We start from the raw sequence: 57,671 nt of genomic DNA, 5'->3' as shown, positions 1-57,671 counted from the left end.
TTATTTAACCCAATCAAGCGTGAGTGATACCGAGTCGGCAAAGCGCAGTGCATGTGGTTTATCCACACGTGCTTTGGCGTAATGCACGCTGGGGTGTTTATGGCATACAGCAAGTATTTCGGCAACCAGCTTTTCAAGTAACAAAAAGTGTCCTTGTTCTACTAGGTTTATCACCTCTTTGGTGATCACTTTATAATTGAGGGCTTGTTCTACTTCGTCTGTTTTACAGGCTTCATCAGCAGGATAGTGAATTTCTAAATTAATCACTACATCTTGCTTTTTTTCCCGCTCTTCAGGGTTAAAGCCAATAAACGTACGTAAGCGTAAGTTGGTTACGTTAATAATTGCGTTGGCCATTATTACCCCTTAATAAGTTGTAAAAACTCGTTACGCGTTTTAGAGTCTGATCTAAAGTTACCCAGCATTACCGAGGTACGCATGCTTGAATTTTGCTTTTCTACACCGCGCATCATCATACACATGTGTTTAGCTTCAACAATAACACCCACGCCTTTAGCACCGGTTACTTCTTCAACGGCTTTTGCAATTTGATGTGTTAATTGCTCTTGTATCTGAAAACGGCGTGCAAACATATCAACAATACGTGCAAATTTAGATAAGCCCAGTACTTTACCATCGGGAATATAGGCAATATGACAACGACCAATAAAAGGTAATAGGTGATGCTCACACATAGAGTAAAGCTCTATATCTTGCACAAGAACCATATCGTCTGCGTCTGAGGTAAATACTGCATTATTGGTAATTTCATCGAGCGTTTGACGATACCCTTTTGTTAAATACTCCATGGCTTTAGCTGCACGTTTTGGCGTGTCGAGCAGACCTTCACGATTAGCATCTTCACCTACAGCAGTAATTATATTTTGATAACTTTGTTTTAATTCGTCATGCATAAATTTCTCAGTTTTAATGTGTGTTTTACTTTAAATGGCGACCGCCATCCACAGGCAAAGCGCGGCCTGTGATGTAGTGGCTGCGCAGCAATAAATCAATACTATTAATAATTTCTTGGCAACCAGGCTCTATACCCATCAATGATTTTTTAAGGGTTTTGGCGCGATAAGCCTCGTCATCATGTTCGTTAAAAATAATCAACGATGGCGCTACCGAATTCACCTTTATATTTGGTGCGTACTTAGCGCTAAATGACTTGGTTAAGTTATCAAGCGCAGCCTTACTTGCGGCATAGGCAATGTGTTTTGGGCTACCTGTTTCAACAACATAATCGGTAAGGTGGATAATGTCAGCAGGAGTGCAAGCCTCGGCTTGATACGTCATTAATAGCTCTGCACAGGCATTATTAATTAAATACGGCGTTTTGGCATGGATGCGCACCATGTTGTCAAACAAACTCGAAAAATCAGGGTTACTGGCTTCGCAGTCCCAGCTGGAGGCATTGTGCACTATGGCACGTAAGGAGTGCGTATGCTGTTTAAGTATTTCAATAAAACTGGCAATACCAGCATCGCTGCTAAAGTCGGCGTGTAAGCATACTGCGCCTTGTTGTTCTAACTCATCGACCGCACTGTGGCGCGTACGATAGGTAATAATAATAGCTTGGCCTTGCGATAAAAAGTGCTTAGCAAGTGCAAGGCCAATACGTTGACCAGCACCTGTTATTAAAATAGGAGATGTCATGTAATGCAGTTTTCTCTTTGGCAGGCGTTAAAATTAACTATAAATTAGTTTTTTTCTACGTAACATTACGGCAAATAGATCAGCTAGTGCTTATGCGGCACTAGCTGTTTGAGCCGTTACAACTCATCGTAAATAGTCGGAATGGGTTGGCGCTTATGCTGAGTGCGTACATAAATCTCAGTTAGCTTTTGCTCAACCTCTGCAGCCACTGGCTTACCTTCTAAAAAGTCGTCAATTTGCTCATAGCTTAGCCCTAACGCTTCTTCATCAGTGAGGCCAGGGCGGTCACTTTCTAAATCAGCAGTAGGGGCTTTTGTCACTAATAGCTCTGGCGCACCTAAGGCAGTTGCAAGTGCACGAACTTGACGTTTTGATAAGCCAAATAATGGGGCTAAATCGCATGCGCCGTCACCAAATTTGGTGTAAAAACCAGTAATGTTTTCAGCGCTGTGATCGGTACCTACCACTAAGCCTTGGCAAAAACCTGCAATTTCGTATTGCGCTACCATGCGTTGGCGTGCTTTTACATTACCCTTAACAAAATCAATTTTAGCTTGGTCGGGCAAGCTTTCGCCACTACCAACAACCGCCGCCATAGCTTGTTCGTGTAATGCGTCGGCAGCAGGCTTTACGTTTACGGTCATACGTTTGCTTGGCTTAATGAAATCAACGGCCATTTGCGCTTCGTCTTCATCTGCTTGTACACCGTATGGCAAACGAACTGCAATAAATTGGTACTTATTCGTGTTTTGCTCAGCGTTTAGTTCATCTACGGCTAATTGACATAAACGTCCACAGGTCGATGAGTCAACACCACCGCTAATGCCAAGTACTAGCGATACACTGTGGGCTGCCACCAAGCGTGCTTTTATAAAGTTAACTCGACGGGTAATTTCGGCATTTACATCAATAGTTGGCTGAACTTTCATTTCAGCCATAATTTCGGCGCGCATGGCCAGCTCCTTGTCATTTAATAAGTCGTTTTTAAATAGGCTTACATTATCTGGTTTAGTGGTGATTAATTAAAGTCCTAAATGTGCTTTTATACGGCTAAGCTCGGCTTTTAGTTCCTCAATTTCTGCAAGTAACTCGTTAATTTCATCGTTTTTAACTTCTGCGACTTCTGCAGCTGGCGCTGGGCTTGGCACTATTGCTGGGCCAGCAAAAAGGTGCATGTAGCGATTTTCTCGTTTGCCGGGCTCACGCTCAAGCTTTGTAACGTAGTCATCTTTTGCCAGCGCGCTCAGAGCTGTTTCTACTTCGCTCACGTTTGTAAACTCAGCTAGACGCGCGCTGCGCGTTCTCAGCTCACCGGGTGTTTGTGCGCCGCGCAGTAACAGTAAGCATAGTATTGCCCGTTGCTGCGTGCTTAGCTGTAAACTACTAAATTCTGTATTACAAAAACGGTGGTCGTATTTATTAACTCGCCCCGACAGCCCTTCGTCTAGCGTTACAAGGCGCTGGCTTATAAGCTCATCAAGTGTTTGTTGAACCTCACTTTCGCTCAAGTTTACAACCGGATCTCGGTTGGATTTTTGGTTACACGCATTCGTTAGTGCGTTCAACGACAGTGGATAATGCTCGGGTGTAGTGCTTTGCTTTTCTAAAAGGCAGCCAATAACGCGCTGCTGATTTGCTGATAAATGCATGGCTTTTCTTTATTAGTAAACAGTATTTTTAGCTTACACCTTTATTGTGTACCAAGCCATTGTTGCAATTTAGGTTCTAGTGCAGCAGAGTCTAAAGGTTTGGTTAAATAATCATTCATTCCGGCATCTAGGCACTTTTCTTTGTCGCCCTGCATTGCATTTGCCGTTAACGCAATGATTGTAATATGTTTATTATGCAGGCCCGCTTTACCTTCGCGTATAGCTTGCGTGGCTTGGTAGCCATCCATCACGGGCATTTGGCAATCCATTAAAACTAACTGGTATTTTTTGTCTTGGCTGCTGTTTAGCTTATCTAATGCATCTTGGCCGTTTTGTGCAATATCAAAGGTAAGGCCAATTTGTTTTAACAAAGCAGAGGCAACCACCTGATTTACTTTGTTATCTTCTACTAGAAGCACTTGTGCGTGCGCTGATATTTCTTTAGGTTTTTCGGTCAACTCATTTTGCAGTTGCGCTTGTCGCTGTTGTTGCTCTATGAATTTATCGTTAGTCAGAGAATCAAATAAATCTGACGGGGTGAGCGGTTTAAATATCAGGCAATCTATATTTATACCAATGTTGTTATGCTCTTGGGAGTAACTCATCGGTGCCATAACGACCAGCTTACTTTGCTTGGTTGTTACCCTGTTTTTTAATGCGTTGATTTGTAAGTGTGCAGCGTGCTCAAAAAAATAATAATCGACTAGCAGTGCATCTGGCTGGGTATCGCAGTTATCAAAATAATTAATAATGTCGCTATAGTCATTTAAAATAGTAACGTGTGCGCCCCATACGCGTAATTGTTTAGCGGCAATATTGGCGTTAAGTGTACAGGTATCAACAATTAAAATATGTTTGTTATTAATTAAGTGGCTGGGTAAATCTTGCGCTTTAGTTAAACGGGGCTGTATTTTTATAGAAAACGAAAAAGTACTGCCCTCATTAAGCATGCTGGTTACGTTTACTTCGCCTTCCATTAGTTCACAAAGTTGCTTAACGATAGCTAGGCCAAGGCCTGTGCCACCAAATTGGCGAGTAGTAGAAGCATCGGCTTGGGTGAATGAGTCAAATAAGGTCTTTTGCTTTTCTGCGTCTATGCCTATGCCGGTATCAATAATAGAGCAGTGTAAAAAACTGCCATCAGTGGTTTCTTCTATCTGCGCAGTTACCAAAATTTGCCCATCAATCGTAAACTTAACGGCATTGCCAATCAGGTTATTTAAAATTTGTCGCAATCTATTTGGATCGCTAATTATTTCGCTAATTGTAATTTGGGTGGCATCTAAAATAAGGTGGGTATTATTTTGCTCCACTTTAAGCGCAAACGACTCAACCACTTCGCCCAGTAGTTTAGGTAAGTTAAATTGCACATTTTCTATGTCGAGCTTGCCCGCTTCAATTTTAGAAAAGTCTAAAATATCGTTAATGATATTTAAAAGCGATTGTGCCGAAGATTGAGCAAGCTCAATATGGTGCTCTTGCTGCTGGTTAAGTTGGGTACGCTTAATAATATTTAGCATGCCCAATACGCCGTTCATTGGGGTTCTTATTTCGTGGCTCATACTGGCTAAAAATTCGCTTTTAGCCATAACAGCTTGCTCTGCGGCTTCTTTGGCGGTGACTAGCTGTTGTTCGGTTTCAATGCGTTGCTGGCTTGAGTGTAGGCTGCCTACTAGTGCGGCTATAGCTATTAAAAAGCTTTCTTCGTTACGCGACCACGGACGCATTGAGGCGCATTGCTCAGCGCAAACTATGCCAATGGTGCCATTTCCCGCGGGTATGATTACGCACAGCATGGCATTAATATTGAGCGGCGCTAGGTAATGTTTTTTAAGCGGTTTTAATAGCGGGTGTTTTTGAGCATCACTAGTACTAAAAACAGCGTGTTTTTCGATGGCTTCAAAAAAATCAGGGGCCTCACTTTTAAGCCACACTGCATTATTATTGCCCATTCTGTTTTCAATATTGTGAGAGGCGATAGGGCTTAACGAGGTCTTTGAGCTGTTAAAAAACCAGATACTGGCTTGCTCAATGTTTAATGCATGGCAAATAGATTCAGTAATGACTTGTTTGGACTGGCTTAGCTGGCCACTTAAAATAAGCTCGTTAGCAGTAAGCGATGCTAAAATTTCGTTATGTAGAGCTATTTTGCTGTTCTCAAGTTCAATACGTTTACGGGTATCAATATTTTGTAGTGAGCCAAATATTCTCACGCAACGTTCATTTTTTCGCTCGGCCTCACCATGAATAAGCACCCACATTTCACGCCCTTGTGAGTCGATAACTTCAAGCTCGGCTTCGTAACTTTTGCCTTCTTTAATTGCAGATTCAACCAGCTGAGTAATGCGTTCTCTGCTTTCACCGGCTTTAAAATAATTTAAGTTTGTTGGCCATGAGGGCTCTTTATTTAGGGGGTATTTAAATATTTTTTTGGTCATATCTGACCAATACACTTGTTTGGTTTCTAAATTAAATGACCACGCACCAATTTGCGCAAGGTCACTCATTGCCTCCAGCATTTTTTCGTTTTGTTGTTGGCGGTTTAGCATTTTTAAAAAGAATAAAAATGCCCATATTAGTAATCCGCAAATAATTATAATGGCAATTCTAAGCGGCCATATAGTTGAAGGAGCAGGGCTCCACCCCTCTTTAGGCGCTACGTATAATTGCCAGCTTCCCCCTTGAAAATTAAGCGTAAAATCCAGCGGATCTTGTGTGGTTATATTGCTATTACCGTAAAAAAACTCGCCTTTTTTGCCTAAACCATGACGCCCTTGAATGGCAATGTTGTAGTTTTTTTCAAGCTCCTTTATACCTGAGTTTTTATAGACTTTTTCAATGTCGAGCACCACTGATAACAGCCCCCAAAAGCGGTTTTCGGGCGGAATATAAACCGGCACTCTGGCAATAAGGGCAATGTCGCCTTGAACAAGCTTAAGTGGTCCCGCCATAACAATTGTATTGGTATCACGGGCTCTAATGGCATCTTGGCGTTGGTTTTTTTGTTCTAAAAAGTTTAAGCCAATGGCTTTTTCGTTACCTTTTAGTGGGTAAGACATACGAATTATCATGTCGGGTGCGCCACCAATATGGCGTAGCTCACTGGAGGTTTTAAATAAAGGCGCGGCAATTTGCTCAAACCGTGCTTGCTGTAATTCAGGTTCAGCCGATACTGCAACCGCTAAACCACGAACTAGCTGAATGTTTGATACTAACGTTGCTTCTAGCTGTGCACGATATGTACTTACCTGAGATAAAATTTGTAAGCGGTGGGCGTCTTTTGCGCGATTATAGTTAATTCTATCAAGTACAATGCTCACTACTACAATTAGCGTAAGCGATAACCAAAAGGTCAGCTTATAGTTGCTAGTAGTGTTTTTTTTGTTGTTATTTTTTGGCGGCATTGGCTAAGTCATGCTGTTATTTTAGGCAATTTAACTATAGCTAATTTATTGCATAAATAAAAACGGCGCTGATAAATAAGCGCCGTTTTATTTTTATAATTAGTAGTTTAACTATTAAGCATCCGTTACTTCACGCGCCCAATGGTTTTGCTTAGCGACATGTAATTTACGGTAGCCGTCAAGTAGAGCTGCATGCTTTTTAAAGCCTTCAAGCGATAAACCAGGGAAGGTTAAACCATTGAATAATTTACGGCCTTCTGCAATTTCAATAGCAAGCGTTACGTTGTCGTTGCCAAACATTAAACCAAGAGCTTCTTGGTAGTCAGCGTACTCACGTTCGTCATCGTACTTAATTTCAAGAATGGCTTTCAAACAACGGAAATGGCGCATTGCCTCTTCGCTTACTTGGCCTGTGTGCAGTATCCAGTCTACCCAATCAATGGCTTCTTCGTTGCCTGCAGCTAAGCATAGGTGCGCTTTAAGCTCACCAATACGCAGTGTATGCCATGGTGTGTCGGCGTCGGTGGCAAGGCCAATAAATTCTGCAGCACGAATAATATCGCTGTGGCCTGCTTCTTCTAGGCTGTCGTAAATGTCCATCCACTGCTGCGTATCGTACTGATCAAGCGATAAGAATGCTTCACGGAATTTAGCGCCTTCGTTGTTATTACGCCAAATTAGTTCATCAACTGGGTAAATGTCTGACATCCCTGGCACTAAAATACGACACGCATACACGTTTAAGTGTGTGTAATCCATGATGTAAATATCGTGGCCCATGCTGTGAATTAAGTCAGTACAGAAGTTGTATTCTTGCTCTGTTGTACCGCTAAAGTCCCAATGCACAAAATCAAAATCAGGTGTTGCGCGGAAAAAATCATGCGAGATTAAACCGCTTGAATCGATAAAGTGCAGTTCAATGTTTTCAGGTGTTGCAACTTCATCGTTATCAAACGTAGCCGGTTGGAACACATCAAGTTGGTCAAGGCGACGACCTTGCAGTAGCTCGGTAACCGTACGCTCAAGGGCAACTTCAAATGACGGGTGAGCACCAAACGAGGCAAACACAGAGCCATCAACAGGGTTAATAAGCGTTACGCTCATTACAGGGTATTTACCGCCAAGTGATGCATCGGCAATACGTAAATGAAAACCATGACTGCGAAGCTCCTCACACGCTTCATGAATTTTAGGGTATTGCTTTACAACGTCTTCAGGGACAATTGGCAAACAAAGCCCTTCTGCGATAATACGATTTTTAATAGCGCGCTCAAATACTTCTGATAGCCCTTGTACGCGAGCTTCAAATTTAGTATTGCCTGCGCTCATGCCGTTAGAAACAAAAATATTACCAATCACGTTTACCGGAATGTATACGTCTTGGTTATCGCGTTGGCGTGTGTATGGCAGTGCACAAATGCCGCGCTCGTTATTACCTGAGTTAAAATCAAATAGGTGTGAGGCATTAAGCTCGCGCTCTGGGTCAAAGTAATCCCACAGGCTTTCGTCCATTATGCCCTCTGGCACTTCATTGCCTTCAACTTTAAACCACTTCTCATTTGGATAATGAGTAAAGTCGCCGTTTGCAAATTCTTCACCTAAATAAAAGTCGGCAAAAAAGTAATTGCAGCTTAATCGTTCAAAGTATTCACCGAGCGCAGAGGCGATAGACGCTTTATCGGTTGCGCCTTTACCGTTGGTAAACATAACACCGCAGTCGCTGTCTTTTATATGAACTGAATAACAGTTAGCTACAGGGTTAAGCCAAAGTGCTTCTTCAATATTGATGTTTAGCGCTTTAAGCTTGTTTTGCATGGTAGAGATAGACGATTCTAGGTCGCGGTCTTTACCTTTGATAAATGTTTTTTCAGTCATATGAGTCTCAACTAGATCTGCACAAAATGTGGAATAGCTATTATCGTGGATTTTGATGTTTATTTCACCCTTTGCGAGTAAGAACATTATTATTTAATAAAACTATGGTTATTATATGTGCAACAAATAGTGTAAAGGACATATTAATGTTTAAAGTAATCAAATGGCTAGTATTGCTCATTGTGGTTTTAGGATTAGCAGGTACGGCGCTGGTTTACGGCGTATTAAGTTTAAGTATGCCCGCACTTGATGGTAAAGGGCAAAGCACAGCAATTAATAAACCGGTTACTATTTCGCGTGATGCACTAGGCCAAGCGGTTATAAATGCGCAAAGCCGCAATAACGCCGCATATGGATTAGGCTATGCGCATGGGCAAGACCGCTTTTTTCAAATGGACTTATTAAGACGTAACGCCGCAGGCGAGCTCAGTGAGTTATTTGGTAAAGCGGCCCTTGGGCTTGATAAAAAAATGCGCTTTCATCAATTACGCAAACGCAGCCGCGCTATATTAAACACCTTACCCGAAAGCGATAAACAACTATTAAATAGCTACGCCCAAGGTGTAAACGAAGGGTTGGCACAAGTTGGCTTTGCAAGCTTTGAGTATTTACTAACAGGCGCAGCGCAAAAACCATGGCAAAGTGAAGACAGCCTATTAGTTATATTTAGCATGTACCTTGATTTACAAAGTGCCACCTTTGAGCGTGATAAAGCACTTATACACATTGAGCAAGCATACGGACAACACATGGTTGATTTTTTAACACAACCTAGCCAATACCAAGCAGCGCTTGATGGCAGTAAGTTCGCCCCGTTTACAGGCACGATTCCTCAGCTACCAGCGCAAGCGCAGCACACGGTTAAAAATATTCAGGTAAATCAAGAGCGCGGTAGTAATAACTGGGCAGTAACCGGTGCACATACACAAACAGGCGCAGCTATGCTCTCGGATGATATGCATTTATCGATGGCGATGCCTGTTATTTGGTACAAGGCGCAACTTAACTACCAACAAAATGGCGAGCAAGCTCAGGTAACTGGCGTATCACTGCCTGGCGCACCCGCTATTGTGGTGGGTAGCAATAATAAAATAGCGTGGGGCTTTACTAACGGCTACATAGATACCGCCGATTGGATAGCACTAAATGATGACAGTAAAACATGGCAAGTCAATGAGCCTATTGTAATGGCTGATGGCGAACGGGAAGATTACTCACTCACTTTAAGTGAATACGGCCCAGTAAAATATATTAATAAAAAGCCTTATGCACTTAGTTGGGCGGCGCATCAGCCTTATGCCGTTGATATGGAATTGGTAAAGCTTGAACAAGCAAATACGGTTGATGATGCATTAGCAATAGCGAGTAATGTGGGTATTCCGGTACAAAATTTAATGGTGGTAGATAGCCAAGGCGGTGCTGCATGGCAACATATTGGCGCTATACCTGCACGTAAAACACCGAGTGAGCTAAGCGTGAATGAAAATGAGTACTCACCCGACTGGCAGCAAAATGAGCATCAGCGCCCCTATGTTAAAAACCCAAAAAATGGACGATTATGGACAGGTAATTCACGCGTTGTGTCAGCCACTGATAATACCCGTTTTGGTAACGGTGGTTATGCACTAGGCGCTCGTTCGAGCCAAATACGCGATAGATTATTTGAAAAACAAAGCTTTGCTGAGAGCGACTTTTACGCGCTACAGCTCGATAACCAAGCCCGCTTTTTAACGCCTTGGCACACATTGCTACTTAATCAACTTAAAAAAGACAAAGCCAAAAACGCACAGTACATAAGTGCACTTGAAAACTGGCAGCAGTGCGCATGTGCAAGCTCGGTAGGTTATACCTTAGTTAAACACTATCGCAGCACATTAATAAATACTGTTTTTGCAAGCATGGAGCACGCACTCAATGAGCAAGACGCCACGCTTAAATATGTAAAACGCGACTTAGAACCGGCTATATGGCAGCTTATTAAGGGTAGGCCGGGCTCATGGGTAAACCCTGAGTATAAAAATTGGGACGAGCAGTTATTAGGTGCATTTAGCGATACAGTGACAGCACTTAGGGCTGAGTATGGGGATAACTTGCAAAATTGGCAGTGGGGTAAAGTAAATGCACTTAATATTGAGCACCCGTTTGCTAAACAAATGCCCATACTGGCTAAGTTTTTAAATATGCCTGTAGCGCCAGGTTTTGGTGATAGCTACATGCCCGCCGTACAAGGCAAAAGCTTTGGTGCATCGCAGCGCTTTATTGCCCAACCTGGGCATTTAGAAAACGCCATTATGGCAGTGCCTGGTGGGCAGTCGGGGCATCCGCTATCCGCGTTTTATCGTGCAGGCTTTAGTGACTACATTGAAGGTAAGCACACGCCTTTACTACCACAAACGCTAATACATCAAATAGTGATAGAGCCAGCACGATGAACTAAATGATAGTTAATCACGTTCTATATAATCATTAATAAATCAACAGAGAACTAAAATGAAAAAAATACTACCGGCATTAATAACAGGCTTATTACTTAGCAGTGCAACACATGCAGATGAAAACCCGGTAACGGCAGAAAAACTAAGTGACAGTGTGTATGTACTATTTGGTCAAGGCGGTAACATTGCCGCAAGTGTAGGGGAAGATGGCATTTACATTATTGATGACCAGTTTGCTAAGCTTTCAAACGACATTAAAAAAACCATTAGCGATTTAAAACCAGGTAGTGCAGAGTTTGTTATTAATACGCATCATCATGGTGACCACACCGGTGGCAACGAAAACTTTGCCAAAGCCGGCGCGCATGTCATTGCGCACCACAACGTTCATAAGCGATTAAAAGAAAAACACGGCGCAAACTCAGATTACCTGCCACGCATTAGCTTTGGCCACGATTTAAAGCTGCATTTTAATAACGAACACGCGCATGTAGTGCATTACGCCCATGCACATACTGATGGTGATGCGGTGATATTTTTTAATAACGATAACATAGTGCACATGGGCGACATTTACTTTAACTTTGGTAGCTTACCGTTTGTTGATGTAGATAGTGGCGGCAGTGTTGATGGAATATTAGCGGCCGTAGATGGCGTTATTAAACAAATAGATGAGCGCACCATAGTGATACCCGGGCATGGGCCGGTAAGTGACCGTTCAGGGCTGGTAACGTATGCTAAACTTGTTAAAAAAGCCAAAGATTTAATGCTAAAAGCAATGCAAAATGGCGCAAGCTTAGAGCAAGTACTAAAAGCCGATCCGTTAGCCACGCTTAATCTTAAGTACGCAGGTTGGCTGCCAAAAGAGAAAGTGACTACACTTTTTTATCGCAGTTTAAAGTAGTACGAGTAACGTAAAAAACATGATACAAAGCTGAGTGTACTTAAAGCTACATTCGGCTTTTATTTTCTTATGCCCAAAGGAGTTGTGTATGTCGGCAGAAAAAACCCACCTAGAAATTTGTAACTTAACAAAAGAGCAGTATCCGCAAATTAAGACCTTAATGGATCAGGCTTACCCTGATTTAGGTGGTGCGTGGCCAAGCCATACTATTTTTAGATTGATAGATCAGTTTCCTGAAGGGCAAATAGGCATAGTGGATGATGGCGTGCTGGTGGGCATAGCACTGAGCGTACAAGTTGATTACACGCGTTTTTCAAACCCGCATACGTACGAAGACATAGCCGATGGCCACGACCGTGTATTTAGTGACTCCGATGGTGATGCGCTATACGGTTTAGATGTAGCCATTAGCGAAACCCACCGAGGCATGCGCTTAGGACGCAGGCTATACGATGCTCGTAAAGAATTGTGCCGCCAATATAACCTACGGGCAATTTTAGCCGGTGGGCGTATTCCGCGTTATTACAATCACAGCAGTGAAATGACGCCAATGGAATACATTGAAAAAGTTGACCAAAAAGAGCTTTACGACCCAATTTTAAGTTTTCAACTCTCTAACGACTTTCAGGTAAAGCGGTTACTTAAAAAATACTTGCCAGAGGATCAAGAGTCTGTAGGTTACGCCACGTTACTTGAGTGGAATAACATAATGTATGAACCAACTGATACAGTACTCGAATCGACTAAATCGATTGTGCGGGTAGGTGCGGTGCAATGGCAAATGCGTTGTGTTGAGTCGGTTGAAGAGCTACTTAAACAAGTGGAATACTTTGTCGATACAGTCTCTGATTATAAAAGTGACTTTATTTTATTTCCGGAATTTTTTAATGCGCCACTTATGGGGCTTACCGAACAAAGTAATCAAACTGAGGCTATTCGCTATTTAGCTGAGTACACCGAAACGTTTAAAAACGCCATGTCGCGTATGGCAATAGAGTACAACGCTAATATTATTACTGGCTCTATGCCCCTTGCCGAAGATGATAAAATTTATAACGTCAGTTATTTGTGCCACCGAAGCGGTAAAATAGACGAGCAGCGCAAAATACACATCACCCCGCATGAGCAAAATGACTGGGTGATTCAAGGCGGCGACAAAATTGCCGTGTTCGATACCGATGCTGGGCGTGTGGGTATTCAAATTTGTTATGATGTAGAGTTTCCTGAGCTTTCGCGTATTTTAGCCAAGCAGGGGCTTGATATACTTTTTGTACCATTTTGGACCGATACTAAGAATAGTTATTTACGGGTTCGCCATTGTGCGCAAGCGCGCGCAATCGAAAACGAATGTTACGTGGTTATTGCAGGTTCAGTGGGTAACTTACCTGAGGTAGAAAGCTTAGACGTGCAGTACTCACAATCAGCTGTACTAACGCCATCAGACTTTTCGTTTCCGCACGATGCAACATTAAATGAAGCCACACCTAATACCGAAATGTTATTATTTAGCGACCTTGATATGGATAAGCTAAAAATTCTTCATAGCGAAGGTACGGTGCGCAATTTAAAAGATCGCCGCGAAGATTTATACGACGTAATTTTGAAAAAGAGAGATGTTTAATGGCATGGGTTTATTTAGTCATTGCAGGCCTGCTTGAAATAGGCTGGCCAATTGGTTTAAAGGTATCGCAAAACCCGGATACTCGTTGGCAAGGTATTGCAATGGCAATTGCATTTATGGTGGCTAGTGGCTTTATGTTATGGCTTGCACAAAAGCAAATATCAATGGGGACGTCTTATGCCGTATGGACTGGAATAGGTGCTGCGGGGACGTTTTTAGTGGGTATATTATTTTACGGTGATGCAGCCACGTTTGGCCGTATTGCTGGAGTGCTGATGATCATTTGCGGTGTGATAACGCTAAAAATCAGCTCTTAAAAAGAGCGCTTAACACTTGCTTTAAAAGTTATAAGCAGCTTTACAGTAGCGCAGGTTTAAAAGCCTGCGCTTTTTTATGTTCTTAATTTGGTAGCATCACCAAAATAGCGGCAATGGCTATTAAAATTAAGCCCGCGGTATCTTGTTTTTTAAGTGGCTGTTTTAACCAAAGTACGGCGATTAGCATGGTAAAAAATACCTCTACCTGACCAAGCGTTTTAACATACGCCACGTGCTGTAAACTCATTGCGCTAAACCAGCCAATAGAGCCTACACAACTAAAAATACTAATTGCTGTTGTAATGCCTTTATATTGCCAAAGTTTACTAAGAGTATGTGGCTCTTTAAGTAATAAATAGCCAAGTAATATAAGTGTTTGTAGGCTTATTACAAACAGTAAAACCCATGCAGCCGAGTGCGGAAATAACAATCCTGAATTTAAGCTCGCTTCACGTACCCACAGCGATGTAAGGGCAAAGCTTGTGCCGCAGGCAAGGCCAAGTAATGCAGTTTTTGCATCAAAATGTTTTACGCTGGTTATACCGCTAAGTAATAGCACTGCTATGGCGCCTAAAAATACACCCAGCCAACCAAGCAGGCTAAGCGCAGAGCCAAAAAACAATACCCCTAAAATAGCGGCTACTAAGGCTTCGCTTTTAGCAAGGCCTGCACCTATGGCGTAATTATTCATTTTAAACAGTTTTACCATTAAGCCAGTGGCAAGTATTTGCATAACGCTTGCGCCAATAATAAAACCCCAAAAGGCATGATTAAAGCTAGGCATGGCCGTGTCTTGATATTGATATAAGCCATACAAATACACCGCAGCAATAGGGCCGGCTAAAATAAAACGCGAAAGGGTTACGCCGGCTACACTTGCATGTGTGCTTAATTTACTTTGCAGGGCATTTCGCCATGCTTGCATAAAGGCGGCTAAAAAAGTGAAAAAGATCCAGGTCATGGGGGTCGTCGGTAAAAAAATAAGGTCTATAAATTAACAATCTTTAGTTATTAAAGCGATGCATTAAGGGTGATAGTGAATATTCCTCACCTGCGACATTATGCCGCACTGCTTTATAGGTAAACTTAGCTATAGTAAGCGTGATGTTATTATTTAGCCGCCTGCGTATGTCATAAAACGTATAGGCGGCTTTTTTGTGTATGTGTGTTATATGTATTGGTTAAATAACTAGGTTTTAAAATAAGAGAATACATTATGACGACATTAGTAGTATACGCATTACTTGCTGTATTAATGCCTTATTTTGCAAAAATACCTGTAGCCGTTGCGATGGCAAAGCTCGGTCGGTACGACAATAAACATCCACGTTCGCAACAAGCAAAACTAACAGGCTTTGGTGCGCGGGCGCTCGCGGCACATCAAAATTGTTTTGAATCACTTGCAGTGTTTGCCGTTGCTATTGCAGTTGTACTGGGAACTAACTCGGTAAATGCCGTAACCGAAACCTTGGCGGTGACCCATATAGTTTCGCGTACTTTATACTGCATTTTTTATTGGCTGAACTTAGATATTATCCGTTCACTCGTATGGTTTATTGGTTTAGGCACTGCTATTGCCATGATTGTAGTGAGTATTTAATTTTATTATTAAAACCACAAAGCAAGCGGCCTAAAAGGGCGCTTGCTTTGTGCTCTTGTATTACTCAATAGCCTTAATGGGATACTTTAATTCGCTCTATTAAATCAGTATTAGCAACCTCGCTGTTTATGGCAAAATCAAGCTGTACAAGTACATCATTAAACCCTGCCTCAGAGATTTTATATTCCCACTTCGCCAGCGCTTCTTTAGCTGATTTATCAAAAATGCCCGATGGCTTTGATTGAATGACACTAATATTTTTTGTTTTGCCATTGGCAGCAATATCGTATTTTAACACCACTGAGCCACTAATACCTTGTTGGGCGGCTTTAGTAGGGTAGCGTGGCTCAATGCGAATTATGGGTGAAATATGATCTTGTTTGGCACCTTGTGCTTGCGGTTGCTTTGCAATAGCGAGGGTACTTAACATAGTTGCGGCCACAAGCAGTATGCCACCTTTGGCAAGGGATGAGTGATTGCCACTGTGCTTTATATTGGTAAGTCGTTGTAACATGGTTTTTTTATCTCCGTAGTGTGAATAAGCCATTAGACCTGCGGGCGTTGCTGCCGCGCAGTTAACTAAGGCTTTGCTGTATAAAATGTGTTGGTGTGTGGTTTTATTGGCAAGTACCCGTTCATCACAAGTCAGCTCTTGTAAGCGCCTACAGCTTGCGTACGCCATCCAAGCGAGCGGATTAAACCATAATAAAATAGTAGCCAGTAACAGCAGGGCATTTATTAGGTTATCTTTGCGTTTTATGTGCACAGTTTCATGCTCTAAAATAAGCGCTAAAGAGGCTTTATCAAACTGGGTCTTGTAATTGCTGGGCAGTACAAGCTTACTTTTAAATATACCCACCACCATTGGTGTGGCTGCATATTGACTGGCATAGGTTTTAATACCAGTGGCAAGAGTGTGCTCTAGGTGCGTTAGTTCAGTTAGCTGCAGGCTTTTAACAAAACGTGTATGTGTAATAAAACTGGCTATTAATAACCCCATAGTAATAAGTACATACATAAGTGCCCAGCTAATCCCCATTTCATGAGAAAAGGGCTGGTTAGGGGTAATTAAGTAATGGCTAATATTGCTATTTTGCAGTGGTTTTATCGCATTGGGTAAATTAGCAATAACTAATCCTGCAGGTACTAACCACGCTAACTTGTATACAAACCGCGCGCCAAGGGTTTTTAAACCAAATCGCTCGAGTAAAATAAATCCACAAAACAAAATACTCAATAGTAGTTGTTGCTCAATTAACCAATTAAATCCAGTTTGAATAACCATGTTAATCCCTTACTTTTGGTTTTTTTCCCACTCATCAATGACTTTTTTAAGCTCATTTATGTCTTGCTGAGAAAGCTGCTCCGATTTAGCAAAACCGCTTACCAGCGGCGCTATGCGGCCACTAAAAAAGCGCTCTATAAAGTTTTGGCTTTCTTTTAGGGTGTAGTCGGCGCGCTCCATACAGGGAGTATAAATATATTGGCGACCGTCCTTTTCAAAGGTCAGTGCGCCTTTTTTAACTAATCGACCTAGAAGGGTTTTAATGGTTTTTTCGTGCCATTGTTTGTCATCGCTTAAACGCTCAATAATTTGGCTGGCGGTTGCTGGGTAATTAATCCAAAGTGCATCAAGCACGTCGAATTCTGCTTTTGATAACTCAATCATTTTTATTGCCTACAAATGTAATCTTTAAGTTAAGACTACACCTGTAATCTGTTTTTGCAAGGTTATTTTTTAACTTTTTATAGGTAATTAAGCGACTAGGTATTAGATATTTGAAATATCTGTTTTATTAATTTGTATGTAGTGGTTTTCAGGGAGGTTTAGTTGCGAGAGGGCGAGTTCGCTAAATTGCACTCTAAATAAATCAATCACTTTAAAGCCGAAGTGATGCGCCATTTTACGTATTTGCCTGTTAAGGCCTTGTTTTAAAATAATACTAAATTGGTTGTCAGCTATTTTAGTGACTTCACACGGTAAGGTTACTTGTTTATCGATAGGGATTCCTGCGGCCATTTTTTCACAAAACGCGTTATCAATAGGCTTATCTACCGTGACTAAATAACGTTTAGGCTGGTGGAAGTCTGGGTGAATAAGTTGATTACAAAAACCACCGTCGTTGGTCAAAACCAGCAAGCCACGAGAGTCTTTATCTAATCGGCCAATGGGGTAAACCCGGGTGAGGGTGGGTAAATGGTGAATTAGGCTGGCAGGGTCATTTTCATTTAATTTGCAGTCAATACCTACAGGTTTGTGGTACGCAAAATAAACCAAATCGGCTGGCCCTTTAACTGCTTGGCCATTAACTACTACGTCGTCTTGCTCATTAACGTGATCTATGTGATTAGCAGGGCGATTATTGACCATTACTACCCCGTCATCTATTAAGCGCGATGCTTGTTTTCGTGAGCACACACCAGCGTGAGCAATGTATTTAGCGAGTCGAATTTTATTGCTCATAAGCTTAAAAGGCAGTGATGTAATAATTTGATCGCGATTATAGCAAAGGTGCGTATCTATGAGGTTACTTTTTATTAAAAGGCGATTGTTATGGGTATGAAATTTTCTGAGCTAAAAAAGCACGAACCATTACAAAAAGTGGTGGCGCACTCCCTTGAAATGGCGCTTTATCAGGTGTCTGTCATTGTAAATAACGTAGAGTATTACGTTACTGAAGAGAATGGCGAATTTGTAAAAGCGCTCAGTCCGCTGCATATTCAAAAGCGGTTTGAAAACATAGCTTACGCCGAAATGGTGCTGCGACACACTAGTGCCTACGATGAAATGTGCGGCCAACCCGAAAAAACAACAAGTAATTTGCTCGAAGTACCTTATGGAAAAAACAACCTGTTTTAATAGTACGAGTTTGCTAGTATCTGCTCTTTTAAGGGCGGCACATGTATCAATTAACAGCAGATAATACCGATGCGTTAAATTCAGCGCTTCGCACAAAAATAGTTGAATTTAATGCTCAGCATTTTGATGCGCAAAGAGTCCCATTAGGTTATAAATTTGTAGATGAAAAAGGCTGTTTAATTGTCGGCGTGAGTGGTTCCGTGTTTGGTAATTGGCTAATGATTAACTGGCTTTGGTGTAGCGATACTGCTCGGGGCAAGGGGTTAGCTGGCAAGCTTTTAAATGCGCTTGAACTTGCAGCTATTGAGCTTGGTGCCAACATTGCACAGCTCGACACGCTTGATTTTCAGGCCAAGCCATTTTATGAAAAACGCGGACATGTGGTTAAGTATCAGCTTAACAACTACCCGCATTCTGGTACGCGTTATTTTATGGAAAAAACGCTTTAATTGAGCTGTTTATATTACTTTGCTTTTAGCGGCTCACCATCAAAGCTCAGGCCTAAAAATGGCGTCGTTTCTGGCGCTAACATAAATGTACGAATGTTCATGTGGTCATCGCCTTTAGGGTTTTGTAGTACGTCTTCGCGGTAAAACTTACCAAAACAATCTAAGGTATTTTGTTTGCTTAAATCGTTTAATTTAGCAAACGCAAAAATTTTACATGAACCGTTGTTTTCACTTGCTGAGCTAAGTAAGCCGTGGTTATTAAATCCACACGCAGTAAAATCGTAATTAGCTTCTATCACCGCCATGGTATCGCTAAATTGTATGCTTTTAGAGTTGCCTGCAAGTTGCTGTAAAAAATCGTTTAATAACATGTTTGCCCTTTTCTAACAGAAGATTCAAAGAGAAAAATTAATAGTCGTTGCTTGTAAGCTCTGCGCTTAAAAGCTTTCCGTCATAAATATAAAAATAACCGTCCCAGTGTTCAGAGGTAAACTCTGCTGAGTCAAAAAACTCGTCGTAATTGCCCAACTTAGCAAGGTTTGAAACGGGGTCGTTGTAATTTATGCCTGTTAGGCTCCACTGTTTACTTTGGTTAATATAGCCAGCTAATGCAGCGAGTTTAATATTTGCGGTTGAAAAAGGCTCTACAAGCTTTAATTTAGAAATGTAGCCGTTGCCTTCATATATAAACTCATAACAAGGAGTAATAATTATATTGTCATGATCTTCATTAACCACTTTAAGCGTTTTACTATTTTCGTGTTTTTTTAAGTATTCATCGGCCAACATGGAGCCGTTATAGCATTGGGTCGTGTTCTCTATGTTCTTAATTATCTCGCCGTGAGATATACCGACAACTCTTTGCTCTGACTTGTCAATTGACACCTTGTAAGATGCAGTTTCTATTTCATCAAAACTGTTTTTTAATTTATTTATGGCCTGTTGAGTTAAATTTGTATCAAGAGAAATAGTCTGCTCTGTGCCGGTACTTATTTGTAGCTTTTCATTTGCTAGAGAAAGCTCATTATTTATCACCATAGGTAGTAGCATTTCATGGAACTGGTAACCTATAAATACATTATTTTTAAAGTGAAAGGCATGATTTCTTCCATATACAAGTATTGCATTATTTTTATCGCTTAGCGATAAACTAGCGAGTCCCAGAGTCGCTAATACTTGCTCATAGCTACTGCCAAGTTGAAGGCCAAAAAAGTTGGTTGGGGTGATAAGGGGATTGTTAAATTGAGTAAACTTAGGGGCGTTGTTTATGTCTAAAGTGACTTCCATTGCATTCCCCTCAATGGTAGTTGATAAGCTGCGTTTGTGCATGCCTGAAATAAATAGCTCGCTAGTCATAGCGACTTGCTGATTACAGTTTTTTGAAGGGGTGAGCTTAATAAGGTAGTGTAATTTTTTTTTGGCTCTACTTATTGTGGGGGTTTCAGCAGAGTGGCTGCTTTGGGTAGTAAAGTGCTCCTCTACATATAGTTGTTCATATTGTTGTTTATACTGTGCGGTATATTTATTGAGTGCTTTTTGTCTAAGGTTTTGTCTTTTTCTTTGATGGTTATCTAAATCTCTCAGTGTAGCGCTAAGGCTTATTTCTATTTCGGGTGAAATAGCCTCACAACTTTTGTCTTGTACAAAATAATTTGTTGCCTGAGCAGTACATTGCCAAAAACAAAGTAGTGTACATAGTAGAGTACGCATAAACTTCCTTTTATTATTTTTTGTTTATTTAGCACTCAACTCTAACTCATCTGTTTGCTGATTTATATTAAATTTATATCTAGATAAAAAGTTCATTCCTAACAAACCTTGGCCGCGGATGTTTTCAATACCGAGCACTTCAAAACCGTAAATAATTTGCATCCCTACTTTAAACGACTCAATTTGGTAGCGCTTTACGCTAATTTGCCCATTCGCCGTGTTTACGGTTACATCGCCTAAATAAAGTGGCCTGGGTGAAAGCTGCTCGATTATGTCGCTTGATAGCGAGGTAACACTTGCACCAGTATCTAGCATTAGTTCTGTTTGGATTGATTCATTTAGCTCAGCGCTAATTGTGTAATGTGCGCCGTAGGGGGTAAGCGCAATAAAGTCATCTTGTGATTGAGCTTTATCTATCATCGCTTGTAAATCAGCGACTTCGTTTTGTAAAGGGTGTTGTGATGGCATACGCTCAATAGTTGTTAAGGCGCTAATAAAGTCTTGGAGTTGATAATAAGCATGCGCGAGTGCGTATAAAAAATGACTGTTGTCGTTTTGATAGTCGAGCCAAATTTGAGTTTGTTCAATAATTGTTTGCCAGTTTTGTTGCTCACTTAAACTATGAAGCTCGTTTTTAGTCAGATTTTCCAACCGCGTATTTGCAGCGCTTTGCTGTTGCTCATTTAACAACGGGTATAGTTCAAATAAGGCAATAATTGCATTTTGTATTTGCCCACTATTTATTAAGTAATCGACATGCAATGTAAGTAGCTCTGTATTGTAAGGGTCTTGATCTAATAGTGCGTTTAACAATGGCTCGCTAAGAAATAAGTTAGTATTTAGCCATGTTTTTAATTGCAAGAGCCACGAAGCGTAAAGAGTGCGAGCAAGTGTGGGCGAGTGTTGCTTTAGTTGCTGATATGTCTTTAGCGCATCGTCAAATTTGTGTAGCTTAAATTGCTGTTGAGCTTGATTGAGTAGATTACTTTTTGGCGTTTTAACTAGGTCTGCAGGTTTGGTATTTTGTGCGCTTACCGTGGGCTGTTTTTCTGGCCACAATAAATAAGCGTTTAGGCTAATAGAGCCTATTAATAGCAAGGTAATTAGCTTGGTATAATGGCTCATTGCAACCTCTTAGTTGTATTTAGGCTATTTGATAAAGTGCGCTAAGGCATGAATATTCGCAATTTCAACATCGGCAAGGCCTTTGTAGTTATAATTCGTGCCTTGGTCGTTTAACCAAACCGATTGGCAGCCAGCATTATTAGCACCTTGTACGTCGGTATCTAGGCTATCGCCAATATGTAAAATTTCACTTTTAGCTACGTTTAAGTGCGCGGCGGCTTTATCAAACAGTGTAGCGTGGGGCTTGGCTTTACCGTGCATGCCGGCTTGCAATACTAGCGCAAATTTATCGCGTAAATTAAAGCGTTCTATTTCCACATTACCATTGGTTATTGCAACCAGCGTAAAATGCTGGGCTAAGTTATCTAGCAGCTTTAGTACGTCGTCGGTTACCACTACTTTGCTGCGGGCATCGGCAAAGGCGTTATAGGCTGCATCGGCATGATGCTCTACTTCTTGATCGCTTAAACCTAGCTTTGAAAGGGCTAGGCGTAGCGTATGTTGGCGCCATTTAGTTACATTATCAGCAAGCTCTGGTAACTGTATTACGGCCTCGTTGCGACATTGTTGCCAGTATTTTGGGCCTTGTTTTAAGTAGCTAGGAAGCGCGTTTAAATAATCTTGCTGCGCTTTAACTGCGGCTTTTATTATTGGGTGGTTGTTATATAGGGTGTCGTCTAAATCAAAGCTCATAACAGAAAAAGGGCGAAGAGCACGATTAAATCGAATCATAATTACATTCCTAATCGGTTTGTTTTTTAGCGCGCGGATGGGTGTTGTCGTACACCTTGGCTAAATGCTGAAAATCTAAATGTGTATACACTTGCGTAGCCGACAAACTACTGTGCCCTAATAGTTCTTGTACAGCGCGTAAATCGCCAGATGATTCTAAAATATGAGAGGCAAACGAGTGGCGAAGTTTATGTGGGTGCACTTGTGAGCTAATACCTTGTTTTATTCCCCACTCTTGCATGCGTAAGCGAACTTGGCGAACCGAAATACGGTTTTTTTTACTGCTTAAAAACACCGCCATTTCGTCTGGCATTGCAAATTGCCCCCGTATATTGAGCCAATTTTTTAACGCTTTAAGCGCTTTGCTACCTACGGGAATGAGGCGTTCTTTGTTACCTTTACCTTTAACTAATATTTCGCCATTTGCAGAGTTTATATCGCGTAAGTTGGTGCCAACTAACTCGCTGATGCGCAACCCAGATGAATACATAAGCTCCATCATGGCCTTGTCTCGTATGGCTAATGGGTCATCATCGCTAATTTCCAGTAGGCTTGCCATCTGATCAACGTCGAGATTTTTAGGTAAAGGCTTTGAAAATTTAGGGCCTTTAATACCCTGCGCTGGGTTATGATAATGCGCGTGGTGCGCAACGTTTTTGGCCTTTAAAAATTTATACAAACTACGAATGCAGCTTAATTTTAAACTAATGGTGCGTCCGCTTAATTGCTTTGTGCGAAGTGCCATGCTGTAGCGGCGAATATGCTCCCCTTGTACGCCAAACCAGTCGTCACATAATTTACTAAAATACAGGGCGGCAAAGTTTAGCTGGCTAACATACTGATTTACAGTGTGCTCTGAGTACTGTCTTTCGTACTTTAAATAGTCACTAAATAAATGAATGGGGTTACGCCAATGCTCACTTAATTGTTCAGTGTTAGGCGTCTCGTCGCTCATGCCAATTCCAATAGCCTAAGTTGCAATGCATGCACAAAATCAAGCACAAACAGGTTATCTTGTGCAGGCTCAAAATGGTTTTCATCATGGCTGCCAAAGGCCAATATAGCAACGGGCTTTTCAACGCAGCCAATTAAGTAAATAGCAGAAGATTGCGTGTTTTCGCAAAATAATAGCTCACGCTCTTGCTGATTAACGCGTCCTAAGTAGTGCCCAAACTGGCTAAGGCGGTGCTCAATAAGTTCATCAAAAATGTTGTTATATTTAACCAACCTACACTCGCTAATGTGTGGGCTGGTACAAATAATATTGCGCAAATTTGCGGCAAGCGTATTAAAGTCGTAATTTGTCCACAGTTGACGATGGCACTGGCTAAACAAGCGATACACTAGCTCATTTTGCGTTGCGTGTTGGCTCATACTCTGTATTTGATTTTTTAACTGAGTATTGTGCTCGCGTAACTGGCGCTGTTGTATATGTACAAGCGAGGTAGCCCCTTGCGCTTTGTGGTGTAACTCAAGTTGTGCAAGCAGCTCTGGCTGCTCTAATAAAAAATCTGGGTGGCGCGCTAAATACTCAGCAACGCGTTCTTTTGTTAGCTCGCTCATAAAGCAACTTGCCCATCGAAGACATGCTCGGCAGGGCCGGTCATACGAACAGGGTGACCTTCGCCGCTCCAACGCACTTGTAATGTGCCACCGGGTAAATCAACTTGTACCGTGGTGTTAAGTTTGCTCTGAATGTGACCAATGACCATTGCTGCGCAGGCGCCCGTACCACACGCTAAGGTTTCACTAACGCCGCGCTCCCAGACTCTTAACTTAATATGATCTTGCGAGACCACCTGCATAAAGCCAATATTGGCACGATTTGGAAAGCGCTCGTGGTTTTCAAGTAGTGGGCCAAGCACCTCAACTTGTGCGGTTGCTATATCGTCAACTTCTAGCACGCAATGTGGGTTACCCATAGACACGGCGCCACTAAACACAGTGTGTTCTTGCGCTCTTATTATATAAGTGAGTTCTCGCTTGCTGGCTTTAAGCGGGATTTTAGCAGGCTCAAAATTAGGGTGGCCCATGTTAACCGTTACTTGGCCGTCTTTTTCTATGTATAGCGTAAGGTTGCCTGACTTGGTCGAAACACTAATTTTGTGCTTGTTAGTTAAGCCTTTCATACGCACAAAACGGGCAAAACAGCGTGCGCCATTTCCGCATTGTTCTACTTCATTGCCATCGGCATTAAATATACGGTAATGGAAGTCGAGATCAGGGGAATAAGGGGCTTCAACCATAAGTAATTGGTCAAAGCCAATACCAAAGTGGCGATCAGCCAGTTTTTTTATTTGATCGCGAGACAAAAATACATTTTGTGTAATGTTATCAATTACAACAAAGTCGTTGCCTAAGCCGTGCATTTTGGAAAAATTAACTAACATAGCGCTCTAATTCGGGTTTGCTCTGCGCTAATCATGCCACAGAGCAGCGCCTTAACAAAAACGTTTATGGTAAAATTTTCTCACCTTGATAAAGGCTCTCGATGGTTTCGCGTTGGCGAATAAGGTGGTGTTGCTCACCATCTACCATTATTTCGGCCACACGTGGGCGAGAGTTGTAGTTTGAACTCATGGTAAAACCATAGGCACCGGCACTTCGTTGTGCTAATAAGTCGCCTTGTTTGAGCGCTAAGTCACGATTTTTCCCTAAAAAGTCGCCGGTTTCGCACACAGGACCCACAATATCAAAGTTGCGTGTTGGGGTATCGTCATTGCGCACTGAGATAGGAATAATTTTTTGCCATGCCTGATAAAGCGAAGGGCGAAGCATGTCGTTCATACCCGCATCGACAATAGCGAAAAACTTATCTTGGTTTTGTTTAATAAACTCAACCTGCGTTACTAAAATTCCAGCGTTAGCGGCTATAGCGCGTCCTGGCTCAAAAATAAGTTCAAGGTGTTTGTAATTGGCTAGACGCTCGGTAACTTGCGCTGCATATTCGCTAGGGTGAGGCGGTTGCTCATTATTATAAGGCACGCCCAATCCGCCACCAATATCTAAATGGGTAAGCTCAATTCCTTTTTCCTTGAGTTCATCTATTAAAGCGATTAGTTTATCAAGTGCTTCTAAAAAAGGTTTAACCTCAGTTAATTGCGACCCTATGTGGCAATCAACGCCGGTTACCTTTAAACCAGGTAAAGACGCCGCATGCTGATAAACGCTCACAGCCGTTTGTATATCAATCCCAAACTTGTTTTCTTTCAAACCGGTAGAAATATACGGGTGTGTTTTTGCATCTATATCGGGGTTTACGCGAATAGAAATAGGTGCTTCCAAATTTAATTCGCACGCAACTTCTGAAATACGCTCAAGCTCTGAGACCGACTCGACATTAAAACATTTAATACCTAATTTTAGTGCATAAGCAATTTCGTCGGCGGTTTTAGCTACACCAGAAAACACCACTTTACTGGCATCACCGCCAGCTTTTATTACACGTGCCAGTTCGCCCTTCGATACGATGTCAAACCCTGAGCCTAAACGCGCTAATATATTTAATACTGCAATATTAGAATTGGCTTTGACTGCATAGCACACTAGGCTTTTATGGTTTTTAGTGGCATTTGCAAAAGCTAAAAAATGGCGCTCAAATGTAGCACGCGAGTAAACATAACAAGGCGTACCGTATTGCTGAGCAATAGCGGCGACACTGACGTCTTCTGCAAATAATTGGTTGTTTTGGTAGTTAAAGTAATCCATTTATTGCTCCTGCGCTTGCTCTGTATTGGTTTTTTTTACAGGCGTTGACTGTGCCGTATTAGGGGGTGTGTTTTGCTCAGTTTGCTGCTCTGGTAAATACAAAGGCCCACTTTGGCCGCAGCCAGCTAATGCACCTAGCAGTAAAGTACTTATAAATAGTCGTTTTAATTGTAAGGTATGTGTCGCTTTCATTAGATTAATACGGTTGCTGGCTTTATAATCGCAGAGTAACAGAATATCTAAAAAATGCAGCTATTCGCGGATGATTTTATTCCTGTTACACTAGCTGTATATAAACCGTACCCAATATTACGCAGCTCGCCTGCAAAGGAAAATTACAATGACTGAAAGTGAATATCACCAATTAGCCGAAGCGCTTATGTACACAATTGAAGAGCAAGTTGATGATTGTGAAGCAGATTTAGATTATGAGTCGGCAGAAGGTATTTTAGAAATAATTTTCCCTGATAAAAGTAAAATTGTAATTAATAAACAGGCGCCTTTGCATCAAGTATGGGTTGCAACTAAATTTAATGGCCACCATTTTGAAATGCGTGATGGGCAATGGATTGATAACCGCTCAGGTGCAGAGTTCTGGGAGTTTATGAACCAAGCGTCTACTCGCCAAGCTGGCCAAGAGATTAAGTGGCAATCAAGCTTATGAGTTTAGAGTTTGCACAATACCCAGCGCAAGGTGAGCACAAAGCCACTGTGATTTGGTTACATGGTTTAGGTGACTCTGGCGATGGCTTTGCTCCGGTTGCACCGCAACTTAATTTACCCAGTGAGCTTGGCATACGATTTATTTTTCCGCATGCGCCTATTCAACCGGTCACCATAAATGGTGGCGTGGAAATGCGCTCGTGGTACGACATTAAATCTATAGAATTAGACAAACGTGCCGATGAACAAGGCGTGAGAGATTCAGCCGAAAAAGTGCAAGCCCTGATCAATCAAGAAATAGAAAATGGTATACCTGCCAATAAAATTATTTTGGCGGGCTTTTCGCAAGGGGGCGTGGTGTCTTTACATTTAGCGCCGCGATTTGAGCATAAATTGGCAGGTGTTATGGCGCTGTCTACTTATATGTGCGTGCCTGAAAAGCTAGCGCAAGAAGCAAAGCATACTGATTTAAATGTATTTATGGCGCATGGTAGCCAAGATAATGTAGTGCCGCATAGTGCGGGTAGAAGTGCGTTTGAAGTATTAACAGCACATAACATGGATGTAAGCTGGCAAGAATACCCTATGGCTCATCAGGTTTGCGCAGAAGAACTGCAAGCTATTCGCCAATGGTTAATTGCCCGTTTAAGCTAATTTGGAACCGCTGAGGTCAATATGAGTCAAAAAATAGTTATTAAAGCAAATGTAAAACGCGAACCACAAAATAGTGTACCTAATGTAAGCTACGAGTGGCATTGGCGTCGTATTGCGAGTGTTTCTATGTTGGTAGCAATGACCTCGGCAGCGGTTGTGTATGGCTTAACGAGTTCGGTAAATGCCGATCAGGGCGAGCAGGCGAAAGAGCAATCGCCTTATTTACATTTAAGCGAAGGCGCCGCAGATAATGTTGAGCCTGCTGTGCGTGTAAATGATGAGCAAATGCACCCAAACGAGCCTATATTAGCGAATGATATAGCAGATGTTGCGCCAGCGGTGCTTGAGGATGAAAGCGTTAATAATGATACTTTATCAGCGCAAAGCAATAATGAGCAAACGGATATAGAGCCAATTGCTAACGTTCAAAGCAATCAAGTTTCTGTTATTGAGCAATCAGATGCCGAACTCGCTGAGCCTATCGCTAATCGGCCGCTTACAAACACCCAGTTAAGCGCATCACCCAATGAACAGCTCCCAGATATTGAAAACGACGACGGCTCGCTAACTAGCAGTGAAGGTTTTTCATCTACGGCGCACATTGCAAGCGTTGCGTTAGGTGCACAAATTGATACAGGTAAAATTAGCCGTGCAGTACTTACTCGCAAAGTAAGTAAGCGCGAGCCCACTAATGTATTTGCTGCAGATATCCGTTTAAATCAGTTTGAAGAGTCGCTCTCGTTTTTTAGTGAGCTTAAAAATCTACAAGGCCAACAAGTAAAGCATGTATGGTCTTATGAGGGTGAAACCATGGCTGAGATTTCGCTTAATGTTACCTCGCCGCGCTACAGAACGTACTCGACCAAAAATATTATGAATACACAAACAGGCCATTGGCGTGTAGATGTTGTTGATGAGCAAGGTAATTTAATTGCTCAAAAAGAATTTAGAATTTTAGCTAATTAAGCGTGGCTATTAGCTGTAACTATTTGGATACCCCTATGACAGAAAAAACAAAGTTAGTACGCATTGCAACTCGTAAGAGTGCTTTAGCGCTTTGGCAGGCTGAATTTGTAAAAGCACAGCTTGAGCATTTTCATGCTGATGTACGCGTAGAATTAGTCCCTATGTCTACCCAAGGGGATATTATTTTAGATACACCGCTTGCTAAGATTGGTGGTAAAGGCTTGTTTGTTAAAGAGCTTGAGCAAGCCATGTTAGATGGCCGTGCCGATATTGCTGTCCATTCAATGAAAGATGTACCCGTTGAGTTTCCAGAAGGTTTAGCGCTGCACACAATTTGTGAGCGTGAAGACCCGCGCGACGCGTTTGTATCAAATAACTATACTAATTTAAGCGAATTACCCCAAGGTGCTGTGGTGGGGACTTCTAGCCTTCGCCGCCAGTGCCAAATTAGAGCTCTGCGCCCTGATTTAGTCATTAAAGACTTACGTGGTAATGTAAATACCCGTTTAGCAAAACTAGATGATGGCCAGTATGATGCAATTATTTTAGCCGCAGCGGGGCTGCTTCGCTTAAAAATGGATGACCGTATTGCTGATTATATTGAGCCTGAGGTGTCGCTTCCTGCTAACGGACAAGGTGCTGTGGGTATTGAGTGTCGTATTGATGATGAAGTAACAAAAGCCTTACTTGCCCCGCTTGAGCATACCCAAACACGTATACGTGTAAATGCAGAGCGCGCGATGAACCGCCATTTAGAAGGTGGCTGCCAGGTACCAATTGGCGCGTATGCATTAGTTGATGGTGATCAAGTGCATTTACGCGGACTAGTTGGTGCAGTAGATGGTAGTGAAATTTTGCATGACGAAGTAACCGGTCATATAAATGATGCAGAAGCAATTGGTGTTGAGCTTGCTAAAAAATTATTAGCGCAAGGCGCCGACAAAATATTAGCAGAAGTATATAGAGACGCATAAATGACACATATCCTGATAACTCGGCCCGAAGGAAAAGGCGCAGCCCTTGCTCAGCAACTTGAGCAAGCGGGTTATCAGGCGTCATTGTTTCCTGTTTTAAAAATATCCTACCTTACGCCTTCTTCTACCGAGCTAAGCCCATTAATTAATGCCGATAAAATTATTTTTATCTCTCAAGATGCCGTTACTGCACTAGCGCAATTAAAGCCTACAATAAATACTAAAGCACAATATTATGCAGTAGGGCAGCAAACTGCTGATACTGTTTATGAAGTGTTTGGTGTACGAGCTGCACTACCCAAGCAGCATGACTCTGAGGGGTTATTAGCGCTTAAGTCTTTAGCTGAGGTGGAAGGCAGTAATATTGTATTAGTAAAAGGCCAAGCAGGGCGCCCAGATATTGCCAAAACCTTAAAGGCGCGTGGGGCTTTTTTAAATAATTGTGTGGTATACAAACGTGAGCCAATAAGCGCTGAAGAAAGCAACTGGACAGACCACTGGCAAAGCCTGAAAGTACAAGGTATAGTCATAACCAGTAATGCAGCAGTAGATGCAATATTTAATAACCTAACTGAACAACAATTACAGTGGTTACAACAGTGCCGATTTTATGTTGCTAGCGAGCGTATAGCCGCTTATTTACAACAGCAACAGGTAAGCTCGGCTAATATACACATTGCCGCAGGGGCAAGCGATACCGCTATGTTTTCCTGCATAAAACAGCAAGGTAGCAAGATGAGCGAACAGTCAAAGCCAGTTACGGCAGATAATAAAACCCCAGCTAAACCAGCTGCGCCTTCAAATAAAAAAGAGCCTGCACATGCAACGGGTACGGCCAATAAAAAACAAAAAATAAGTAAAATAGCGGTTCTTGCGCTTGTTATTTCTCTTATTGTTGCAAGTGGCGTTGGTTATGAGTTTTACCAAAAGTTAAACGCTGGTAAAGCCCAAGATGTAGCGGTTAACGAATTGAGTGAACAAAATAAGCGACTTACTCAAGAGCTTCAAGCGCTTAAATCGGCGCAATCTAATCTTCAGCAAGCTTTATTCAACAGTGAACAAAAAGTGGCTGCTGCGCTTAATGAAAGTGCAGAGAACAACCAGCAACAATTAAAAGCAGCATTGCAACAAGCTCAGCAGCAAGGCGCTTCGCTCAACCCGCAAGAGGTGACCAGTTTACAGCGTATGGCAGAGTTTAAATTGTGGGCTGAAAAAGATTACCAAGGTGCCAGCGCTGTACTTAAGCGCTTAGATGCCTTATTGAGTGAACACCCAGGTACAGTTTCGGTTCGCCAGGCAATAACACAAGACATTCAAACATTAGATAGCTTAGAGCCGATTCCTACAGAAGCCATTTACTTAAAGCTCAATAGTGTTTTAACAAATATTGATAATTTAGCGTTTAATGCAGTAAATATTCCTGAAGAAGCGAGTCAAGTTGACGATAATGCGTTAAGCGAAGATGTAAGCGATTGGCAGCAAAACCTAAGTAATAGCTGGAATAAGCTAGTTGACAGCTTTATTACTATTCGTCAGCACGAAGGGGTTGCTATAGAGCCACTGTTAACCGATCAGGAGCGTCACTTAATTAATCAACGTATTAAATTAAATGTGACACAAGCCCAAGATGCATTAATGAGCAAACAAGCGAGCATTTATTTTAGTGCCATAAGTGAGGCAAAGCGTCTTGTTAATGAGTATTTTAAGCAAGATGACGAAGCCACTAAAGTAGTTATAAATGCACTAACTAGCCTAGAAAAAGAGCCATTAAACTTTAACCCTGAAGTAGACTTACAAAGTACACAGCAGGTTAAGGAGTGGGCGCAATGATAGGGCTTATAGTATTAATTGTTGCGATTGTTTTAGTTTTAGCCGTTACGCCATTTGTGCTGGATGAAAAAGGCTATGTACTGATCTCGTTTAATAACACCACAATTGAAGGCACGATTGTATCGTTTTGTATTATGGCGGCAATTATCGCAGCTGTTTTATATTTAACTTACAAATTAGTGCGCTATTTATTGTCGATTTACCATAATACTAAGCATGGTTTTTTTGCACGCAGTGAAGAGCGTAAACACGCCGCTATAGAGCAAGCCTTATGGAGTGCAATAAACGATGATTACGAGCTTGTAGAGCAAACGTTATCAGGTAATAGTGTACCGAGTAAATTTGAAGATATTCGCTTAGCGCTATTAGCAAAGGCGGCGCTTGCTAATAACCAAACTGACAAAGCACTAGAGCGCTTATTTGAAATTAGCCCAGAGCAGCAGCTTAACGTAGCTAAACTTTGGATAGCCAGTGGCGATAGCAGTGCAATAGAATCGCAAATGCGCGCTAACGCAAATTCAAAAAAAGCGACACCACTTGAGCTTAAACTATACGCCGAAATACTTGTGCAGCAACAACACTTTAGCGCGCTTGAAGACTTTTTACCGCGTTTACTTCGCAAAAAAGTCCTTAACGATACGCAGTGGACGCAGCTGTTTAATGCCTATTTTAATGCACAAGCTAACGATAAAATCACTGAAAAATATAAACAACTTCCTAAAAAGCTACAAGCTCATGCTAATACAGCTTACTTAATGCAAATGGCTAAAGTAGGCCAGTTAAGTGTGATTGAAAGCGACTTAATTAAAATGGTGAAGCATGAAGAGCAGCATGCCTTACTTGCCAATATATTAAGTAACGCTACTTCGGCAGAGGCTGTAAAGCTTCAAAGTAGTATTCAAGAGCGCCTGAAAAAAGATGATGCGAACAACGCATTATTACTCTCGCTTGCATGTTTAGCCAATGTCCAAGGTGATTATGAGTTAGCTGCAAAGGTTTTTGATAAAGCCTTAAATATCAAAAACAAAAAGCAATTTGCTCAGCAAGCAGCGCTAAGCTATAAAAATACTGCACAAGCCGATAAAGCACTCGTTTTGTATCAATAAAGGCTACACTTATACTTTTGCAGCTTTGATATTCGGGAGCATTGGGTTGAAACACTTTTTCATTGTCACTGTAAGTTTAGCGTGCGCTTACTTTTTTACCGGATATTTTAGCAACTTATTATTGGCAATCGATGGTTATGCCGTAGCTGTGTGGCCGCCTTCGGGAATTGCGCTTGCTGGCTTTTTAATTTGGGGCAGAAAGAGCTTACTAGGTATTGTTTTAGGGGCTTTTTTTACTAACATAATTCATTTAGAAAACGCCTCAGCGATATTTCAATTAAGTGTATTTATGCATGCTGCGGCTGTTACCTTGGCTGCTACTTTACAAGCATGGGTAGGTAGCCAATTGGTCACTAAAGTGATTAAAGCACCACTGGACTTATCTTCTTTAAAACACTGTATTCAAAGCCTCGTTGTTGCCGGCCCGTTGTGCTGTTTTATAGCTGCAGGTGTAGGCACCAGCTTATTAATTTTTAATGGCGTTATTGTGTCTCAAGCGGGTTGGGATACGTTTATAGCGTGGTGGATAGGCGACAGTATTGGGGTGCTTGTTTTTACTCCGCTTATGCTAGCTGCATTTAACTATTCACAGGTAAATTATCGCCTACAAGTTATACTACCCTCACTGTTAATTTATATGGTTATAAGTATTAGCTTTTATGGCGCGGCCAGTGTAAAAAAAGAAAAAAACATTCAAAAAGAAGAGCTTAAAATATTAGCCACGCAAGATGCTATCAACAATAAAATTAACGAAATAACAGCACACCTCGCCTTACTGGCAACCTTTTTTTCTAGTAGTGACGATGTGAGCTTTACTGAATTTAAGCAATTTACGTCTAAGCAGCTTAGTTACAGCGAAGAAATTTTAGCATTTGAGTGGGTGCCCTACTTACCAAGTGAAAACTTAGCTCAGTATATAGAGGCTAATAACAACACAGAGCTTGCTAAATATAACTTAAAAGAAAGAGCAAAAGATGGCAGTTGGCAGGCCGCTCTCCCACGAGATTTTTATTACCCCGTACAATACGCACACCCTTTATCGGGAAATGAAGATGTAATTGGTTTTGATCTTGCCTCAAATGAGGTAAGGCGATCTGCATTAATAAAAGCAAAAGTGTTAAATGAGTTGGTGATTAGTGAGCCAATAAATTTAGTGCAAAACGAAGCTGAGCGCGGCGTGTTGTTTTTTCATCCGGTGTTTGGCAACAATATTACCGAAGACGATTTTAAAGGTTTTGTGGTCGCCGTGGTTAGTTTAGAGAGGCTATCAAACGCAGTGTTATTTGATCATAACAACGGTGTTGCAGTGAGCTTTACAGACACGACAACAGAGAATAATGCACAACCTATATTTATTGCTGAACACCAGCAACTATTGCCGTTAAAAGACTACAAGTTATTGGTAGGTAAGCGAGTATGGCAGGTGGAACTGCATCAGCCAATGCAACGAGAGTCATGGCTAGTTTACTGGCTTGCGCAAATAGCCGGCATGTTATTTGTTTGGCTGCTTATTACCTTTTTAATATCGGTAACGGGTACCAATATTCGTATACGTGAGCAAGTAGCGAAGCAAACTAAAATTTTACGCTTAGAAAAGCAAAAGGCCGATGAAGCCAATGAAATAAAAAGCCAGTTTTTAGCGAATATGAGCCACGAAGTTCGCACGCCTATTAATGGCATTAAAGGGCTGCATTATTTAGCCCTACAACAAAATGATTGGCAGCAAGCACGCAGTTATATAGAGCAAGCAGATGGGGCACTGGGCGTATTGCTAAGAGTACTTAATGATGTACTTGATTTTTCAAAAATGGAAGCAGGGAAGCTCGATTTAATTCAAGAGCCTATAAGTGTAGGTGCCGTGTGTGAAGAAGTGGCCAATTTACTGCAATTTGATATCGATGCCAAGTCGCTAGAGTTTATGCTTGATTACGATAAATCTAGCAACTTGGTTATCAACACCGACCCAATACGCTTAAAGCAAGTTTTGCTAAATCTAATCAATAATGCCATTAAATTTACAGCCAAAGGCAGCATTACACTCAAGGTGTGGCAGTCTAAAAAAATGACCTACTTTAGCGTTAATGATACCGGAATTGGAATCAGTGAAGAGGCGCAAAAACAGCTCTTTAAACCATTTGCACAAGCAGATAGTTCTACCTCGCGTCAATATGGCGGCACCGGGTTAGGTTTAAGTATATGCAAGAAGCTTGTGCAGTTGATGGGCGGAGAAATTGATTTAATAAGCCAAGAGGGGCACGGCTCTACATTTACTTTTAGCTTACCGATTTATTCGCCGTTGCCAAAGGCTGAGCAAATAAAGCAACAATATGATGAAATAGATGTTAGTACGCTTTCTTTTGCAGATTATAAATTATTACTTGTTGAAGATAATCCATTAAATCAGCACGTCGCGAGTGCTATTTTAAAAACCAAAGGGTGTATTGCTGATATTGCCAATGATGGCTTTGAGGCGATTGAAAAACTGACAGAGCATACCTACGACATTGTGCTTATGGATATACAAATGCCAAAAATGGATGGCCTTGAAGCCACGCGAGTTATTCGTAATGAGCTAGGTTTGTTTGACCTACCTATCATAGGCTTATCTGCTAATGCTCACGATGACGATGTTAAAAAAGCAGTGGCCAGTGGTATGGATAATTATATTACTAAACCTATTGAAGCAAATACTTTATTTAAAACACTCTGGCATCACCTAGCGCATCAAAATAAGTGAACAAAAACCTAATTTTGTTCACTTTTTGAGTAAAAAGCAGACATATGACCGCTAATATTTACTTTAACTGCTCTACACTTGAAAAATAACTGTACCTGCGTATCATGCGCGCAATTTTAACCTAACCGAGTCGCTATTATGATAAATAAAAAATTACCTCTGCTAGACATTCATCGCCATTTAGATGGCAATGTACGTGCGCAAACCATACTAGAGCTTGGTCAACAGTTTAATATTACGCTACCCGCTGATAACGTAGAGGCGCTTATCCCTCATGTGCAAGTTATTGATCCTGAACCTGATTTAATGGCATTTTTGCAAAAGCTCGACTGGGGGGTCACGGTACTGGGCGATTACGACGCTTGTAGACGCATTGCAGTTGAAAACATAGAAGATGCGCAAGCCCAAGGACTTGATTATGTAGAGCTTCGCTTTAGCCCATATTATATGGCACAAAGCCAAGGCTTACACCCGCAAGGGGTGGTAGAGGCCGTGGTTGACGGTATAAAATCGGCGACTCAAGGCGCCAATATTAAAGCAAACTTAATTGGTATTATGTCGCGTACTTACGGGGTTAAAACGTGTCAGCAGGAGCTTGACGCATTACTTGCCTTTAAAAATGATTTAGTGGCGATTGATTTAGCCGGAGATGAAATTGGTTTCCCGGGTGAGCTTTTTATCGAACAATTTAAGCAAGTAAGAGACGCATACCTAGCCGCTACCATTCATGCCGGTGAAGCGCTCGGCGCTGCAAGTATTTGGCAAGCCATTAATGAATTAGGTGCAAGCCGTATAGGTCATGGGGTAAAAGCAATCGAAGACCCTAAACTAATGGACTACCTGCGCGATAACCGCATTGGTATTGAGTCGTGCCTAACCAGCAATATTCAAACCAGTACTGTAAACGATTTAGCTAAACACCCCCTTAAACAGTTTTTAGATCACGGTATTTTAGCATGTATTAATACCGACGATCCTGCTGTAGAGGGGATTGAGATTGAGCATGAGTACGTAGTGGCTGCGCCAAAGGCAGGCTTAACTCAAGCCGATATGCAAAAGGCACAAGCAAATGCCCTAGAAATTGCATTTTTAAGCGACAGCGATAAAGCCGCGTTAACCGCACTTGCTGCAGCACGTTAAACACGCTTAATACAAAAAATGCCGCTTATTTGCGGCATTTTTTTGTTAGCTTACTTTTGTTTGGCAGCTCACGTAATTATCAAAAAGTGCCTTTAATATATCGCTTCGGCCAATGAGGCCTATTACGGTATCCCCCTCAACGACGGGGTAGTTTTTAGGCTTTCCTGTTTTCATTTGCTCAGCAAGCTCGATTATATTGGTGTCGGCATTAACGGTTACAACCTCTGTTTGCATAAGCTGTGAAACTTTTACAACACCATCGCAAAAATAGCTGCTTTGCATTAATGGCTTTAAAAGCTCTTGCTCAGATATAAAACCAACCAATGATTTATTGTCGTCAAATACGGGCGCACCTAGTAACTTAAACTTTTGTAGTTCACTAATCGCGGTGGTCATTTCAGTATTTGGGGTAATGTGTGGCAACTTGCGTTGCATAAAATCTTTTACTTTTGTATTTAACATTTGGGTCTCTCCCGCTGATGTTCTGTACAAAGTATGGTTTATAGATAGGAATTTAGGAAATTGTTTATACTGATTAAAGCAATAGGCTATACCAATTAATAGCTTAAATTTGATAGAAATAATAAAGGCGCCATGGGCGCCTTTGTAGTAAGAATAAAATTTATTTTATAAACGCGAATGCATCTGCATACATGTTTTCGCGAACAGCACCGTGAGCAATAAAGTCATCACGAACAATGCCAATCATGTCAAAGCGACCAGCCATGTATATGTCGTACGGTTCTAGCGACACAATATCTTGCATTACTGCTTTGTGTACAAACCCAGTATGACCTTGCCAATTAGCAGATGGGTTTTCTACAACAGGAATAAATTTAAAGTGCTCGTTACTTTCTGCCCATGCTTGCATTTCGCTGTGAGCATACAACGCTGACTCTTCTTTAACACCCCAGTAAAATAATACTGGGCGGTCGCAGTTAATTTCAGCTAAATGATCAGCCATTGATTTTGCGTAAGAAAACCCCGTGCCGCCAGCCAATAAAATAATAGGGCGCTGACATTGTAAACGTAGTTGCGACACACCAAGGCCGGCTTCAATATCAACCAGCGTGTTATTTTGATGCGCATTACGCAAATGCTCAAGTGATTGCATTGCGTACGAATCAGCTTTAGATGCGCCAATATGAAGCTCTATTTCATCACATTGCGATGGACGGCTTGCAATCGAAAAAGCGCGCTTGTCTTTTTCACCAAGTACAAGTTGCATGTACTGGCCAGCTTCAAACGTAACAGGTTGTTGAGGCTTTAAAATTACTTTATGAACAAATTCTGTAAGTGGGCTGATGGCAACAACTTCAGCTTTTAATGTTTGCATTTTTTACCTTTTAGCAGCGTTTACGCAGATATGCAGTTAAGTGGGGCAATATTAACATACCTGCGGGGTTATTTTATAGCCTGTTTATATTCAGTAGGCGTGCTTAAAGTATATCGAGACTCTGCCAAATTTCGTCAACACGTTCTTTTGTTGCTTTATCCATAACTATTGGCTCGCCCCATTCGCGGTCGGTCTCACCTGGCCATTTATTGGTTGCATCCATGCCCATTTTGGAGCCAAGCCCAGATACAGGCGAGGCAAAATCGAGGTAATCTATTGGCGTGTTTTCAATTAATGTGGTGTCGCGTGCAGGGTCCATACGGGTAGTAATGGCCCAAATAACATCGTTCCAGTCACGAGCATTTACATCATCATCGCAAACAATAACAAACTTAGTGTACATAAACTGACGTAAAAACGACCATACGCCCATCATTACGCGCTTAGCATGGCCTGGGTATTGTTTTTTCATGGTTACCACGGCCATACGGTAAGAGCAGCCTTCGGGTGGCAAGTAAAAGTCGACGATTTCTGGAAACTGCTTTTGCAATATAGGCACAAACACTTCATTTAATGCCACGCCTAAAATTGCCGGCTCATCAGGCGGACGACCAGTAAATGTACTGTGATAAATTGGGTTTTTACGGTGAGTTAAATGGGTTACTGTCATTACAGGAAAATCATCAACTTCGTTGTAATAACCAGTGTGGTCACCATAGGGTCCTTCGGGCGCCATTTCGCCTGGCATAATGTAGCCTTCAAGTACTATTTCGGCACTGGCAGGAACTTGTAAGTCATTTGAAATAGACTTTACAACCTCCGTTTTACTACCACGCAGCAAGCCCGCAAAGGCATATTCGCTTAACGTGTCTGGCACAGGTGTAACGGCACCTAAAATAGTGGCAGGATCAGCCCCTAATGCAACCGAAACTGGATACGGTTCGCCGGGGTTTTCTTTGCACCATTCTTGAAAATCGAGCGCGCCACCGCGATGCGATAACCAACGCATAATGATTTTATTTTTACCTAATAGCTGCTGGCGGTAAATACCCAAATTTTGGCGCTTTTTATAAGGCCCTTTGGTAACAGTTAAACCCCAAGTAATAAGAGGTGCGGCATCGCCAGGCCAACAATGTTGTATAGGCAGCTTAGTTAAATCTACATCGTCACCTTCTAAAACAATCTGTTGGCATGGTGCTTTTTTAACTTCTTTAGCCGGCATATTGAGTACTTGTTTAAATACCGGAATTTGCCCTAGTGCTTCTTTAATCCCTTTTGGTGGCTCAGGCTCTTTTAAAAAAGCGAGTAGCTTGCCAACTTCACGCAGCTCGCTTACATCTTCTTGACCCATGCCCATAGCAACGCGCTTAGGCGTACCAAATAAGTTTGCAAGCACAGGCATACTGTGACCTTTTGGGTTTTCGAACAATAATGCGGGGCCTTTAGCACGTAATGTACGGTCGGCTATTTCGGTCATTTCAAGATACGGGTCGATTTCTTGAGTAATACGTTTAAGTTCGCCTTTTTTTTCAAGCAAATCGATAAAATCACGTAAATCTTTATATTTCATGGTAGGCCGCTACTAAGCAAAAAGTGAAAGTATTATACCCAACTAAACAACAAATGCATGTGCAGTTGTTAAGGGTCTGATAGTATAAAAACAGGTTATTTATTACGAGGAGAAAAAAGAAAAAGTTTAAATCGCGAAGGACAAAATTATAAAGCGTCTGCTTGTTGTTGGCAGTGGTATTTATTACCTGAAACAATCAACATCGCTTCATCGGCTTTAGACCAAAATAACACTCGCTCATTAATATACTTTACCCCTGATGCGCTAGGCTCTTTATTAAGTGTATATGTTTGCTGATTTAAAGTAAGTGTTGCCCGCGCTCCTTGGTGGGCTAATTCTACTACGCGATCGTTGCATAAATAGTGGGTACTTTTAGGCTCATCACTACAGGCTGATAAAATCAGCATGCTTGTAAAAATAACCACTAATGCTTTCATTAATACCCCCTAAGTAAGTTTGCCATTGATAAAAATCAGTGCGTCCAATCAGCATAACAAAGCAAAATTAACCGTTGGTGAAAATTACGGATTAAGCTATGTTGATAGCATTATTTTTTAGCTAGGAAGCAACATGGCAGGCATTAACCTTTTAACATTACTTGATGATATAACCACCTTACTTGATGACATTGCCACGATGAGTAAAGTCGCCACTAAAAAAACAGCCGGTGTACTGGGTGATGACTTAGCACTTAATGCTCAACAAGTGACAGGGGTTACAGCCGACCGCGAATTACCCGTGGTTTGGGCGGTGGCAAAAGGCTCATTTTTAAATAAAGCTATTTTGGTACCCGCTGCATTGCTCATAAGTGTATGGCTGCCTTGGCTGATAACCCCACTGCTAATAATCGGTGGCTTATTTTTATGTTTTGAAGGTGCTGAAAAAGTATTTGCTAAGTTTTTACCTCATCATGAAGAAGTAACAAACGAAGGTGAGAAACTTGATTTAGTTGAGTATGAAAAGCAAAAAGTAAAGGGAGCTATACGTACCGACTTTATTCTCTCAGCCGAAATTATAGTGATCACCTTAGGAACGGTTGCAGGTGCCTCGCTCGTAAATCAGGCACTTGTATTATGTGTTATAGCCGTTTTAATGACCATAGGTGTATACGGGCTCGTAGCCGGTATTGTAAAGCTTGATGACGCGGGATTGTATTTGCTCAATCAATCAAAGGCGTCGGCTAATAAATTTAAAGAGTGGCTTGGTAAAGGCTTATTAGCTGCAGCGCCAAGGCTTATGCAATTTTTAGCCTTTGCTGGCACGGTGGCCATGTTTTTAGTCGGTGGTGGCATTTTATCCCATGGTATTGAGCTACTACATCATTGGCAATTAGAAGTAACAAATATAGGTAAGTCGTTACTAAATGGCACTGGCGAAACATTAGCCCCCCTTATATTTGACGGATTACTAGGGGTAGTCGCGGGGCTATGCATTGTTATCCTGCATTTAGTTTGGAGTAAATTTGCTAACACTAAGCACTAGATTTATAACGCTATTAATTTACGCCTATTTACATAAAAGGGGAAAGCATAGTGTATATTTTTGTTAAAAGTATGTAACATAAAAGCTTAATAAAAAAATAAATAAAAGGAACTTTAATGAATAAGTTTTTGGCTTGTTTGACACTATTGCTGGTCAGTATTTTTAGCTCTCATACTACAGCAAGTAATGACTTGGTACCGATAGAAAGTTTTAGTAAAGATATAGAGTTTGCAGGTGTGAAAATTTCACCTGATGGAAAATATTTAGCTGTAATTACTCGCCCTGAAGGAAAAAATGTATTAATGGTGCTAACCACAGATACATTTAAAGTAAGCCATGCAATAAAATTCCCTAATAATGCCCAAGTTGGCAATTATTACTGGGTAAACAATGAAAGAATTGTATTGGCCAAAGAGTACATTAAAGGTTGGAAAGACCATCCCGAATATCATGGTGAGCTTTTTGGTATAAATGCTGATGGTAGCCAAGGCAAATACCTAGTGGGTTACCAAGGTGAAATGCAAACGGGTACCCGCATCAAAAAAGCGACACCTATACTCGGCACTTCTTATGTACTAGACCCGCTTATTCATGATAGACGTAAAATGCTGATCCTAACCTTCCCATGGAACGCATCAAATGAGCCGCATACAATCGTTTATGAAGTTGATATTTACAGCGGAAAACGAAAAAGAGTTTCTAGGTCACCATCAAGAATGGCAGGCTTTTTAACGGATCATGATGGAAATGTGCGTGTTGCTGTTTCAAACGATGATTACATTAACCAAAAAATTTATACGCGAGAAAAGTCCGGTGGTGAATGGCAACAGCTTGATTTAGGAGAGCTAAAATACACTGATATTAGTCTTCATGCGTTTGATAGTACGGGCACATCTGTTTATGTTACAGCGTCAGAAAGTGGCGAAGCAAAAGGGCTTTACAAACTAAACTTAGAGAGCAAAAAGTTTGAACTTTTACATAAAGAACAGCACGTTTCTCCAAAAAAAGTGTGGGTAGATGAAGTTTCTAAAGAGTTATTCGCAATTGAAAATGAGCTTGGTTATCCAGCTTATACCTTTATAAATAATTCTCATAAAAGTGAGCGCTTAAAGGCATTAATACAATCGCTTCAAGGTCAGCAAGTGCAGCTTGTTAGTAGCACTGAAGATGGCGAGAAGAGTATTATATTTGCGTCAAGTGATACCAACCCTGGCAGTTATTACTTGTATGACGCCAAAAAGAATAGCTTGCGCTTTTTATTTGCGACTAAAAGCTGGATCAAGCCAAGTGAAATGGCAATAACCAAACCTGTAAATTATAAAGCGCGTGATGGCTTAACAATATACGGGTATTTAACCATCCCTAATAATACTAATGAAAAAAACTTACCTTTAGTTGTTATGCCTCACGGTGGGCCTCATGGACCAAGAGATTGGTGGGGCTATGAGAGCGAAGCTCAACTATTAGCCAGTAGAGGCATTGCCGTACTAAAAGTTAACTTTAGAGGCTCTGGTGGCTTTGGTCGCAACTTTGAACATGCTGGACATAAAAAATGGGGTGCTGAAATACAATACGACATTATTGACGGTGTAAAACATTTAATAGAGCAAGGTACTGTAAATAAAGATAATATTTGTATAATGGGCGCAAGTTTTGGTGGTTATTCGGCATTACAAAGTGCAATTTTAGAACCTGATATGTTTCAGTGTGCTATTGGTGTCGTTGGGGTGTACGATTTACCGCTAATGTTTGAAGAAGGTGATATCTCTGAACGTGACCGTGGACAGCGCTATCTTAAAAGCGCGCTTGGTACTGATGAAGCACAGTTAAAGCGTTTTTCACCTAGTTACAACATAGACAAGCTTAAAGCACCCGTTTTAATTGTACATGGTGGGCAGGATGAGAGAGCACCAATTGAGCAAGCTGAGTCTTTAGTTGCAGCACTAAAAAAAGAAAACCACCCTTACATATACGAGTTACTTGAAGATGAAGGGCATGGCTTTTATAAAGCTGAGCACAGAACGCGCTACTACAAGCAGGTACTAAACTTTTTAGATGAGCATATGACTTTCTAATTATAAGCGAAGATTGAAAATGGCCAGTAAAACTGGCCATTTTTTATTTGCAGTTTGCTTTATCACACATTTCTTCTAATTCTATTTTCGCTTTACTATTACCTTGCGCTATTGCATGCTCGTACCAATGCTTTGCTGTTTTTATATTTTTAGTTACGCCTTGGCCATCTCGATACATTTGCGCAAGATTTAGCTGCCCCCATTGCGAGCCTGCATTTGCGGCAATAGTAAAACTCTCAAGCGCATCGCTATACTGTCCGTTTTTAAAATACGTAATGCCTTGTTGGTTATTTTTGTCGAGCTTTAAACCTTTATATAGCGGTTTAGGTTTTGGCGGAAACATAACAAACCCACCATATAAACTATTTGCCGAGGGGCGCAGTACGTCGTAAATCACCCCGTCGTTGTAAAGTCTTTTTACTTCGCTACGAGGCAAAGTAATTTTGTCAGCTGAGAAGTAACCTCTTTGTACTAATAAGCTGGTACGCATCGCAGTCGTAATGCCGTTGTTACGCTTATAACTGTAATTACTTACCTGAAAAGTTATAAACTGCTCGTCAAAACTTAAAACTTGCGCAACTTTTAAGTTAGTCAGTGTCCATGGCTCATGAGTAAATTTATCGGCGTGTACTAAATACGTGTCGTACGCTTTAGGATTCGTTAAGTAGCGTTGCTTTTGCGCTTGCGCTGCAGCGTGTTGTTGGTAAAAAAACAGCCCCACCCATAACGCTAAAAATACCCCTATAAAGTATTTAGGAAGAGTGACAATTTCAAAAACAGGTAACTGCTTTAACTTTACAGGCGCATTATGGCCGCATTGATAGCATTCGTATTTATAGTTTAGCGCTAAAGGTATAACAGGAATAACCGTAAAGCGTAAAAAACGACTTTGGTTTATTAGATGATAGGCGCGGCTATGGCAATTAGGGCAGCACTGCGTTTTTGCAAAATAAGGAAATGACTGACTCGTATTGAAAAGCAACATACCTACACACTCCTTGTTTTGTTTTATTTATATAAAGGTAAAACAAGGAGTGCGTTTAGCAAAGCGACAAACTGTAAGTAAGTATGTCAGTTATTATTTTGTGTCTGCTTTAGGCTTAATAGTGGTTTTTGCATCGGCGGCCATTAGCGCAAACACAGCGTACGCAGCGGTATTTTGGCGCAGTTTAGCAGGTGTTACTTTATCGAGCGTGTCATCAGCTGTGTGATGGTAATCAAAGTAATCTGTGCCATCTTGAGCTAACTCAAATATAGGTGCCGACACCGCTTTTTTAAATGGAATTAAATCCGGCCCGCCGTTGGCTTGGTTTTTACCAATGTACTCAATGTTTAATGGCGCCAGTTCTTTTGCTATAGCACGTACTACTGGTAGTGAAGCTGCATCTACATTCGACTCAAAACCATATACTACATCGGCGCCAAAGTCCGACTCAGCAGCTGCAACTATATTATGTAAATCGTTTTTATGTTGTGCAAAGTAAGCTTTTGCTCCCCAAAGGCCAAGTTCTTCTGCTGCAAAAAGCACAACGCGAATACTGCGTTTAGGGCGTTTAACATCGCTAATGTGTTTAGCCGCTGCCATTGTTAGCGCAACACCTGCACCATCATCTAATGCGCCAGTGCCTAAATCCCATGAGTCTAGGTGGCCACCAATTAACACATATTGTTCTGGGTTTTCGGTGCCATTAAATTGGCCTATAACGTTATAGCTTGTGCCTTCTCCTAGGCTTTGTGTTTGTACATTTATATTAACTGTTACCTTTTTGTTTAAAGCCACTAAGCGCGCTATTTGATCGGCATCAGGGTTGGCAATGGTGACGTTGGGTATTTTTTTAACGCCTTCTTTATAGTGGCTGCCTCCTGTGTGAGCAAAACGGTGGTGAGCTGTACTCACTGAGCGCATCATGTAAGCAACCGCGCCTTTTTTCGCGGCCTCAACGGCACCTGTGCCACGTGCTTTTACAGCAGGGCCATAACCGTTGCCATCAATATGGCGATTCATTCGATAATTAATATAGGCAATCTTACCTTTTAAACTATTTGCTGGTGCTGCAATTAGCTCATCCAATGTTTCAAACAGTACAACCGGTGCGCTAATACCATCTTTAGGTGTGCTTACACTGTTACCTAACGCAGTTAAATGCAGAGGTTGCTCACTTGGGGTGAGTATTTTTCCGCTTTCGCTGTAACGGCGCCAATTTGGAAAGGCTGCCTCTTCAAGCCATACTTTATCAAAACCCAATTCCTTAAATTTAGCTTTAGCCCACGCAACTGCTTTTTTATCGTTTTCAGTGCCGGGTAGGCGAGGACCCACTTCTGTTGTGAGTGATTCGAGTAGCTCGTAGCTTAAAGGGCTTTTAAGCGCAGCACTGCGCACTTCATCAACCTGTTGTAATTGTTTAGTGGTGAATTCTGCACTTGTTGCATGAGCAGTTAAGCTGCTAGTTAGTAAAAGTGCTGTAATAATTTTTTTCATATTGAGTAAGCCTTTTTTTAATTACGTGCATTAGAGCATTTTTTGAAGGCTTTAAAAAATAGATGAGATGAATGTAGTAGGGTTTTTAATAGGCATTAAAAAGCCCGCACAATCATTATTGTGCGGGCTTTTTAAGTATAAGTTTATAACTTAAAAGCTAAATTGAGCTGCCAGGCGTACATTTGTGCCTTCGCCAATAGTTACATTACCATTACCGCCGCCACCTAAGTAATCAGTATCAAATAGATTTTCAACGTTAAGGCGAAGATTTATATCGGTGTTACTCATGTTAAACTTATAAGTTGCACCAACATCTATACGTGTATAGGCATCTTTGGTAATAGAATTATCGCTATCTGCAAAGCGTTCACCTTCATAAAAAGCACCGGCATTAAACGCAATGGTGTCGTTTAACTCATAGCGTGTCCAAAGTGATGCAGACCATTTAGGGGCATCGGTAGGTCGTTTACCTTGTAGATTTTCGTTCGCTCTTTCATAGTTAGCATCTAAATACATTGCAGATGCCATAACAAATAAACGGTCAGTTGCTGCACCTTGTGCTGCCATTTCAAAACCTTTATGACGCTGTTCACCAACTTGGTTTGTTTCAGTGGTAATTGAGCCGATAGGTGTTTCAAGTTGTTCTGTAACTAAGGTTCCATTTTTACTTATATCGAAAATAGCACCGCTAAGCATTAAACGCTCATCAAATAGCTGCCATTTAATACCAAGCTCTCTTTGTTCAGAGGTGATAGCATCTATTTTCATACCAAAGTTGATATCTTCTTCGTTAGTAATGGTTTCGTTTTGTGGCTCAAAACCTTCTGTATAACTGGCATAAATAGTTGCAGATGCATTCGGGTGATAAAGTACGCCGAATTTAGGCAAAAACGACTCGTTATTTTGTCCTTCACGTGTTTGCTTATCAAAGCGACCGCCAACAGACACTTGCCATTGTGGTGAAAAAGTAATTAAATCTTGGGCGTATACACCGTAGTAGTCATATTCAGTTTCGCTTTTAGTGAGATCAGTTTTATAGCTGACATCTGGGCGGGCAGGTTCATTTTGGCCTGCTGTAAAACTAAATGAATCAGCAGATGTGCGTAGTTGACCATAATAGTAGTCAAGCGAGTTCGCACCGATTAGAAATTGGTGTTGTATGCCAGCCGTTTCAAATTCACCAATAAAATCAATAAATGCAGTGGTGAATTGCCAATCATCAAAACGATCGTATGGGTTCGAAGTGTATGTATTCGTTTGTGAGATGTAAGAATTTCGACTAGGAGATGACTCAAAACGCTGGCGCTCAAATGTTTGCTCGTTGTAACCAAGCTTAACTTGCCAGTGATCGTTTAAGTAGACTTCAAAATCTACGCCTAAGTTTTCTACCGTTATGTCGGTAAACGCCCAAGACATATCGCGAATGGTTTTCTCATCGCCAATCACATTGGCGTTGTCATCTATCCATGCACCTGTATCAAGGCCTGCTTCGTCGTCTGTGCGGTCGTAATGCACGCGTACTAATGCGTTGTCACTTAAATCGTAATCAACAATTACAGCGCCTAAAAAACGGTCGCGTTCACGGTTTTCGCCGTTTTGATATTCGCGCCAGTAATCCACATCTTGTTTTACTAAAATACCGCGTGCACGTAAATCTTCAGCGTCGGTAAGTGCACCAGCTGCGTCTAGCATAAAGCGGGTAGAGCCGTGTTGGTCTACATCTGCGCTGGCGTTAAATAATGTAGTTGCCGTAGGCTTTTTTGTCACCATGTTAATCAAGCCACCTGGGCCTGATTGTCCGTATAAAATACTTGATGGACCTTTAATAACTTCTACTTGTTGTAGAATTTCAATCGGTTGCTGGTAGTGAGACCAATGTTGGTGTCCGTCGCGTAAGTAGCCTGTCGATGAGCTAAGTTCAAAGCCGCGTAAGTTAAATACTTCACGGTTACGTTGTTGAGAGCCGGCAGTTAAACTTGCATCGTTAGTAAGTACTTCGCCAAGGGTCGTTGCTAATTGCTCGCTAATGATTGTATCGCTAATAACAGTGACTGATTGCGCTGTTTCTAACAATGACGCTGATGTTCTCATTGCTCCGTTGGCGTTGTCGACTTTGTAGTCGTTAAAATAACTACCTTTAACTTCAATTCGCTCTAAGTCAGTAGGTGCGGCAAAGGCGCTTGTGCTAATGGCACCAACAAGTGCTACGTACAGTGAGTTTAGTTTCATCAATTACATCCAGTGTTAGGGTGTTAAAATTTTTCGAGGATCTTAATGAAAATTAGTATCATTTGCAACTTTTTTATTAACAAGGATTAACGCATCGTAAAATAATGCACATCGGGTATTAATGGTTGCCTAAGCTGAATTCTGCTATTATGGAGCTCATATTTTGGGGCTAAGCCCTGTGTTGTTTTATTATTTTGGAATTTATTGTGACTTCTACTGCATTTTCATCTTTGGCTTTACCTGCTGGTTTAGTTGATAATTTATCAACACTTGGCTACTCGCAAATGACGCCTGTACAAGCGCAAAGCCTGCCACCTGTACTTGAAGGTAAAGACATTATTGCACAGGCAAAAACCGGTTCAGGTAAAACTGCTGCTTTTAGTTTAGGTGTGTTAGCTAAATTAAATGTAAAACGTTTTCGTATTCAATCGCTTGTACTTTGTCCAACGCGCGAACTGGCCGAGCAAGTGGCAGTAGAAATGCGTAAACTTGCCCGCGGTATTCACAATATTAAAATATTAACGCTATGTGGTGGTGTATCAATTGGCCCACAAATAGGCTCGCTTGAGCATGGGGCGCATATTATTGTGGGTACACCTGGGCGAGTGGACGATCATATTCGCAAAGGTACACTGCGTTTAGACGATGTTGAAACGTTAGTACTTGATGAAGCAGATCAAATGCTTGATATGGGCTTTCAAGATACCCTTGATGCAATTATTGAGTGTATACCGCAAAATCGTCAAACGTTGTTATTTAGTGCTACCTTTCCGCGTGCAATTGAAGCGATTGCAAAGCGCGTATTAAAAAATCCAGAGATGATAAAAGTAGAAGAAGAGCAAGAAAAAAGCACTATAAAACAATACTTTTACAAAATGGATAACAACAAACAACGCTACTCAACGCTCAAATTATTGCTACTTAAATTTACACCACAAAGCTGTGTTGTTTTTTGTAATACCAAGGTAGAAACACAACAAGTTTGTGATGATTTAGCAAACGAAGGCTTTAGTGCCGTGGCGCTTCATGGTGACTTAGAGCAACGTGATCGCGAACGTACGTTAATTCATTTTGCTAATAAAAGCGCGTCAATATTAGTGGCAACCGATGTAGCTGCGCGTGGCTTAGATATTGACGACATGGACATGGTAATAAATTACCATTTAGCACATGACCCACAAACCCATGTGCACCGTGTAGGACGCACAGGCCGAGCCGGTAAAAAAGGGATTGCATGCTCTATTTACGGTGATGCTGAACAGTTTAAAGTGGCGCAAATTGGTGACCATTACGAACGCGACTTTTTGCCAGAACCAATGCCTGCCTTTAGCTTATTAGAAAAGCCGCCTTACAAGCCAGAAATGGTCACGCTAATGATTGATGCCGGCAAAAAGCAAAAAGTGCGCGCGGGTGATATTTTAGGTGCGCTTACTGGCAAAGAGGGAATTGCAGGCCGCCAAGTCGGTAAAATAAATGTACTTGATAACGTTGCCTTTGTAGCGGTAGAGCGTAATGCATCAAAACCTGCACTGCGTAAATTAACCGAGGGCAATATTAAAGGGCGTAAAATTCGTGCCCGTCGCCTTACCCGTTAATTAGGTGTTTTGAGCAGCTAGCTTTAGCTGCTCATACTCGGCTCTTACTTGTCTAAATTTACATGCACTTCCAGTTTGCTTATCTGGATGATGTTTTAATGCCAATTGCCGCCAGCGCTTTTGTAGCATAGCTAAGTTAAAGTTTGGCGGTAATTGCCAAGCTTTAATTAATGGCTCAATATGCACAACTGGATGCTTTATTAGTGGGTTAAATTGCTGCCAAAAACTATCTAATAATGCCTCAATGTCTTTGGCACTGGTGTCGTAGTTTTCCAAGTTTAAATAGTAACTTTTTAAATGGGATGGCGTTGCTACATTGCTACTTGGCTCTGCAAGTTCAATATGTAATGACGATATAATTAAGTGCTTGGGTAATAGCTGTGTTTGCAGCTCAAATAACGCATTCATAATTAAAAAATTCTTTTTAAATAAATTTTGCTCAGGGTTAACATCTAAAGATGGTAACACCCCTTGTTGAGCGAGCGTTGCGGCTAAGGTATGAACTTTCCAAACTGGCTGAGTTAAAAGTAACTCAAAAATCTCATCAATCAGGGGGTTAAGCATTGTTTGCGCTCGTTTTGTTGTGTATCTTCAATAAAGATTACACTGACTAAAGCTAAAGTTTGAAGGAATAATATTATGCTAGGCAAATTGAAGTGCCTTTTATTTGTTTTATGTTGTGTGTTCATACTGCCTAGCTTTGCTCAAAATAGTGTATCTTTATTTGATGAATTTAAAAAAGAGCAGCAGTGGGACGTAAAACTCACGCTCGGTAATGCGCTGCTTGAAGCAAAAAATATAACAGAATCTCAAAAGGTTAGTGTGTATTCTGAACTTGCCGATTTAGCCTTCTCCTCAGATGATTTTGAAAATGCTCTGCTGTACTTTAAAAAATTAGAACAGCACACCTCCTCAAGTTACTTGCCAGATATGCATTTTAGAGCCATTAAAATGCAAGGTGTTGTGTTTTATTTTCAGGGATATTTTCAGCAAGCTATTGTTGAATATAGCCGCGCCATGGTAATTGTTGAAAAAAACAATAAGCAAGTAGAGCTTGCAAACCTGCTTAGTAACATTGGTTTAGCGTACTTTGAAATGAATAATATGGAGCTGACGCTCGAATATTATTTAAAAGCAAAAGAGATTTATGAAAAAAAGGGCAGTGCGCAAGACCAAGCTGACATTTTGCTAAATATAGCAGGGGTGTACATTAGATTATCGCGTTATGAAAGCGCGATTTTATTTTATAAAGAAGTACTTAAAGTATATCAAAAACTAGGTGATACCAGCGGTATAGCGCAAGTTAACAATAATTTAGGCGTTGCTTACTACGAAAGCTCACAATTTGACTTAGCACTGCACTATTATCAAATGGCGTTGCGTTACTATATTTCTACCAATGATTATAATAAGTTATCTACCCAATATACTAATTTAGCAAACATCAATTTAATTCTTAATAACGTGGATGTTGCTTACGAGCAGGCTAAATTAGGGGTACAAAATGCCCTTGAAATTGCGAATCACAGTTTAGAGCTTAACGCCTTACATGCACTGGCTAAAATACAATTTGTGAGAGGTGAGCTTGCTGATTCGCGAATAAGCTTAGATAAAGCCACCGATTTGGCCACACAATATAATAGTGTGCGTATAAAGCGCGATGCTTTTGGCACGCGTTCGCTTTTAGAGGCTAGCAAAGGCAACTACGCTGAGGCATTAACGCTTCACGAAAAGTTTGTAGCAGAGCAGCGTGGTATTAATAGCGAAACAATCACCAGTGCTTTAGCAGTATTACAAAACCAATTTAAAGCGACTCAGTTAAACCAAGAAATTCAGAAGCTCAAGCAAGAGCGAAAAGTACAGAAATTAAAAATGAGCCAGCGCTCGCAGCTCACAGTTTTTATTTTTGTTTTATTATTTTTAGTGATTGTTACTGGCACCGCGCTTTATCGTCGGGGTGCCGAAAAGCGTGCCAAGCAGTTATTAAAGGAGCAAGTTGCGCAGCGTACGGCAGAGCTGCAAGCTATAGCTCAGGAGCTACGAGAAGCTAATGATGTTAAAAGCCAGTTTTTGGCAAATATTAGCCATGAAATTAGAACCCCGCTCACCGCTATTTTAGGCCAAACAGATGATTTAATTAATGGTTTGTACGAGCCTGAAAACCTACAAGATGAATTAAAAATAATTCAGCGACATAGTGATCATTTAAAAAGTTTAATTAATGATGTGCTTGATTTAAGCAAAATAGAAGCAAACAGATTAGAGCTTAATATTTCGTGCTTTGACATAGTGCAGCTAGTTAGCGATGTACATGCTATGTTTATTTCGCAGGCTAAAGCGAAGCATTTGCAAATTCGTTTTGATAACCATGTAGGTAATGCGTTTTATACCAAACTCGATTTAATGCGGGTAAAGCAAATACTCATCAATTTATGCGCTAACGCTGTTAAGTTTACTCAGGCTGGGCAGGTAGTTGTGTCTTTGAACAAAACTGAGCAAGGGCTTGTTTTTATAGTTAAAGATACTGGTATTGGCATGAATTCATCGCAGCTAAAACAAATATTTGAATGCTTTAGCCAAGCCGATAACAGTATTAGCCGTCGCTTTGGTGGCACTGGGTTGGGGCTTAGTTTGTCTCAGCAGCTGGCCTCTATGATGGGAGGGTACATTAGCGTTCAAAGTGAGTTTAAACGCGGGAGCCAGTTTTCGCTGTTTTTACCCTGTGTAGAGGTTGAAAAAGAGCGAGATGAGTACGAATATGTAACCTCGTCTAAACGGGTTAAGCAGTTAACTGGTCGTGTAGTACTGGCTGAGGATCACCCCGACAACCGTAGACTCATAAGTCGTTATTTACGTTCTATGGGGCTTGAGGTTATAGCGGTAGAAAATGGTGAGCAAGCGGTTGAGAAGTGCCTTCAAATATACCCAGATTTAGTGCTACTGGATATACAAATGCCTATTATGGATGGCCGTGCTGCATTTTCATTATTACAAAAGTGCGGCTTTCAAGCGCCTATTTTTGCTTTAACTGCCAATGCAATGAGTCATGAAGTCGATGATTATCTTGCGCTAGGCTTTACAGGGTATTTAGGTAAGCCGTTAGATAAAAACGCTTTTTATAACACGCTTGCTAAACATTTGGATGAAGCTGCTAAACAAGAGCCACCATATGCAGCTCAGATAGATATGAGCGACTTAGTAACAAGTTTTAAGCAAAGTTTCACGTTTGAAAACGAAACCATAAATCAGCATTATAGTAGTAATGACTTAGAGGCATTACAAAAAGACAGCCATCGCATTTTAGGGGCAGCGCAAATGTTTGCGTTAGACGATATTGCCAAGGCCGCTAAAAATCTCGATATGGCTTTACTCAATAAACAAAGCCAAAGTAAAGAACACATTCAAAAGCTTGTAGATGAATTACAGTGTGTACTTAAAAAATATAACGAAAGTTAATTATTCTAATCGTGTTAAGTTATTAGACATTTATAGCGACAGATAAATAGAGTGGTAAGAAGGCATGAATTTTGACACGAAGTTGCTCTACATAAGAAATTTATAACGCCATTAACGCTTTATTTAGCATGCTAGAAAGGCTAAATATCTAAGTTGATTGGTATTGCCGTTTAAATATAAAAAAAGCGCTCTAGGCGCTTTTTTTATATAACGAAAACGCGCTTATTGGCGTTTCATCGAATCGAAGAATTCATCGTTCGTTTTGCTCATAGAAAGCTTATCAATTAAGAATTCCATAGCATCAATCTCTGACATTTCATGAACAATCTTGCGTAAAATCCATAGCTTTTGTAGCTCATCTGGTTTAGTAAGTAGTTCTTCACGACGCGTACCTGAGCGGTTAAAGTCGATGGCAGGGAATACACGCTTTTCAGCAATCTTACGATTCAAGTGTAGTTCCATGTTACCGGTACCTTTAAACTCTTCGTAGATAACTTCATCCATTTTTGAGCCCGTGTCGATAAGTGCTGTAGCTATAATCGTTAAGCTACCGCCTTCTTCAACATTACGTGCAGCACCAAAGAAGCGCTTAGGCTTGTGCAGTGCATTAGCATCAACACCACCGGTAAGTACTTTACCTGATGAAGGGATAACTGTGTTGTAAGCACGTGCTAAACGGGTGATTGAATCCAATAAGATAACCACATCTTTTTTGTGCTCAACCAAACGTTTTGCTTTTTCAATCACCATTTCTGCAACTTGTACATGGCGAGAAGCTGGCTCATCAAACGTTGATGCAATAACCTCACCTTTAACAAGGCGTTGCATCTCGGTTACTTCCTCCGGACGCTCATCAATAAGTAAAACCATTAATGTAACATCTGGGTGATTGTGAGTGATTGATTGTGCAATGTTTTGCAGTAGCATTGTTTTACCCGCTTTAGGCGGTGCTACTAACAAACCACGTTGGCCACGGCCAATTGGTGATGCTAAATCAAGTACACGAGCGGTAATGTCTTCTTTACTGCCGTTACCGCGTTCCATACGAAAACGTTCGTTTGCATGTAGTGGGGTAAGGTTTTCAAAAAGGATTTTAGTGCGAGAGTTTTCAGGTTTATCAAAGTTAACTTCGTTTACTTTTAGTAAAGCAAAGTAACGTTCGCCGTCTTTAGGTGGGCGAATAAGGCCTGAAATAGAATCGCCAGTACGCATACTGAAACGGCGAATTTGGCTTGGAGATACATAAATATCATCTGGGCCAGCTAAGTAAGAGGCTTCTGATGATCTTAAAAAACCAAAACCATCTTGTAAAATCTCTAGTACACCGCCGCCGTAGATGTTCTCTCCGCCTTTGGCATGTGCTTTAAGAATGGCAAAAATGATATCTTGCTTTCTTAAGCGGGCTACGTTTTCGAGCCCCATGGACTCAGCTAAGTTTACAAGTTCTTTTATAGACTTGTCTTTTAATTCGCGTAAATGCATATTGGTGGGTTCTTTATTACAATTGTCATACTCAAAATCGCTTTGATAGTTGAGTGAGGTTTGTTGAATATAACTAAGGATTAGTTGGCTTTATAAACTAGCAGTTCACTGGCACAGCGTCCAGTCTTTATACAAAATAAACACAAAAAAAGGGCAAAAAAGCCCTTTTTTTTCATTTTTACTTAGATATTGTTTTCTAAGAACTCAATAAGTTGAGTTTTAGAAAGCGCACCAACTTTCGTTGCAGCTACTTGGCCATCTTTAAAAAGAAGTAGTGTAGGGATACCACGAATACCAAACTTAGGTGGTGTGCCTGCGTTTTGGTCAATGTTTAACTTGGCAACTGTTACACGGCTATCATACTCATCAGCCACTTCATTAAGGATAGGGGCGATCATTTTACAAGGTCCGCACCACTCAGCCCAAAAATCTACTAGTACAGGCTTGTCTGATTGTAATACGTCAGCTTCAAAGCTATCGTCAGTAATTTGGATTATTTTCTCGCTCATTGCGCTCTCCGATTTAGTTAGGCGAAATATTTAGTGCGTATTTAAACACTCTTGTTTCTTATTGCAAGTTTAAACGTTATGCTTAAACGCTATGACTAAGACACATTTGACCGATAAAAAGTTTTCAGACTTTGCTATCGCACCGGAAGTGGTTGCCGGTTTAACCGAAAGTGGGTTTGAGTATTGCACACCCATTCAAGCAAAATGCCTACCTTTTATTTGTGACGGTCGCGATATCGCGGGCCAAGCACAAACGGGTACGGGCAAAACGTTGGCGTTTTTAACTGCCACGTGCCATCGGTTATTACAATCTAGCAAAGCACCTAGTAAACATCCAAGAGCCCTGATCATGGCCCCGACTCGGGAGCTTGCGATTCAGATACACAAAGATGCTAAAATTTTAGCGCCGCACTGTAATCTTAACTTAGGTTTAGTATATGGTGGCGAAGATTACGAAAAACAACGTGCACAATTAGAAAAAGGCGTTGATATTTTAATTGGTACTACAGGTCGACTAATCGATTTGTACAAGCAAGGCTGTTACACCCTTAATGAAATTGAGGTAGTTGTGCTTGATGAAGCCGATCGTATGTTCGATTTAGGCTTTATAAAAGATATTCGTTACATGTTCCGCCGTATGCCAGATACAGCAGATAGACTCAATTTATTATTTTCTGCCACGCTTTCTTATCGCGTGCAGGAGCTTGCCTTTGAACATATGACTAACCCTGAACACGTTCAAATCGAGCCAGACGTAAAAACAGGCAAGCGCATTAAAGAAGAGCTATTTCATCCTTCTCAAGAGGATAAAATTAAGCTGCTATTAACTTTAATTGAGGAAGAATGGCCGGATAAGGCCATCGTATTTGCCAATACCAAACACAGTTGTGAGACAGTATATGCCTGGTTAAAAGCCGATGGTCACCGTGTAGGTATGCTCACTGGTGATGTAAACCAGAAAAAACGCCAATCTATATTAGCGCAATTCACCAAAGGTGAATTAGACTTTTTAGTGGCAACTGATGTCGCAGCACGTGGGCTACATATCCCTGAGGTAAGTCATGTATTTAACTTTGACCTACCGGATGATTGTGAAGATTACGTTCACCGTATAGGTCGTACTGGTCGTGCCGGCGCATCAGGCCATGCAATTAGCTTTGCATGTGAACAGTATGCTTATAACTTACATGAAATAGAAGAGTATATAGAGCACAGCATTCCTTTATCACATTATGATAAAACCGCATTGCTAGATGATTTAACAAAGCCTACTATTCAAAGAAAGCGCAACTATTCTACAGGCCCACGTAATCGTAGTAACAATAACGGACGTCGCCCGAATAATAGTTACCAAAAAGGACGGTCGTAACTTGGCCGTTACTGTACGTAGTAGTAACTAGAGGTTTTTGAACGGTGGGGCAATTTAAACCGCAAAAAAATGTGTATGCAGTCATTGATTTAGGCTCAAATAGCTTTCATATGCTAATTGCTAAATCAATTGCTGGCGGCCTACAAACTATAGGCCGCGTTAAACGCAAAGTAAGATTAGCAGCAGGGCTTGATAGCGAAAATGTATTAAGCTCTGAGGCAATGCAGCGAGGTTGGGAGTGCCTTGCACTTTTTGCTGAGCGCCTACAAGACATTCCAAAACAAAATATCACCATAGTAGCAACTGCAACACTTCGACTTGCAACGAATGCCGATGTTTTCAAGGCGCATGCTGAGAAGATACTAGGCCATACGATAAATGTAATTAGTGGTGAGCTAGAAGCACGCACCATTTATAAAGGTGTAGCACACACCTCATCGTGTACTGGCAAACAACTTGTCATTGATATTGGTGGGGCAAGTACCGAAGTCGTTATAGGTAAAGGTTTTGAGGCACTGCACTATAAAAGCTTAAATATGGGATGCGTCACATACTTAGAGCGTTACTTTAAAGACTGTCAACTAAGTGAAGCAAACTTCAATGCCGCCATTAAAGCTGCTCATGAAGTGGTTGACGAAATTGCGCCAGAGTATAAACAAGCAGGGTGGCAAATAGCATCAGGTGCCTCTGGTACGGTGCAAGCGATTCAAGAAATCATGGTCGCGCAGGACTTAGATGATCTACTTACATTAGAAAAGCTAAATAAAATAAAACAGCAATCGATAGCCTACAGTACGATTGCTGCACTTGACCTGCCTGGGTTAAGTGAAGAGCGCAGGTTAGTTTTTGTGTCGGGCCTTGCAATCTTAATAGCGCTATTTGAATCGCTTGAAATTGAAAAAATGGGTTTAGCTGGCGGTGCACTTCGCGAAGGTGTACTTTACAGTATGGTACCTGAGCTTCATAACAACGATATCCGTAAACGTACAGTGGATGGGTTTATGGACCGGTATCATGTTGATCAAAAGCAAGCGAATCGAGTATCGAGCTTAGTTATTCAACTGGCAGAACAAGTGGGTGAAAGCTGGCCGCTTGTTAGTGAAAATGCCTTGCCGCTTTTAAAAGCCGCAGCGCAACTTCACGAAATTGGTTTATTGATAGAGTATAAGCAATACCATAAGCACACAGCCTACATTATAGAAAATACCGATATGCCTGGTTTTTCACAATCCGAACATAAAGTGATTGCTGCAGTTGCAAGCGCACATCGTTCTGATATCCAAAAAGGAAGCTTCAACGTTCTAGGTGCGCATAGTACGCTTACCCAATACTTAGTTAGGCTATTAAGAATCGCCGTAATATTATCGATGCGCCGACAAGATGACGTACTTCCTAAAATAGAGTTATCTGTAGAAAAAGACACATTAGACTTAAAGTTTGCCAATAACTGGTTAAAAGAACACCCGCTTATGGCTAGTGAGCTACAACAAGAGTCAAAACTGCAAAGTAAACTCGGTTGGAAACTCATCGTAAACTAATATAAAAGGCCCGTAAGGGCCTTTTTAGTGTTTAAAGTAACCACTTTGCTTTAATTTCACGCGAACAGTCATTTATTTCAAGTTTTCTTAAAAAAAGGCTTGATCTGTTTTCGGATCTCCCTATAATGCGACCCTACTGAGACGGCAGAGCGCAACGCATAGCGAGGCACGAGCTAATCAGTGAGTCGAGTAAAACTTAGTTTTAAAAACTTTCAAGTTTAACAAAATTAAGTGTTGACAAAAAAATAGGAAGGCGTAACATGCGCAGCCCTAGCGAGATAAAGCAACACGCTTTAATCGCAACGTTCTTTAACAATATAAAGCAATCATCTGTGTGGGCACTCGTACAGATTGAGTTCTAACAGCCAAGCTACTTCGGTAGTGAGGCAAACAAATTTAGAGTCTCAATTGAAACTGAGTGACCAACAGCAAT

51 protein-coding genes are annotated in these 57,671 nt (G+C 41.2%); 21 read left to right on the top strand and 30 right to left on the bottom strand.

The features are described from left to right. The 7 genes from folX to ycaO all read right to left on the bottom strand — a co-directional run bounded on the left by folX (window position 1) and on the right by ycaO (window position 8,587). Complete coding sequence (gene folX / locus CWC16_RS03745; protein ID WP_055015862.1) at window positions 1-357, bottom strand: dihydroneopterin triphosphate 2'-epimerase; 357 nt, start codon at window positions 355-357, stop codon at window positions 1-3. A gap of 2 nt (window positions 358-359) precedes the next feature. After that, window positions 360-914: a GTP cyclohydrolase I FolE gene (gene folE, locus CWC16_RS03740; RefSeq protein WP_055015863.1), complete on the bottom strand. Its 555-nt coding sequence runs from the start codon at window positions 912-914 to the stop codon at window positions 360-362. A gap of 25 nt (window positions 915-939) precedes the next feature. Beyond that, window positions 940-1,659 (bottom strand): dihydromonapterin reductase, encoded by a 720-nt coding sequence (gene folM / locus CWC16_RS03735; protein WP_138540556.1) that lies wholly within the window; start codon window positions 1,657-1,659, stop codon window positions 940-942. A gap of 116 nt (window positions 1,660-1,775) precedes the next feature. Next, window positions 1,776-2,612 carry an NAD(+) synthase gene (nadE, locus tag CWC16_RS03730; RefSeq protein WP_055015865.1) on the bottom strand — a complete coding sequence of 279 codons (837 nt, stop codon included), beginning with the start codon at window positions 2,610-2,612 and terminating at the stop codon, window positions 1,776-1,778. Window positions 2,613-2,681: 69 nt separating this feature from the next. After that, complete coding sequence (locus CWC16_RS03725) at window positions 2,682-3,308, bottom strand: YceH family protein (protein WP_138540555.1); 627 nt, start codon at window positions 3,306-3,308, stop codon at window positions 2,682-2,684. 41 nt (window positions 3,309-3,349) lie between these two features. Continuing rightward, window positions 3,350-6,712 (bottom strand): ATP-binding protein, encoded by a 3,363-nt coding sequence (locus CWC16_RS03720; RefSeq protein ID WP_138540554.1) that lies wholly within the window; start codon window positions 6,710-6,712, stop codon window positions 3,350-3,352. Window positions 6,713-6,826: 114 nt separating this feature from the next. After that, window positions 6,827-8,587 carry a 30S ribosomal protein S12 methylthiotransferase accessory factor YcaO gene (gene ycaO / locus CWC16_RS03715; protein ID WP_055015868.1) on the bottom strand — a complete coding sequence of 587 codons (1,761 nt, stop codon included), beginning with the start codon at window positions 8,585-8,587 and terminating at the stop codon, window positions 6,827-6,829. Between the two features lie 146 nt (window positions 8,588-8,733). Between ycaO and CWC16_RS03710 the strand changes: the two genes are divergently transcribed. From CWC16_RS03710 to CWC16_RS03695, 4 genes are all read left to right on the top strand, one after another. Then, window positions 8,734-11,019 carry a penicillin acylase family protein gene (locus tag CWC16_RS03710; RefSeq protein ID WP_138540553.1) on the top strand — a complete coding sequence of 762 codons (2,286 nt, stop codon included), beginning with the start codon at window positions 8,734-8,736 and terminating at the stop codon, window positions 11,017-11,019. Window positions 11,020-11,077: 58 nt separating this feature from the next. Beyond that, the gene (locus tag CWC16_RS03705) at window positions 11,078-11,926 is read left to right on the top strand and encodes an MBL fold metallo-hydrolase (RefSeq protein WP_138540552.1); all 849 of its coding nucleotides are present in this window, start codon (window positions 11,078-11,080) and stop codon (window positions 11,924-11,926) included. Between the two features lie 88 nt (window positions 11,927-12,014). After that, window positions 12,015-13,547: a bifunctional GNAT family N-acetyltransferase/carbon-nitrogen hydrolase family protein gene (locus CWC16_RS03700; RefSeq protein ID WP_055015871.1), complete on the top strand. Its 1,533-nt coding sequence runs from the start codon at window positions 12,015-12,017 to the stop codon at window positions 13,545-13,547. After that, window positions 13,547-13,864, top strand: a complete 318-nt coding sequence (locus tag CWC16_RS03695; RefSeq protein WP_055015872.1) for a DMT family transporter — start codon at window positions 13,547-13,549, stop codon at window positions 13,862-13,864. Before CWC16_RS03700 ends, CWC16_RS03695 begins: the two co-directional genes overlap by 1 nt. 82 nt (window positions 13,865-13,946) lie before the next feature. On the opposite strand, the gene CWC16_RS03690 is transcribed toward CWC16_RS03695, so the two are convergent. Then, a complete protein-coding gene (locus CWC16_RS03690; protein ID WP_171037624.1) occupies window positions 13,947-14,825 on the bottom strand; it encodes an EamA family transporter in 879 nt (292 codons plus the stop codon). A gap of 255 nt (window positions 14,826-15,080) precedes the next feature. On the opposite strand from CWC16_RS03690, the gene CWC16_RS03685 reads away from it, so the two are divergent. Further along, entirely contained in the window at window positions 15,081-15,464 is a 384-nt protein-coding gene (locus CWC16_RS03685; RefSeq protein WP_138540551.1) for an MAPEG family protein, read from the top strand. Between the two features lie 73 nt (window positions 15,465-15,537). Here CWC16_RS03685 and CWC16_RS03680 read toward each other — a convergent pair whose 3' ends face one another. The 3 genes from CWC16_RS03680 to CWC16_RS03670 all read right to left on the bottom strand — a co-directional run bounded on the left by CWC16_RS03680 (window position 15,538) and on the right by CWC16_RS03670 (window position 17,928). Further along, window positions 15,538-16,749: a TonB family protein gene (locus tag CWC16_RS03680; RefSeq protein WP_138540550.1), complete on the bottom strand. Its 1,212-nt coding sequence runs from the start codon at window positions 16,747-16,749 to the stop codon at window positions 15,538-15,540. Window positions 16,750-16,758: 9 nt separating this feature from the next. Further along, on the bottom strand, window positions 16,759-17,133 hold the full coding sequence (locus CWC16_RS03675; protein ID WP_055015876.1) for a BlaI/MecI/CopY family transcriptional regulator: 375 nt from the start codon (window positions 17,131-17,133) through the stop codon (window positions 16,759-16,761). A 102-nt stretch (window positions 17,134-17,235) separates the two neighbouring features. Continuing rightward, window positions 17,236-17,928 (bottom strand): pseudouridine synthase, encoded by a 693-nt coding sequence (locus tag CWC16_RS03670; RefSeq protein WP_138540549.1) that lies wholly within the window; start codon window positions 17,926-17,928, stop codon window positions 17,236-17,238. Window positions 17,929-18,018: 90 nt separating this feature from the next. On the opposite strand from CWC16_RS03670, the gene CWC16_RS03665 reads away from it, so the two are divergent. Both CWC16_RS03665 and CWC16_RS03660 read left to right on the top strand, forming a co-directional pair. After that, on the top strand, window positions 18,019-18,324 hold the full coding sequence (locus CWC16_RS03665) for a DUF6482 family protein (RefSeq protein WP_055015878.1): 306 nt from the start codon (window positions 18,019-18,021) through the stop codon (window positions 18,322-18,324). Between the two features lie 41 nt (window positions 18,325-18,365). Then, the gene (locus tag CWC16_RS03660; RefSeq protein WP_138540548.1) at window positions 18,366-18,773 is read left to right on the top strand and encodes a GNAT family N-acetyltransferase; all 408 of its coding nucleotides are present in this window, start codon (window positions 18,366-18,368) and stop codon (window positions 18,771-18,773) included. Between the two features lie 14 nt (window positions 18,774-18,787). Here the strand turns inward: CWC16_RS03660 and CWC16_RS03655 are convergent, their stop codons facing one another. The 9 genes from CWC16_RS03655 to lptM form a co-directional block, all read right to left on the bottom strand. Next, entirely contained in the window at window positions 18,788-19,144 is a 357-nt protein-coding gene (locus CWC16_RS03655) for a HopJ type III effector protein (protein WP_138540547.1), read from the bottom strand. A 37-nt stretch (window positions 19,145-19,181) separates the two neighbouring features. Next, a complete protein-coding gene (locus tag CWC16_RS03650; RefSeq protein ID WP_138540546.1) occupies window positions 19,182-20,483 on the bottom strand; it encodes a hypothetical protein in 1,302 nt (433 codons plus the stop codon). A 24-nt stretch (window positions 20,484-20,507) separates the two neighbouring features. Next, window positions 20,508-21,608, bottom strand: a complete 1,101-nt coding sequence (locus CWC16_RS03645; RefSeq protein ID WP_138540545.1) for a retroviral-like aspartic protease family protein — start codon at window positions 21,606-21,608, stop codon at window positions 20,508-20,510. 24 nt (window positions 21,609-21,632) lie between these two features. Then, a complete protein-coding gene (locus tag CWC16_RS03640; RefSeq protein ID WP_138540544.1) occupies window positions 21,633-22,340 on the bottom strand; it encodes an HAD-IA family hydrolase in 708 nt (235 codons plus the stop codon). A 10-nt stretch (window positions 22,341-22,350) separates the two neighbouring features. Further along, on the bottom strand, window positions 22,351-23,295 hold the full coding sequence (locus CWC16_RS03635) for a tyrosine recombinase XerC (protein WP_138540543.1): 945 nt from the start codon (window positions 23,293-23,295) through the stop codon (window positions 22,351-22,353). Next, on the bottom strand, window positions 23,292-23,903 hold the full coding sequence (locus CWC16_RS03630; RefSeq protein WP_138540542.1) for a DUF484 family protein: 612 nt from the start codon (window positions 23,901-23,903) through the stop codon (window positions 23,292-23,294). The genes CWC16_RS03635 and CWC16_RS03630 overlap by 4 nt, the downstream gene beginning before the upstream one ends. Further along, a complete protein-coding gene (gene dapF, locus CWC16_RS03625) occupies window positions 23,900-24,730 on the bottom strand; it encodes a diaminopimelate epimerase (RefSeq protein WP_004588980.1) in 831 nt (276 codons plus the stop codon). Before dapF ends, CWC16_RS03630 begins: the two co-directional genes overlap by 4 nt. Before the next feature lie 64 nt (window positions 24,731-24,794). After that, complete coding sequence (gene lysA / locus CWC16_RS03620) at window positions 24,795-26,048, bottom strand: diaminopimelate decarboxylase (protein WP_055018208.1); 1,254 nt, start codon at window positions 26,046-26,048, stop codon at window positions 24,795-24,797. Further along, on the bottom strand, window positions 26,049-26,240 hold the full coding sequence (lptM, locus tag CWC16_RS03615; RefSeq protein WP_138540541.1) for an LPS translocon maturation chaperone LptM: 192 nt from the start codon (window positions 26,238-26,240) through the stop codon (window positions 26,049-26,051). It lies immediately after the preceding gene. A gap of 148 nt (window positions 26,241-26,388) precedes the next feature. On the opposite strand from lptM, the gene cyaY reads away from it, so the two are divergent. From cyaY to add, 8 genes are all read left to right on the top strand, one after another. Then, window positions 26,389-26,712, top strand: coding sequence for an iron donor protein CyaY (gene cyaY / locus CWC16_RS03610; protein ID WP_055015887.1), 324 nt, complete (start codon window positions 26,389-26,391; stop codon window positions 26,710-26,712). Further along, window positions 26,709-27,365 (top strand): alpha/beta hydrolase, encoded by a 657-nt coding sequence (locus CWC16_RS03605; RefSeq protein ID WP_138540568.1) that lies wholly within the window; start codon window positions 26,709-26,711, stop codon window positions 27,363-27,365. The genes cyaY and CWC16_RS03605 overlap by 4 nt, the downstream gene beginning before the upstream one ends. Window positions 27,366-27,386: 21 nt before the next feature. After that, complete coding sequence (locus tag CWC16_RS03600) at window positions 27,387-28,331, top strand: DUF2914 domain-containing protein (RefSeq protein ID WP_138540540.1); 945 nt, start codon at window positions 27,387-27,389, stop codon at window positions 28,329-28,331. Window positions 28,332-28,366: 35 nt separating this feature from the next. Beyond that, on the top strand, window positions 28,367-29,305 hold the full coding sequence (hemC, locus tag CWC16_RS03595; RefSeq protein WP_138540539.1) for a hydroxymethylbilane synthase: 939 nt from the start codon (window positions 28,367-28,369) through the stop codon (window positions 29,303-29,305). After that, window positions 29,306-31,135: a uroporphyrinogen-III synthase gene (locus CWC16_RS03590; protein ID WP_138540538.1), complete on the top strand. Its 1,830-nt coding sequence runs from the start codon at window positions 29,306-29,308 to the stop codon at window positions 31,133-31,135. It abuts the gene before it with no gap. Then, window positions 31,132-32,241 carry a heme biosynthesis HemY N-terminal domain-containing protein gene (locus CWC16_RS03585; protein ID WP_138540537.1) on the top strand — a complete coding sequence of 370 codons (1,110 nt, stop codon included), beginning with the start codon at window positions 31,132-31,134 and terminating at the stop codon, window positions 32,239-32,241. Before CWC16_RS03590 ends, CWC16_RS03585 begins: the two co-directional genes overlap by 4 nt. A 46-nt stretch (window positions 32,242-32,287) precedes the next feature. Beyond that, window positions 32,288-34,978, top strand: a complete 2,691-nt coding sequence (locus CWC16_RS03580; RefSeq protein WP_138540536.1) for a CHASE domain-containing protein — start codon at window positions 32,288-32,290, stop codon at window positions 34,976-34,978. Window positions 34,979-35,116: 138 nt separating this feature from the next. Next, window positions 35,117-36,118 (top strand): adenosine deaminase, encoded by a 1,002-nt coding sequence (add, locus tag CWC16_RS03575; RefSeq protein WP_055015892.1) that lies wholly within the window; start codon window positions 35,117-35,119, stop codon window positions 36,116-36,118. Window positions 36,119-36,163: 45 nt separating this feature from the next. Here the strand turns inward: add and CWC16_RS03570 are convergent, their stop codons facing one another. The 4 genes from CWC16_RS03570 to CWC16_RS03555 all read right to left on the bottom strand — a co-directional run bounded on the left by CWC16_RS03570 (window position 36,164) and on the right by CWC16_RS03555 (window position 39,461). Further along, complete coding sequence (locus tag CWC16_RS03570) at window positions 36,164-36,580, bottom strand: CBS domain-containing protein (RefSeq protein WP_055015893.1); 417 nt, start codon at window positions 36,578-36,580, stop codon at window positions 36,164-36,166. A 160-nt stretch (window positions 36,581-36,740) separates the two neighbouring features. After that, on the bottom strand, window positions 36,741-37,454 hold the full coding sequence (gene fre / locus CWC16_RS03565) for an NAD(P)H-flavin reductase (protein WP_055015894.1): 714 nt from the start codon (window positions 37,452-37,454) through the stop codon (window positions 36,741-36,743). Window positions 37,455-37,557: 103 nt separating this feature from the next. Next, window positions 37,558-39,024 (bottom strand): 4-hydroxy-3-polyprenylbenzoate decarboxylase, encoded by a 1,467-nt coding sequence (gene ubiD, locus CWC16_RS03560; RefSeq protein ID WP_138540535.1) that lies wholly within the window; start codon window positions 39,022-39,024, stop codon window positions 37,558-37,560. A 146-nt stretch (window positions 39,025-39,170) separates the two neighbouring features. Next, window positions 39,171-39,461 carry an MliC family protein gene (locus CWC16_RS03555; RefSeq protein ID WP_138540534.1) on the bottom strand — a complete coding sequence of 97 codons (291 nt, stop codon included), beginning with the start codon at window positions 39,459-39,461 and terminating at the stop codon, window positions 39,171-39,173. Between the two features lie 133 nt (window positions 39,462-39,594). Between CWC16_RS03555 and CWC16_RS03550 the strand changes: the two genes are divergently transcribed. Both CWC16_RS03550 and CWC16_RS03545 read left to right on the top strand, forming a co-directional pair. Beyond that, window positions 39,595-40,506 carry a DUF808 domain-containing protein gene (locus CWC16_RS03550; protein ID WP_138540533.1) on the top strand — a complete coding sequence of 304 codons (912 nt, stop codon included), beginning with the start codon at window positions 39,595-39,597 and terminating at the stop codon, window positions 40,504-40,506. Window positions 40,507-40,622: 116 nt separating this feature from the next. Beyond that, window positions 40,623-42,581 carry a S9 family peptidase gene (locus tag CWC16_RS03545; RefSeq protein WP_138540532.1) on the top strand — a complete coding sequence of 653 codons (1,959 nt, stop codon included), beginning with the start codon at window positions 40,623-40,625 and terminating at the stop codon, window positions 42,579-42,581. 43 nt (window positions 42,582-42,624) lie between these two features. Here CWC16_RS03545 and CWC16_RS03540 read toward each other — a convergent pair whose 3' ends face one another. The 3 genes from CWC16_RS03540 to CWC16_RS03530 form a co-directional block, all read right to left on the bottom strand. Then, window positions 42,625-43,566 carry a tetratricopeptide repeat protein gene (locus tag CWC16_RS03540; RefSeq protein ID WP_138540531.1) on the bottom strand — a complete coding sequence of 314 codons (942 nt, stop codon included), beginning with the start codon at window positions 43,564-43,566 and terminating at the stop codon, window positions 42,625-42,627. A 93-nt stretch (window positions 43,567-43,659) separates the two neighbouring features. Next, complete coding sequence (locus CWC16_RS03535; protein ID WP_138540530.1) at window positions 43,660-45,060, bottom strand: M20/M25/M40 family metallo-hydrolase; 1,401 nt, start codon at window positions 45,058-45,060, stop codon at window positions 43,660-43,662. A 150-nt stretch (window positions 45,061-45,210) separates the two neighbouring features. Beyond that, on the bottom strand, window positions 45,211-47,289 hold the full coding sequence (locus CWC16_RS03530; RefSeq protein WP_138540529.1) for a TonB-dependent siderophore receptor: 2,079 nt from the start codon (window positions 47,287-47,289) through the stop codon (window positions 45,211-45,213). Window positions 47,290-47,495: 206 nt separating this feature from the next. Here CWC16_RS03530 and dbpA point away from each other — a divergent pair, with 206 nt between their 5' ends. Beyond that, window positions 47,496-48,884, top strand: coding sequence for an ATP-dependent RNA helicase DbpA (gene dbpA / locus CWC16_RS03525; RefSeq protein ID WP_138540528.1), 1,389 nt, complete (start codon window positions 47,496-47,498; stop codon window positions 48,882-48,884). Here the strand turns inward: dbpA and CWC16_RS03520 are convergent, their stop codons facing one another. After that, on the bottom strand, window positions 48,885-49,448 hold the full coding sequence (locus CWC16_RS03520) for a DNA-J related domain-containing protein (RefSeq protein ID WP_138540527.1): 564 nt from the start codon (window positions 49,446-49,448) through the stop codon (window positions 48,885-48,887). 75 nt (window positions 49,449-49,523) lie between these two features. On the opposite strand from CWC16_RS03520, the gene CWC16_RS03515 reads away from it, so the two are divergent. Further along, the gene (locus CWC16_RS03515; RefSeq protein WP_138540526.1) at window positions 49,524-52,340 is read left to right on the top strand and encodes a tetratricopeptide repeat-containing hybrid sensor histidine kinase/response regulator; all 2,817 of its coding nucleotides are present in this window, start codon (window positions 49,524-49,526) and stop codon (window positions 52,338-52,340) included. Between the two features lie 222 nt (window positions 52,341-52,562). Here the strand turns inward: CWC16_RS03515 and rho are convergent, their stop codons facing one another. Beyond that, the gene (gene rho / locus CWC16_RS03510; protein ID WP_055015905.1) at window positions 52,563-53,822 is read right to left on the bottom strand and encodes a transcription termination factor Rho; all 1,260 of its coding nucleotides are present in this window, start codon (window positions 53,820-53,822) and stop codon (window positions 52,563-52,565) included. Window positions 53,823-54,004: 182 nt separating this feature from the next. After that, window positions 54,005-54,331, bottom strand: coding sequence for a thioredoxin TrxA (trxA, locus tag CWC16_RS03505; RefSeq protein WP_055015906.1), 327 nt, complete (start codon window positions 54,329-54,331; stop codon window positions 54,005-54,007). A gap of 91 nt (window positions 54,332-54,422) precedes the next feature. On the opposite strand from trxA, the gene rhlB reads away from it, so the two are divergent. Together rhlB and gppA are read left to right on the top strand one after the other, a co-directional pair. Beyond that, entirely contained in the window at window positions 54,423-55,700 is a 1,278-nt protein-coding gene (gene rhlB, locus CWC16_RS03500) for an ATP-dependent RNA helicase RhlB (protein ID WP_054983731.1), read from the top strand. 44 nt (window positions 55,701-55,744) lie between these two features. Then, window positions 55,745-57,238 carry a guanosine-5'-triphosphate,3'-diphosphate diphosphatase gene (gene gppA, locus CWC16_RS03495; protein WP_138540525.1) on the top strand — a complete coding sequence of 498 codons (1,494 nt, stop codon included), beginning with the start codon at window positions 55,745-55,747 and terminating at the stop codon, window positions 57,236-57,238. The last annotated feature ends 433 nt before the right edge of the window (window positions 57,239-57,671 follow it).

Origin of the sequence: Pseudoalteromonas sp. S3776 (assembly GCF_005886915.1) — a bacterium.
In the GTDB taxonomy this organism is placed as follows: Bacteria; Pseudomonadota; Gammaproteobacteria; order Enterobacterales; family Alteromonadaceae; genus Pseudoalteromonas.
This window is presented reverse-complemented; position numbering and strand designations above follow the sequence as displayed.

Coding starts and splice junctions, on each gene's coding strand:
- CWC16_RS03680 (WP_138540550.1), bottom strand. CDS start 16,749: ATGGTTATTCAAACTGGATTTAATTGGTTAATTGAGCAACAACTACTA.
- CWC16_RS03720 (WP_138540554.1), bottom strand. CDS start 6,712: ATGCCGCCAAAAAATAACAACAAAAAAAACACTACTAGCAACTATAAG.
- CWC16_RS03535 (WP_138540530.1), bottom strand. CDS start 45,060: ATGAAAAAAATTATTACAGCACTTTTACTAACTAGCAGCTTAACTGCT.
- CWC16_RS03520 (WP_138540527.1), bottom strand. CDS start 49,448: ATGCTTAACCCCCTGATTGATGAGATTTTTGAGTTACTTTTAACTCAG.
- CWC16_RS03660 (WP_138540548.1), top strand. CDS start 18,366: ATGTATCAATTAACAGCAGATAATACCGATGCGTTAAATTCAGCGCTT.
- CWC16_RS03530 (WP_138540529.1), bottom strand. CDS start 47,289: ATGAAACTAAACTCACTGTACGTAGCACTTGTTGGTGCCATTAGCACA.
- CWC16_RS03630 (WP_138540542.1), bottom strand. CDS start 23,903: ATGAGCGAGCTAACAAAAGAACGCGTTGCTGAGTATTTAGCGCGCCAC.
- CWC16_RS03590 (WP_138540538.1), top strand. CDS start 29,306: ATGACACATATCCTGATAACTCGGCCCGAAGGAAAAGGCGCAGCCCTT.
- dapF (WP_004588980.1), bottom strand. CDS start 24,730: ATGTTAGTTAATTTTTCCAAAATGCACGGCTTAGGCAACGACTTTGTT.
- CWC16_RS03550 (WP_138540533.1), top strand. CDS start 39,595: ATGGCAGGCATTAACCTTTTAACATTACTTGATGATATAACCACCTTA.
- fre (WP_055015894.1), bottom strand. CDS start 37,454: ATGCAAACATTAAAAGCTGAAGTTGTTGCCATCAGCCCACTTACAGAA.
- CWC16_RS03670 (WP_138540549.1), bottom strand. CDS start 17,928: ATGAGCAATAAAATTCGACTCGCTAAATACATTGCTCACGCTGGTGTG.
- CWC16_RS03645 (WP_138540545.1), bottom strand. CDS start 21,608: ATGAGCCATTATACCAAGCTAATTACCTTGCTATTAATAGGCTCTATT.
- hemC (WP_138540539.1), top strand. CDS start 28,367: ATGACAGAAAAAACAAAGTTAGTACGCATTGCAACTCGTAAGAGTGCT.
- CWC16_RS03600 (WP_138540540.1), top strand. CDS start 27,387: ATGAGTCAAAAAATAGTTATTAAAGCAAATGTAAAACGCGAACCACAA.
- CWC16_RS03710 (WP_138540553.1), top strand. CDS start 8,734: ATGTTTAAAGTAATCAAATGGCTAGTATTGCTCATTGTGGTTTTAGGA.
- folM (WP_138540556.1), bottom strand. CDS start 1,659: ATGACATCTCCTATTTTAATAACAGGTGCTGGTCAACGTATTGGCCTT.
- CWC16_RS03585 (WP_138540537.1), top strand. CDS start 31,132: ATGATAGGGCTTATAGTATTAATTGTTGCGATTGTTTTAGTTTTAGCC.
- ycaO (WP_055015868.1), bottom strand. CDS start 8,587: ATGACTGAAAAAACATTTATCAAAGGTAAAGACCGCGACCTAGAATCG.
- CWC16_RS03570 (WP_055015893.1), bottom strand. CDS start 36,580: ATGTTAAATACAAAAGTAAAAGATTTTATGCAACGCAAGTTGCCACAC.
- CWC16_RS03675 (WP_055015876.1), bottom strand. CDS start 17,133: ATGATTGAGTTATCAAAAGCAGAATTCGACGTGCTTGATGCACTTTGG.
- CWC16_RS03635 (WP_138540543.1), bottom strand. CDS start 23,295: ATGAGCGACGAGACGCCTAACACTGAACAATTAAGTGAGCATTGGCGT.
- CWC16_RS03605 (WP_138540568.1), top strand. CDS start 26,709: ATGAGTTTAGAGTTTGCACAATACCCAGCGCAAGGTGAGCACAAAGCC.
- lysA (WP_055018208.1), bottom strand. CDS start 26,048: ATGGATTACTTTAACTACCAAAACAACCAATTATTTGCAGAAGACGTC.
- ubiD (WP_138540535.1), bottom strand. CDS start 39,024: ATGAAATATAAAGATTTACGTGATTTTATCGATTTGCTTGAAAAAAAA.
- CWC16_RS03655 (WP_138540547.1), bottom strand. CDS start 19,144: ATGTTATTAAACGATTTTTTACAGCAACTTGCAGGCAACTCTAAAAGC.
- CWC16_RS03725 (WP_138540555.1), bottom strand. CDS start 3,308: ATGCATTTATCAGCAAATCAGCAGCGCGTTATTGGCTGCCTTTTAGAA.
- folE (WP_055015863.1), bottom strand. CDS start 914: ATGCATGACGAATTAAAACAAAGTTATCAAAATATAATTACTGCTGTA.
- CWC16_RS03515 (WP_138540526.1), top strand. CDS start 49,524: ATGCTAGGCAAATTGAAGTGCCTTTTATTTGTTTTATGTTGTGTGTTC.
- CWC16_RS03545 (WP_138540532.1), top strand. CDS start 40,623: ATGAATAAGTTTTTGGCTTGTTTGACACTATTGCTGGTCAGTATTTTT.
- lptM (WP_138540541.1), bottom strand. CDS start 26,240: ATGAAAGCGACACATACCTTACAATTAAAACGACTATTTATAAGTACT.
- CWC16_RS03695 (WP_055015872.1), top strand. CDS start 13,547: ATGGCATGGGTTTATTTAGTCATTGCAGGCCTGCTTGAAATAGGCTGG.
- CWC16_RS03700 (WP_055015871.1), top strand. CDS start 12,015: ATGTCGGCAGAAAAAACCCACCTAGAAATTTGTAACTTAACAAAAGAG.
- cyaY (WP_055015887.1), top strand. CDS start 26,389: ATGACTGAAAGTGAATATCACCAATTAGCCGAAGCGCTTATGTACACA.
- CWC16_RS03650 (WP_138540546.1), bottom strand. CDS start 20,483: ATGCGTACTCTACTATGTACACTACTTTGTTTTTGGCAATGTACTGCT.
- folX (WP_055015862.1), bottom strand. CDS start 357: ATGGCCAACGCAATTATTAACGTAACCAACTTACGCTTACGTACGTTT.
- CWC16_RS03690 (WP_171037624.1), bottom strand. CDS start 14,825: ATGACCTGGATCTTTTTCACTTTTTTAGCCGCCTTTATGCAAGCATGG.
- CWC16_RS03640 (WP_138540544.1), bottom strand. CDS start 22,340: ATGATTCGATTTAATCGTGCTCTTCGCCCTTTTTCTGTTATGAGCTTT.
- rho (WP_055015905.1), bottom strand. CDS start 53,822: ATGCATTTACGCGAATTAAAAGACAAGTCTATAAAAGAACTTGTAAAC.
- nadE (WP_055015865.1), bottom strand. CDS start 2,612: ATGCGCGCCGAAATTATGGCTGAAATGAAAGTTCAGCCAACTATTGAT.
- CWC16_RS03705 (WP_138540552.1), top strand. CDS start 11,078: ATGAAAAAAATACTACCGGCATTAATAACAGGCTTATTACTTAGCAGT.
- CWC16_RS03555 (WP_138540534.1), bottom strand. CDS start 39,461: ATGAAAGCATTAGTGGTTATTTTTACAAGCATGCTGATTTTATCAGCC.
- CWC16_RS03685 (WP_138540551.1), top strand. CDS start 15,081: ATGACGACATTAGTAGTATACGCATTACTTGCTGTATTAATGCCTTAT.
- rhlB (WP_054983731.1), top strand. CDS start 54,423: ATGACTAAGACACATTTGACCGATAAAAAGTTTTCAGACTTTGCTATC.
- CWC16_RS03540 (WP_138540531.1), bottom strand. CDS start 43,566: ATGTTGCTTTTCAATACGAGTCAGTCATTTCCTTATTTTGCAAAAACG.
- add (WP_055015892.1), top strand. CDS start 35,117: ATGATAAATAAAAAATTACCTCTGCTAGACATTCATCGCCATTTAGAT.
- CWC16_RS03665 (WP_055015878.1), top strand. CDS start 18,019: ATGGGTATGAAATTTTCTGAGCTAAAAAAGCACGAACCATTACAAAAA.
- trxA (WP_055015906.1), bottom strand. CDS start 54,331: ATGAGCGAGAAAATAATCCAAATTACTGACGATAGCTTTGAAGCTGAC.